At 60.0% G+C, this 56,268-nt stretch carries 58 protein-coding genes, 1 tRNA gene and 1 pseudogene (1 of these 60 only partly in view); 22 read left to right on the forward strand and 38 right to left on the reverse strand.

What is annotated here, in order from left to right; all coding sequences use genetic code 11:
* Positions 1-44 precede the first annotated feature (44 nt).
* Genes NL154_RS14940 through NL154_RS14950 form a run of 3 tightly spaced genes read left to right on the forward strand, consistent with a single transcriptional unit; the run spans position 45 to position 3,232 of the window.
* Positions 45-1,454, forward strand: coding sequence for a circularly permuted type 2 ATP-grasp protein (locus NL154_RS14940; RefSeq protein WP_434732871.1), 1,410 nt, complete (start codon positions 45-47; stop codon positions 1,452-1,454).
* Positions 1,454-2,395: an alpha-E domain-containing protein gene (locus NL154_RS14945; RefSeq protein WP_210630331.1), complete on the forward strand. Its 942-nt coding sequence runs from the start codon at positions 1,454-1,456 to the stop codon at positions 2,393-2,395. Before NL154_RS14940 ends, NL154_RS14945 begins: the two co-directional genes overlap by 1 nt.
* 12 nt (positions 2,396-2,407) lie before the next feature.
* On the forward strand, positions 2,408-3,232 hold the full coding sequence (locus NL154_RS14950) for a transglutaminase family protein (protein WP_434732872.1): 825 nt from the start codon (positions 2,408-2,410) through the stop codon (positions 3,230-3,232).
* Positions 3,233-3,253: 21 nt separating this feature from the next.
* On the opposite strand, the gene NL154_RS14955 is transcribed toward NL154_RS14950, so the two are convergent.
* The 8 genes from NL154_RS14955 to chvE form a co-directional block, all read right to left on the reverse strand.
* Positions 3,254-3,664 (reverse strand): type II toxin-antitoxin system VapC family toxin, encoded by a 411-nt coding sequence (locus NL154_RS14955; protein ID WP_221123062.1) that lies wholly within the window; start codon positions 3,662-3,664, stop codon positions 3,254-3,256.
* The gene (locus NL154_RS14960) at positions 3,661-3,903 is read right to left on the reverse strand and encodes a type II toxin-antitoxin system Phd/YefM family antitoxin (protein WP_210630325.1); all 243 of its coding nucleotides are present in this window, start codon (positions 3,901-3,903) and stop codon (positions 3,661-3,663) included. The genes NL154_RS14955 and NL154_RS14960 overlap by 4 nt, the downstream gene beginning before the upstream one ends.
* 146 nt (positions 3,904-4,049) lie before the next feature.
* On the reverse strand, positions 4,050-5,789 hold the full coding sequence (gene araD, locus NL154_RS14965) for an L-arabinonate dehydratase (RefSeq protein ID WP_221155586.1): 1,740 nt from the start codon (positions 5,787-5,789) through the stop codon (positions 4,050-4,052).
* Positions 5,790-5,850: 61 nt separating this feature from the next.
* The gene (locus NL154_RS14970; protein WP_434732873.1) at positions 5,851-7,284 is read right to left on the reverse strand and encodes an aldehyde dehydrogenase family protein; all 1,434 of its coding nucleotides are present in this window, start codon (positions 7,282-7,284) and stop codon (positions 5,851-5,853) included.
* A 67-nt stretch (positions 7,285-7,351) separates the two neighbouring features.
* On the reverse strand, positions 7,352-8,347 hold the full coding sequence (araD1, locus tag NL154_RS14975; RefSeq protein ID WP_210630320.1) for an AraD1 family protein: 996 nt from the start codon (positions 8,345-8,347) through the stop codon (positions 7,352-7,354).
* 116 nt (positions 8,348-8,463) lie between these two features.
* Positions 8,464-9,675 carry a multiple monosaccharide ABC transporter permease gene (gene mmsB / locus NL154_RS14980; protein ID WP_434732874.1) on the reverse strand — a complete coding sequence of 404 codons (1,212 nt, stop codon included), beginning with the start codon at positions 9,673-9,675 and terminating at the stop codon, positions 8,464-8,466.
* Positions 9,672-11,210 carry a multiple monosaccharide ABC transporter ATP-binding protein gene (mmsA, locus tag NL154_RS14985; RefSeq protein WP_221124315.1) on the reverse strand — a complete coding sequence of 513 codons (1,539 nt, stop codon included), beginning with the start codon at positions 11,208-11,210 and terminating at the stop codon, positions 9,672-9,674. The genes mmsB and mmsA overlap by 4 nt, the downstream gene beginning before the upstream one ends.
* A 96-nt stretch (positions 11,211-11,306) precedes the next feature.
* Entirely contained in the window at positions 11,307-12,371 is a 1,065-nt protein-coding gene (gene chvE / locus NL154_RS14990) for a multiple monosaccharide ABC transporter substrate-binding protein (RefSeq protein ID WP_004668889.1), read from the reverse strand.
* Positions 12,372-12,642: 271 nt separating this feature from the next.
* Between chvE and NL154_RS14995 the strand changes: the two genes are divergently transcribed.
* From NL154_RS14995 to NL154_RS15005, 3 genes are all read left to right on the forward strand, one after another.
* Positions 12,643-13,650, forward strand: coding sequence for a LysR family transcriptional regulator (locus NL154_RS14995; RefSeq protein WP_221155579.1), 1,008 nt, complete (start codon positions 12,643-12,645; stop codon positions 13,648-13,650).
* 93 nt (positions 13,651-13,743) lie between these two features.
* Positions 13,744-14,205 carry a hypothetical protein gene (locus NL154_RS15000; protein WP_210630314.1) on the forward strand — a complete coding sequence of 154 codons (462 nt, stop codon included), beginning with the start codon at positions 13,744-13,746 and terminating at the stop codon, positions 14,203-14,205.
* Between the two features lie 304 nt (positions 14,206-14,509).
* A complete protein-coding gene (locus tag NL154_RS15005) occupies positions 14,510-15,361 on the forward strand; it encodes a Hint domain-containing protein (RefSeq protein ID WP_434732875.1) in 852 nt (283 codons plus the stop codon).
* Positions 15,362-15,532: 171 nt separating this feature from the next.
* On the opposite strand, the gene NL154_RS15010 is transcribed toward NL154_RS15005, so the two are convergent.
* On the reverse strand, positions 15,533-15,817 hold the full coding sequence (locus NL154_RS15010) for a hypothetical protein (protein WP_434732876.1): 285 nt from the start codon (positions 15,815-15,817) through the stop codon (positions 15,533-15,535).
* 157 nt (positions 15,818-15,974) lie between these two features.
* On the opposite strand from NL154_RS15010, the gene iolG reads away from it, so the two are divergent.
* A complete protein-coding gene (gene iolG, locus NL154_RS15015; protein ID WP_434732877.1) occupies positions 15,975-16,967 on the forward strand; it encodes an inositol 2-dehydrogenase in 993 nt (330 codons plus the stop codon).
* Positions 16,968-17,240: 273 nt separating this feature from the next.
* Here the strand turns inward: iolG and NL154_RS15020 are convergent, their stop codons facing one another.
* Positions 17,241-18,464: an ROK family protein gene (locus NL154_RS15020; RefSeq protein ID WP_434732878.1), complete on the reverse strand. Its 1,224-nt coding sequence runs from the start codon at positions 18,462-18,464 to the stop codon at positions 17,241-17,243.
* A 273-nt stretch (positions 18,465-18,737) separates the two neighbouring features.
* Between NL154_RS15020 and xylF the strand changes: the two genes are divergently transcribed.
* The 4 genes from xylF to NL154_RS15040 all read left to right on the forward strand — a co-directional run bounded on the left by xylF (position 18,738) and on the right by NL154_RS15040 (position 22,430).
* Positions 18,738-19,778, forward strand: coding sequence for a D-xylose ABC transporter substrate-binding protein (gene xylF / locus NL154_RS15025; RefSeq protein WP_085860222.1), 1,041 nt, complete (start codon positions 18,738-18,740; stop codon positions 19,776-19,778).
* A 262-nt stretch (positions 19,779-20,040) separates the two neighbouring features.
* A complete protein-coding gene (locus tag NL154_RS15030; protein WP_210630304.1) occupies positions 20,041-21,354 on the forward strand; it encodes a sugar ABC transporter permease in 1,314 nt (437 codons plus the stop codon).
* A 14-nt stretch (positions 21,355-21,368) separates the two neighbouring features.
* On the forward strand, positions 21,369-22,151 hold the full coding sequence (locus NL154_RS15035; protein WP_085738045.1) for an ATP-binding cassette domain-containing protein: 783 nt from the start codon (positions 21,369-21,371) through the stop codon (positions 22,149-22,151).
* A 202-nt stretch (positions 22,152-22,353) separates the two neighbouring features.
* Positions 22,354-22,430 (forward strand) — tRNA-Arg (locus NL154_RS15040).
* A gap of 127 nt (positions 22,431-22,557) precedes the next feature.
* Here the strand turns inward: NL154_RS15040 and NL154_RS15045 are convergent.
* The gene (locus NL154_RS15045; RefSeq protein WP_434732879.1) at positions 22,558-22,893 is read right to left on the reverse strand and encodes a hypothetical protein; all 336 of its coding nucleotides are present in this window, start codon (positions 22,891-22,893) and stop codon (positions 22,558-22,560) included.
* A gap of 2 nt (positions 22,894-22,895) precedes the next feature.
* Complete coding sequence (locus tag NL154_RS15050; RefSeq protein WP_434732880.1) at positions 22,896-23,207, reverse strand: hypothetical protein; 312 nt, start codon at positions 23,205-23,207, stop codon at positions 22,896-22,898.
* 603 nt (positions 23,208-23,810) lie between these two features.
* On the opposite strand from NL154_RS15050, the gene NL154_RS15055 reads away from it, so the two are divergent.
* From NL154_RS15055 to NL154_RS15070, 4 genes are all read left to right on the forward strand, one after another.
* On the forward strand, positions 23,811-24,119 hold the full coding sequence (locus tag NL154_RS15055) for a hypothetical protein (protein ID WP_434732881.1): 309 nt from the start codon (positions 23,811-23,813) through the stop codon (positions 24,117-24,119).
* Positions 24,116-25,393: a hypothetical protein gene (locus NL154_RS15060; protein ID WP_434732882.1), complete on the forward strand. Its 1,278-nt coding sequence runs from the start codon at positions 24,116-24,118 to the stop codon at positions 25,391-25,393. Before NL154_RS15055 ends, NL154_RS15060 begins: the two co-directional genes overlap by 4 nt.
* 9 nt (positions 25,394-25,402) lie before the next feature.
* Positions 25,403-26,080: a hypothetical protein gene (locus NL154_RS15065; protein WP_434732883.1), complete on the forward strand. Its 678-nt coding sequence runs from the start codon at positions 25,403-25,405 to the stop codon at positions 26,078-26,080.
* Between the two features lie 69 nt (positions 26,081-26,149).
* Positions 26,150-26,440 (forward strand): CopG family transcriptional regulator, encoded by a 291-nt coding sequence (locus NL154_RS15070; protein ID WP_434732884.1) that lies wholly within the window; start codon positions 26,150-26,152, stop codon positions 26,438-26,440.
* Between the two features lie 238 nt (positions 26,441-26,678).
* On the opposite strand, the gene ligD is transcribed toward NL154_RS15070, so the two are convergent.
* Positions 26,679-27,731: a non-homologous end-joining DNA ligase gene (ligD, locus tag NL154_RS15075; protein ID WP_434732885.1), complete on the reverse strand. Its 1,053-nt coding sequence runs from the start codon at positions 27,729-27,731 to the stop codon at positions 26,679-26,681.
* Between the two features lie 124 nt (positions 27,732-27,855).
* Between ligD and NL154_RS15080 the strand changes: the two genes are divergently transcribed.
* The 6 genes from NL154_RS15080 to NL154_RS15105 all read left to right on the forward strand — a co-directional run bounded on the left by NL154_RS15080 (position 27,856) and on the right by NL154_RS15105 (position 31,025).
* Positions 27,856-28,566, forward strand: a complete 711-nt coding sequence (locus NL154_RS15080) for an SOS response-associated peptidase (RefSeq protein ID WP_434732886.1) — start codon at positions 27,856-27,858, stop codon at positions 28,564-28,566.
* 191 nt (positions 28,567-28,757) lie between these two features.
* Positions 28,758-29,036: a hypothetical protein gene (locus tag NL154_RS15085; RefSeq protein ID WP_434732887.1), complete on the forward strand. Its 279-nt coding sequence runs from the start codon at positions 28,758-28,760 to the stop codon at positions 29,034-29,036.
* Between the two features lie 245 nt (positions 29,037-29,281).
* On the forward strand, positions 29,282-29,503 hold the full coding sequence (locus NL154_RS15090) for a hypothetical protein (protein ID WP_434732888.1): 222 nt from the start codon (positions 29,282-29,284) through the stop codon (positions 29,501-29,503).
* Entirely contained in the window at positions 29,500-29,874 is a 375-nt protein-coding gene (locus NL154_RS15095) for a thermonuclease family protein (protein WP_434732889.1), read from the forward strand. The genes NL154_RS15090 and NL154_RS15095 overlap by 4 nt, the downstream gene beginning before the upstream one ends.
* Positions 29,875-30,213: 339 nt before the next feature.
* Complete coding sequence (locus NL154_RS15100) at positions 30,214-30,585, forward strand: COG4315 family predicted lipoprotein (RefSeq protein WP_210628775.1); 372 nt, start codon at positions 30,214-30,216, stop codon at positions 30,583-30,585.
* A 122-nt stretch (positions 30,586-30,707) separates the two neighbouring features.
* The gene (locus NL154_RS15105; protein ID WP_434732890.1) at positions 30,708-31,025 is read left to right on the forward strand and encodes a sunset domain-containing protein; all 318 of its coding nucleotides are present in this window, start codon (positions 30,708-30,710) and stop codon (positions 31,023-31,025) included.
* A 495-nt stretch (positions 31,026-31,520) separates the two neighbouring features.
* On the opposite strand, the gene NL154_RS15110 is transcribed toward NL154_RS15105, so the two are convergent.
* The 22 genes from NL154_RS15110 to NL154_RS15215 form a co-directional block, all read right to left on the reverse strand.
* Positions 31,521-31,949 (reverse strand): DUF1515 domain-containing protein, encoded by a 429-nt coding sequence (locus tag NL154_RS15110; RefSeq protein ID WP_434732891.1) that lies wholly within the window; start codon positions 31,947-31,949, stop codon positions 31,521-31,523.
* 12 nt (positions 31,950-31,961) lie between these two features.
* Positions 31,962-33,554 carry a hypothetical protein gene (locus NL154_RS15115; RefSeq protein ID WP_434734100.1) on the reverse strand — a complete coding sequence of 531 codons (1,593 nt, stop codon included), beginning with the start codon at positions 33,552-33,554 and terminating at the stop codon, positions 31,962-31,964.
* A gap of 385 nt (positions 33,555-33,939) precedes the next feature.
* Positions 33,940-34,200 (reverse strand): hypothetical protein, encoded by a 261-nt coding sequence (locus NL154_RS15120; RefSeq protein ID WP_434732892.1) that lies wholly within the window; start codon positions 34,198-34,200, stop codon positions 33,940-33,942.
* Positions 34,200-34,664, reverse strand: coding sequence for a lysozyme (locus NL154_RS15125; protein ID WP_434732893.1), 465 nt, complete (start codon positions 34,662-34,664; stop codon positions 34,200-34,202). Before NL154_RS15125 ends, NL154_RS15120 begins: the two co-directional genes overlap by 1 nt.
* A complete protein-coding gene (locus tag NL154_RS15130; RefSeq protein ID WP_434732894.1) occupies positions 34,639-34,893 on the reverse strand; it encodes a hypothetical protein in 255 nt (84 codons plus the stop codon). Before NL154_RS15130 ends, NL154_RS15125 begins: the two co-directional genes overlap by 26 nt.
* A 669-nt stretch (positions 34,894-35,562) precedes the next feature.
* Positions 35,563-35,916, reverse strand: coding sequence for a hypothetical protein (locus NL154_RS15135; RefSeq protein WP_434732895.1), 354 nt, complete (start codon positions 35,914-35,916; stop codon positions 35,563-35,565).
* Positions 35,916-37,271, reverse strand: a complete 1,356-nt coding sequence (locus NL154_RS15140; protein WP_434732896.1) for a hypothetical protein — start codon at positions 37,269-37,271, stop codon at positions 35,916-35,918. Before NL154_RS15140 ends, NL154_RS15135 begins: the two co-directional genes overlap by 1 nt.
* Before the next feature lie 240 nt (positions 37,272-37,511).
* Positions 37,512-39,377, reverse strand: a complete 1,866-nt coding sequence (locus tag NL154_RS15145) for a hypothetical protein (protein ID WP_434732897.1) — start codon at positions 39,375-39,377, stop codon at positions 37,512-37,514.
* 194 nt (positions 39,378-39,571) lie between these two features.
* Complete coding sequence (locus tag NL154_RS15150; protein ID WP_434732898.1) at positions 39,572-41,494, reverse strand: hypothetical protein; 1,923 nt, start codon at positions 41,492-41,494, stop codon at positions 39,572-39,574.
* A gap of 137 nt (positions 41,495-41,631) precedes the next feature.
* Positions 41,632-42,633, reverse strand: a complete 1,002-nt coding sequence (locus NL154_RS15155; protein ID WP_434732899.1) for a tail fiber domain-containing protein — start codon at positions 42,631-42,633, stop codon at positions 41,632-41,634.
* The gene (locus NL154_RS15160) at positions 42,617-43,015 is read right to left on the reverse strand and encodes a GNAT family N-acetyltransferase (protein ID WP_434732900.1); all 399 of its coding nucleotides are present in this window, start codon (positions 43,013-43,015) and stop codon (positions 42,617-42,619) included. The genes NL154_RS15155 and NL154_RS15160 overlap by 17 nt, the downstream gene beginning before the upstream one ends.
* Positions 43,012-44,829 carry a hypothetical protein gene (locus NL154_RS15165; protein WP_434732901.1) on the reverse strand — a complete coding sequence of 606 codons (1,818 nt, stop codon included), beginning with the start codon at positions 44,827-44,829 and terminating at the stop codon, positions 43,012-43,014. The genes NL154_RS15160 and NL154_RS15165 overlap by 4 nt, the downstream gene beginning before the upstream one ends.
* A complete protein-coding gene (locus NL154_RS15170; RefSeq protein ID WP_434732902.1) occupies positions 44,826-45,533 on the reverse strand; it encodes a hypothetical protein in 708 nt (235 codons plus the stop codon). Before NL154_RS15170 ends, NL154_RS15165 begins: the two co-directional genes overlap by 4 nt.
* Before the next feature lie 15 nt (positions 45,534-45,548).
* Complete coding sequence (locus tag NL154_RS15175; protein WP_221165508.1) at positions 45,549-46,139, reverse strand: hypothetical protein; 591 nt, start codon at positions 46,137-46,139, stop codon at positions 45,549-45,551.
* Between the two features lie 53 nt (positions 46,140-46,192).
* Positions 46,193-46,978 (reverse strand): hypothetical protein, encoded by a 786-nt coding sequence (locus NL154_RS15180; protein ID WP_221165507.1) that lies wholly within the window; start codon positions 46,976-46,978, stop codon positions 46,193-46,195.
* An 18-nt stretch (positions 46,979-46,996) separates the two neighbouring features.
* Entirely contained in the window at positions 46,997-47,971 is a 975-nt protein-coding gene (locus tag NL154_RS15185; RefSeq protein ID WP_434732903.1) for a phage major capsid protein, read from the reverse strand.
* A gap of 16 nt (positions 47,972-47,987) precedes the next feature.
* Positions 47,988-49,019: a hypothetical protein gene (locus tag NL154_RS15190; protein WP_434732904.1), complete on the reverse strand. Its 1,032-nt coding sequence runs from the start codon at positions 49,017-49,019 to the stop codon at positions 47,988-47,990.
* Between the two features lie 33 nt (positions 49,020-49,052).
* On the reverse strand, positions 49,053-49,364 hold the full coding sequence (locus tag NL154_RS15195) for a hypothetical protein (RefSeq protein WP_434732905.1): 312 nt from the start codon (positions 49,362-49,364) through the stop codon (positions 49,053-49,055).
* Entirely contained in the window at positions 49,361-49,588 is a 228-nt protein-coding gene (locus tag NL154_RS15200; protein WP_434732906.1) for a hypothetical protein, read from the reverse strand. Before NL154_RS15200 ends, NL154_RS15195 begins: the two co-directional genes overlap by 4 nt.
* Positions 49,589-49,599: 11 nt before the next feature.
* Positions 49,600-51,696 carry a hypothetical protein gene (locus NL154_RS15205; protein ID WP_434732907.1) on the reverse strand — a complete coding sequence of 699 codons (2,097 nt, stop codon included), beginning with the start codon at positions 51,694-51,696 and terminating at the stop codon, positions 49,600-49,602.
* A complete protein-coding gene (locus tag NL154_RS15210) occupies positions 51,696-53,267 on the reverse strand; it encodes a terminase (RefSeq protein WP_434732908.1) in 1,572 nt (523 codons plus the stop codon). Before NL154_RS15210 ends, NL154_RS15205 begins: the two co-directional genes overlap by 1 nt.
* Positions 53,233-53,706 carry a terminase small subunit protein gene (locus NL154_RS15215; protein WP_434732909.1) on the reverse strand — a complete coding sequence of 158 codons (474 nt, stop codon included), beginning with the start codon at positions 53,704-53,706 and terminating at the stop codon, positions 53,233-53,235. Before NL154_RS15215 ends, NL154_RS15210 begins: the two co-directional genes overlap by 35 nt.
* A gap of 601 nt (positions 53,707-54,307) precedes the next feature.
* Here NL154_RS15215 and NL154_RS15220 point away from each other — a divergent pair.
* Positions 54,308-54,442 (forward strand): annotated as a pseudogene (locus tag NL154_RS15220) (BrnA antitoxin family protein); the annotation flags it as partial.
* Positions 54,443-54,547: 105 nt separating this feature from the next.
* On the opposite strand, the gene NL154_RS15225 reads toward NL154_RS15220, so the two are convergent.
* From NL154_RS15225 to NL154_RS15235, 3 genes are all read right to left on the reverse strand, one after another.
* Entirely contained in the window at positions 54,548-55,348 is an 801-nt protein-coding gene (locus NL154_RS15225; RefSeq protein WP_434732910.1) for a hypothetical protein, read from the reverse strand.
* Positions 55,349-55,510: 162 nt separating this feature from the next.
* A complete protein-coding gene (locus NL154_RS15230) occupies positions 55,511-56,197 on the reverse strand; it encodes a transcription termination/antitermination NusG family protein (RefSeq protein WP_434732911.1) in 687 nt (228 codons plus the stop codon).
* Positions 56,194-56,268, reverse strand: the 3' end of a protein-coding gene (locus tag NL154_RS15235; RefSeq protein ID WP_434732912.1) for a hypothetical protein. The gene runs 213 nt beyond the window's last position; 75 of the gene's 288 nt are visible here — the last part of the coding sequence; its start codon lies off the right edge, out of view; the stop codon is at positions 56,194-56,196. The genes NL154_RS15230 and NL154_RS15235 overlap by 4 nt, the downstream gene beginning before the upstream one ends.

Below are 56,268 nucleotides of genomic sequence, written 5' to 3' on the forward strand. Positions count from 1 at the left end.
AATTTGCGTTGTATTCAAATGAACAAAAAAGGGGAGCCGCACCTTTGGCATTTGATGAAATGATTACCGGGGACGAGAGCCCCCGCCCGCCTTATGAAAAATATTTCGAGTGGTACAACAGCCAAGACCGGTCGCATCTGATTGCCAAGTCCCGCGACGCGGAAAATATCTTCCGGAAGACCGGCATCACCTTCGCCGTTTACGGCCATGCCGACAGTTCCGAAAAGCTCATCCCCTTCGATATCATCCCCCGCATCATCTCCGCCCGCGAATGGCGCAAGCTCGCCCAGGGTATCGAGCAACGGGTAATCGCGCTCAACGCCTTTCTGGATGATATCTATCACAAGCAGGAGATCATCCGCGCCGGCCGCATCCCGCGCGAACTGATCGAAAACAATGTCGCCTTCCTGTCCGAGATGATCGGCTTCCGCCCGCCTGGCGGCGTCTACACCCATATCGTCGGCACCGATATCGTACGAACAGGCGAAGACCAGTTTTACGTGCTGGAGGATAATGCCCGCACCCCTTCCGGGGTCAGCTACATGCTGGAAAACCGGGAAACCATGATGCAGATGTTCCCGGAGCTCTTCCATGAGAACAAGGTGCAGCGCGTCGAGGATTATCCCTACCTCTTACGCCAAAGCCTCGCCTCGCTGGCTCCTCCCGGCTGCACCGGCAAGCCACGCGTCGCGGTACTGACTCCGGGCATCTACAATTCTGCGTACTACGAACATTCCTTCCTGGCCGACATGATGGGCGTCGAACTGGTCGAGGGCTCGGATCTGCGCGTCATCGACGGCAAGGTGAAGATGCGCACGACCCGCGGCTACGAGGCGATCGACGTGCTCTACCGCCGCGTCGACGACGACTTCCTCGATCCGCTGACATTCCGGGCCGATTCCGCCCTCGGCATTCCCGGCATCATGGATGTCTACCGCTCCGGCAACATCACCATTGCTAATGCGCCGGGCACCGGCATATCGGATGATAAGGCGATTTATTCCTACATGCCGGAGATCGTCGAATTCTATACCGGCCGCAAGGCGCTGCTCGAAAACGTCCCGACTTGGCGCTGCTCGGAAGCATCGAGCCTGAAATACGTGCTGGAGCACCTGGAAGAGCTGGTCGTCAAGGAAGTGCACGGCTCCGGCGGCTACGGCATGCTTGTGGGACCGACGGCATCGAAAAAGGAGCGCGTCGATTTCGCTGAGAAGCTGAAGGCCAAGCCGAACAATTACATCGCCCAGCCGACGCTGTCGCTCTCCACCGTGCCGATCCTCGTCAACAAGGGCATCGCGCCCCGCCATGTCGACCTTCGCCCCTATGTGCTCGTTTCCGACAAGGTCCAGATTATTCCGGGCGGGCTTACCCGCGTGGCGCTGAAGCAAGGCTCGCTGGTCGTCAATTCCAGCCAGGGCGGCGGCACCAAAGACACCTGGGTACTGGAGGACTGATGCTCGGAAGAACCGCAAACGGCCTCTACTGGATGTTTCGTTACATCGAGCGCGCCGAAAATATTGCCCGTCTTGTCGATGCCGGGCTGCGCATGTCGCTCACCCGCAGCAGCGCCGGCGACGACAACTGGGACGGCGTGCTGCAAAGTGCCGGCGTACGCGAGGCCTATGACGAGGGCCACGCCAAGCTGACCAATGCCGACGCGATCGATTATCTCCTGCGCGATCGCTCCAACCCGTCGAGCGTCATGTCCTGCATCGACTTCGGCCGCAACAATGCCCGCATGGTGCGCACCGCGCTGACGCGGGAGACCTGGGAAGCGACCAACGAATGCTGGATCGATCTGAAATCCCTGCTCGAAAAGCGCGTGAAAGCCGCCGACCTGCCTGAGGTGATCGACGTCATCAAGCGCCGCGCCGGCCTCATCCGCGGCGCCTTTCATGGCTCGACGCTCAGAAACGAGCTCTATAATTTCGCCCGCATCGGCACCTTCATCGAGCGCGCCGACAATACCAGCCGTATCCTCGACGTGAAATATTACGTCCTGCTGCCCTCGGTCTCGTCAGTCGGTTCGTCTCTCGATAACGTGCAGTGGGAGTCGATCCTGCGCTCGGTGTCCGCACACCGCGCCTATAGCTGGGCCTACGACGGCGAGTACCGGGCGATGAACATTGCCGACTTCCTTACCCTCAATGTCCAGATGCCGCGCTCGCTTGCCTATTGCTACGAGAAGATCGTCAGCAATCTCGGCTATCTCGCCCAGGATTACGAGGAGCGGCTTCCCGCCCACGATACTGCCGACGCGATCCGCACCACGCTGCAGACGCGGGCGATCCGCGACATCATGGATCAGGGCCTGCACGAGTTCCTCGAGGACTTCGTCTCACGCAACAACCAGCTCGGTGCCGAGATTTCCGACGGCTACCGGTTCTACGTTTAAGCGGATCAGCACATGAGACTGAAAATCAGCCATCTCACCGAATACCGCTACGACGAACCGGCGCAGTTCTCGCTGCAACGGCTGAGACTGACACCGCCGACAACGGCAGCCCAGAACGTGCTCGGCTGGTCCCTGAAAGTCGAGGGCGCCACCCCGGAGGTGGAATACGACGACCAGTACGGCAACCACGTCAACCTGGTCTCGCTGGAAGGCACGCAGCACGTGACGCGAATCCTCGCCGAGGGCGAGGTCGAGACCGCGGACAATAACGGCGTCACCGGCCCACATACCGGTTTCTGCCCGCTCTGGCTCTTCCTGCGCGAGACGCCGCTCACCAAAAGCGGCAAGCTGGTCAAGGAACTGGTTAAAAGCGTCAGCGGCGATAACGAGCTCGCCCGTCTGCATGCGTTGATGGCCGCCATCCACGAAACGGTCGACTACCGCCCCGGCACCAGCGACACGGCGACGACGGCGGAACAGGCGCTGGAGAAGAAAAGCGGCGTCTGCCAGGACCATGCGCACATCTTCGTCGCCGCCGCCCGCGCCCTGCAGGTGCCGGCGCGTTATGTCTCCGGCTATTTGATGATGGAAGAAAAGATCGAACAGTCGGCGACCCATGCCTGGGCCGAGGCCCATATCTCCGGGCTCGGCTGGGTCGGCTTCGATCCGGCCAACGAAATCTGCCCGGATGAACGCTATATCCGCATCGCCTCCGGCCTCTGCTACCGCGACGCGGCCCCGATCTCGGGCATGCGTATCGGCACTCCGGGGGAAACGCTGTCCGTCACCGTGAAGGTGGAAGACAACGGGCAGATGCAAAGCCAGAGCCAGAGCTGAGCGAGGGCGGTAACGGCGTATCTATCCAGCCGCGACGACCTGGAGGTGGCCGCGCGCTCCGTAGCTGAGGATTGCCTGATCCGCCGTCAGCAACGGCACGCGATGAAATCGGGCTGTAGCCGCGATGATGCGGTCCGCGGGGTCAGCATGAAACTCGCCGGGCAGCCGGACGCTGTCTATCGCGATGGAAGGCTCGATCGGCGCGAGCTGAATCCCGGGGAGCGACAGAGCGCTGTCGATCCATCGCCCGACATCGTCGCCGAGCGCCAAGCGCCCCTTCTGCACGAGCATGGCGATTTCCCAGGGTGTGATCGCCGAAATCAGAATCCGGCTTTTGCCGGTCATCTCGTCAATGATGCCCCGGGCCTGTGAACCCAGACGCGCATCGTCCTGCATTGCCCAGACGAGGATGTGCGTATCGATGACGATCAACGGAGGGCGTCCCAATCCTCCGGCTCGAGGGCCGGAGACAGAGGATCGTCATAGCGCAATACGCTGCCCTTCATCGCGCCGATGATGCTCTTGCGTTCGCCTGTGTCGCGCGCCGGGGAAAGCACGGCAACCGGCTTGCCGCGCTTGGTGATAACGATGGATTCATCGTCGCTGCGCATCTGATCGATCAGATTCAGGCATTTCGCCTTGAATTCCGCAGCACCGATTACCTTTGACATGACCATATCTCCTGTACACTTGTACAGCATATAGCACTATATCCGCATTCAACAAGTTCGAGCGCGAACGGTTCGAAAGAAATCTTCAGCAAAAAGGCGGGGCAAAAAGCCCCGCCTCTTCGCGATTCCAGATCGGCAAGCCCTGCTCAGTGGCTGTCCTTGCCGACCGCATTTCCGCGACATCCCTTGAGGAAGTCGAGATCGGCGCCAGTATCGGCTCCTTCGACATGCTGCTGATGCAGGAAGGCATAGCCCGATGTCGGCAAGTCATGGTTCGGCTGCCATTCGGCGAGACGGCGCGCCAGTTCCTCGTCTGATATGTCGAGATGCAGGCGACGGTTCGGCACGTCGAGTTCGATCATGTCGCCGTTCTTGACGACCGCCAGCGGTCCACCGACCGCCGCTTCCGGCGAGGTGTGCAGCACGACGGTACCATAGGCCGTTCCCGACATGCGGGCGTCTGATATCCGCACCATGTCGAGGATGCCCTTCTTCAGCACCTTCGGCGGCAGGCCCATGTTGCCGACCTCGGCCATGCCGGGATAACCCTTCGGGCCGCAGTTCTTCATGACCATGACGCAATTCTCGTCGATGTCGAGATTGTCGTCGTTGATCTTCGCCTTGTAGTCGTCGATATCCTCGAACACGACGGCCCTGCCCCGGTGTACCAGGAGATGCGGCGAGGCTGCCGAAGGCTTCAGCACCGCGCCCTTCGGCGCCAGGTTGCCGCGCAGCACGACGATGCCGCCCGAAGAGGTCAGCGCCTTTTCAGCAGGCAGGATGACGTCCTCGTTCCAGTTGATGACGTCCTTGACCTCGTCCCAGACGGTTTCGCCGGAGACCGTCAACGCATCCTTGTGCAGGAGGCCCGCCTCGCCGAGGCGCTTCAGCACGACGGGCAGTCCGCCGGCATAGAAGAACTCTTCCATCAGGTATTTGCCCGACGGCATCAGGTTGACGATCGTCGGAACGTCGCGGCCGCAACGGTCCCAATCGTCGAGCGTCAGATCGATGCCGACGCGGCCGGCGATCGCCAGCAGATGGATGACGGCATTGGTCGATCCGCCGATCGCCGCATTGGTGCGGATGGCGTTTTCGAAGGCCTGCTTTGTCATGATCTCCGAGGGCTTCAGATCGTCCTTGACCATCTGCACGATACGGCGGCCGGTCAGTTGCGCCATGACCTTGCGGCGGGAATCGACGCCCGGGATTGCGGCATTGCCCGAGAGCGCCATGCCCAGCGCTTCGGCCATGGACGCCATCGTTGACGCCGTGCCCATCGTATTGCAGGTGCCCGACGAGCGGCTCATCGAAGCTTCCGCTTCGAGGAATTCGGCCTGCGTCATCTCGCCGGCCTTCACCATTTCGGAGAACTTCCACAGATGCGTGCCGGAGCCGACGCGCTCGCCGCGGAAATAGCCGTTCAGCATCGGACCGCCGGTGACGACGATCGACGGCAGGTCGCAGGAGGCCGCCCCCATCAAGAGCGACGGCGTGGTCTTGTCGCAGCCGACGAGCAGCACACAGCCATCCATCGGCTGGCCACGGATCGCTTCTTCAACGGCCAGTGCCGCAAGGTTGCGGTACATCATCGCGGTCGGGCGGAAGGTGTTTTCCGATGCCGAGAACACCGGCACTTCGAGCGGGAAGCCGCCCGCCTCCCAGACGCCCGCCTTCACCTTCTCGGCGAGCTCTCTGAGATGACCGTTGCAGGGGGTCATATCCGACCAGGTGTTAAGGATGCCGATGACAGGCCGTCCGTCGAACAGGTCGTGCGGATAACCTTGGTTCTTAAGCCAGCCGCGATGATAAATCACGTCGCGGCTCGTGCCGCCGTACCATTCCTGCGACCTCAGCCTGCGCGGCCATTCCGCTTTCTTCTTCATAATCTCTGTCCTTCAGGTGATTGCCGGGCCGCCTCGTACGGCCCGGGTCATCGGATATGTCTCAAGCCAACGTGTAGGCGGTCTTGACCACGGTAAAGAATTCGCTCGCATACTTGCCCTGCTCACGCGGGCCGTAGGACGACCCCTTGCGGCCGCCGAACGGAACGTGGAAATCGACGCCCGCCGTCGGCAGGTTGACCATGACCATGCCGGCTTCCGAATTGCGCTTGAAATGCGTCGCATGTTTCAGGCTGGTCGTGGCAATGCCGGCCGAGAGCCCGAACGGCGTGTCGTTGGCGAGGGCAAGCGCCTCGTCGTAATCCTTCGCCCGGATCACCGAGACGACGGGTCCGAAGATTTCCTCGCGCGAAATGCGCATCTGGTTGGTCGCTTCGGTAAACAGCGTCGGCTGCAGATAGAAACCGGGCGTTTCGCGCGAGATGACCTCGCCGCCGAAGGCGAGCTTGGCCCCTTCCTTTTTGCCGATCTCGATATAGTCGGTATCGGTCTTCAGCTGCCGTTCGTCGACGACCGGACCGATATGGGTGCCGGCCTTGAGCGCATTGTCAACGACGAGCGTCTTCAGCTTGTCGGTGAGCGCCGCGACGAACTTGTCGTGGATGCCTTCGGTGACGATCAGACGCGAGGAAGCAGTGCAGCGCTGGCCCGTGGAGAAGAAGCCGGAATTGGCGGCAGCCTCGACGGCGACGTTGAGGTCGGCGTCGTCGAGCACCACCATCGGGTTCTTGCCGCCCATTTCCAGCTGGAACTTGCGGTTATGCTCGATGGACGCGGCGGCGACACGTCGGCCGGTGCCGGTGGAGCCGGTGAAGGTGATGCCGTGAACATCGGGGCTTTCGAGTATGGCCTGGCCTACGACCGAGCCCTTGCCCATGACGAGGTTCAGGACGCCCTTCGGCAGCCCTGCCCTATTGAGGATGTCGACGATCGCCCAGGAGCAGGCCGGCACCAGTTCGGCCGGCTTGAAGACGATCGTGTTGCCGTAGCAGAGCGCCGGCGCGATCTTCCAGGCGGGGATGGCGATCGGGAAGTTCCACGGCGTGATGATGCCGATGACACCGAGCGCTTCGCGGGTGATCTCGACACCGATATTCGGGCGAACTGACGGGATGACCTCGCCTGCGAGCCGCAGGGCCTCGCCAGCGAAGAATTCGAAGATCTGCGAGGCGCGGATGACTTCGCCGGTCGCCTCAGGCAGCGTCTTGCCCTCTTCGCGGGCGAGCAGCGCGCCGAGTTCGTCCTTGCGGGTCATGATCTCGTCGCCGGTCTTCTTCAGGATGACGTGGCGTTCCCAAATGCCCGAGCGCGACCAGGCCGGAAAGGCGGCCTTGGCGGCGGCGATAGCGTTTCTCGTGTCTTCCGCGCTGCCGTTGGCGTAGAGGCCGACGACCTCGTTCGTATCGGACGGGTTGATGTTCTTCGTCGCGTCCGTGCCGACCCATTCGCCGGCGATCAGGTTTTGATAAATGGTCATGGGCCCAACAAGCCTCCTTTACCGTTTACAAACACGGCCGGCCGCCGACGCGGCCAGGCCTCGAAAATCAGAGTTGCTTGACAACAATCTCTTCTTCGGCCGCCACCTTCAGCGGATTGCGCAGCGGCAGGCCGAATTCGGCGACTTCGATCTCGAAGAGGTCCCCCTCTTCCGTCTTGATGCCGTCGGCAAAGGACAGCGTCGCCGTGCCGAACATATGGACATGGACATCGCCCGGAACACGGAAGAGGCCATATTTGAAATGGTGATATTCGAGGTTCGCAAAGGTGTGCGACATGTTCGCCTCACCCGACAGGAAGGGCTTTTCGAAGATCACCTTGTCGCCGCGCTTGATGCGCGAAGTGCCGCGGATATCGTCGGGCGCGGCGCCGATGCGGATTTCCGGACCGTAGGCCGCCGGGCGCAGTTTCGAGTGGGCCAGATAGAGATAGTTGATCCGTTCGGTGACGTGGTCCGAAAACTCGTTCGACAGGGCAAAACCGATGCGGAACGGCGAGCCGTCCTTGGCGATGACATAGATGCCCGCCATCTCAGGCTCTTCGCCGCCGTCAAGCGCGAAGGAGGGCGAGACGAGCGGAGCACCGGGGGCAGCCGTGCCATAGCCGTTGCCCTTGTAGAACCATTCGGGCTGCACGCCCTTTTTGCCAGCCTTCGGCTTGCCGTTCTCCAGCCCCATCTTGAACATCTTCATCGAGTCGGTCAGCGTTTCCTCGGCCGCCTCGGTGGTCTTCTTGTGCATGGAATCACGAGTGGCGGCAGAGCCGAGATGGGTGAGGCCGGTGCCGGTCAGATGCAGGTGGGCGGCGTCGGGATGGGTGATCGGCGGCAGGAAGCGGCCTTCAGCATAAGCCTTCTCAAGGTCGACGGTCTCGCCGTAACCATGGGCCTCGATAACAGCGGCAAGCGACTTGCCGCCGTCGGCGGCTTCCATCGCCAGCGCATAGACGCTGCCGGCGTTGTTGACCGACCTGGCCGCGCCGCCCTGCTCGCGCACGGCGACGACGATCTCTCCGTTGGCACCCTTGATCTGGGAAATAAGCACGACTTCAATCCTTCTCGTTTCGGCGAGTTTTAGAAAAAGCTCCGCCCGTCCGGCTCCCACGGGAGCTGGAATCCATCATTCATATGACTGCGAATGCCTGGGCTGCGCTTAGGCGCTCAGCCCTTGTTCTTGTTGTAGACGTCGAAGAACACGGCGGCGAGAAGCACCGCACCCTTGACCATCTGCTGCGAGTCGGTGCCGAGACCGTGGATCGACATGCCATTGTTCATGATGCCCATGATAAGCGCGCCGATCACCGCACCCGTCACCTTGCCGACGCCGCCCTGGGCCGACGCGCCGCCGATGAAGCAGGCGGCGATGACGTCGAGCTCGAGACCGAAACCGCCCTTGGCCGTCGCCGAGTTGAGGCGCAGCGCCACGATCAGGCCGGCCAGACCGGCAAGCAGGCCCATATTGGCGAAGGTCAGGAAGGTCAGCCGCTCGGTATTGATACCGGAAAGCTTGGTCGCCTTCTCGTTGCCGCCCATGGCGTAGATGCGCCGGCCGATCGTGGTACGGCGAGTAATGAAGGCATAGGCAGCGACGAGGACGAGCATGACGACAAGCACGTTCGGGAAGCCGCGATAGATTGACAGCTGGTAGCCGAGCCCCAGGATGGCAAGCGAGACTATGATGTTCTGGGCCAGGAAGAAGCCCATCGGTTCGACGTCATTGCCATGCTTCTCGTTCGACAGGCGCTTGCGCCAGGCCAGGTAGAAGAGAGTGACGGCGCCGACGACGGTCAGGATGATCGAGGTCGAGTTGATGCCGCCCATGTCGACGAGGTTGGGCAGGAAGCCGATGCTGATCAGCTGGAACTCCGGCGGGAACGGACCGATGCTGGTGCCGGTGCCCGATGCCGTCATCACGAACAGCGTCAGGCCACGGAAAACCAGCATGCCAGCGAGCGTGACGATGAAGGACGGGATCTTGTGATAGGCGACGAAATAGCCCTGCAGGCCGCCGACCAGCGCGCCGAGCGCCAGGCAGACGACACCCGCCAGGACATAATTGACGTGCCACTGCACCGTCATCACCCCGGCGATGGCGCCGATGAAGCCGACGACCGACCCGACGGAAAGGTCGATATGGCCGGCGACGATGACCAGCAGCATGCCGAGCGCCATGATGACGATGAAGGAGTTCTGCAGAATGATGTTGGTCAGATTGAGCGGCCTGAAGAGAACGCCACCGGTCGAGAACTGGAAGAACACCATGATCGCGATGAGTGCGATGAACATGCCGTATTCGCGGATGTTGCCGCGGATATAGTCTCCGATCGAGACGACACGCCCCTGCTCAGCGATGGGTTGATTGATCGGCGTCATTGTTTCTTCTCCCCTGAGCGCATGATAGCGCGCATGATGGTTTCCTGGCTTGCTTCTCCCTTCGGCAGTTCAGCGACGATGCGTCCTTCGTTCATCACGTAGATGCGGTCACAAGTGCCAAGCAGTTCCGGCATTTCCGATGAGATCATCAGAACGCCTTTCCCATCGGCGGCAAGCTGGTTGATGATAGTGTAGATTTCGTATTTCGCGCCGACATCGATGCCGCGCGTCGGCTCGTCCAGGATCAGGACATCGGGACCGGAAAACAGCCACTTCGACAGAACCACCTTCTGCTGGTTGCCGCCGGAGAGATTGACCGTCTCCTGGAAGATGCTCGAGGAACGGATACGCAGCTTCGACCGATAGTCGGTGGCAACCCGCGATTCCTTGACGCTGTCGATCACCGAGGCATTCGACACCGCCTTCAGATTGACGAGCGTCGTGTTGTGCAGGATCGTGTCGTTGAGCACCAGGCCGAGCTGCTTGCGGTCTTCGGTGACGTAGGCGAGGCCGGCGTCGATCGCCTTGCGCACGGTGCTGACGTCGACCGGCTTGCCGTGCATCAGCGCCTCGCCCGAGACCTTGTGGCCATAGGACTTGCCGAACAGGCTCATGGCGAATTCGGTGCGCCCTGCCCCCATCAGCCCGGCGATACCGACAACTTCGCCCTTGCGAACGGTAACGTTGATATTGTGCAGGACCTGGCGGTCGCGGTGCTGCTGGTGATAGGCGTTCCAATTCCTCACTTCGAGAATGGTTTCGCCGATCGGCACCGAACGCGGGGGATAGCGGTCTTCGAGATCGCGGCCGACCATGTTGCGGATGATAATGTCTTCGCTGATCTCGTCGGCGTGACAGTCGAGCGTCTTGACGGTCATGCCGTCGCGCAGGACGGTGATCTGGTCGGCGACCTTGCGGATCTCGTTCAGTTTGTGGGAAATGATGATGGAGGTGATGCCCTGCTTGCGGAACTCCATCAGCAGGGTGAGCAGCGCATCGGAGTCGCTTTCGTTGAGCGACGCCGTCGGCTCGTCGAGGATGAGCAGCTTGACGCTCTTCGACAGCGCCTTGGCGATCTCGACGAGCTGCTGCTTGCCGACACCGATGTCGGTCACCAGCGTGTTCGGAGATTCGGACAGGCCGACTTTCTTGAGCAGCTGCTTCGTGCGGTTGAAGGTCTCGTCCCAGCTGATGACGCCGCTCTTGGCATTCTCGTTGCCGAGGAAAATGTTTTCGCCGATCGACAGCAACGGCACCAGCGCCAGTTCCTGGTGGATGATGACGATGCCGATTTCTTCGGAGTCCCTCAGCGCCTTGAAGTTGCGCGTCTCGCCTTCATAGACGATGTCGCCGTCATAACTTCCGGTGGGATAGACGCCCGATAGCACTTTCATCAGGGTCGATTTGCCGGCCCCGTTTTCGCCTACCAATGCGTGAATTTCACCCTTGCGAACCTTGAGGTTCACGTTCTCCAGCGCCTTGACGCCCGGGAACGTCTTGGTGATGCTCCGCATTTCGAGGATGGTATTGTCCATAGTCAAAGTTCCAGCGCCCCCAGCCCGTCAATGGATGGGTAATCATAAAATCGAAGGCCGGAACCCGCAAGCGCGAGCTCCGGCCTCCAGCTTAACTTACTTCAGCTTGTCTTCGGTGTAGTAACCGCTGTCGACGAGGATCTGCTTGTAGTTGGTCTTGTCGACGGCAACCGGCTTCAGCAGATAGGACGGAACGACCTTGACGCCGTTGTCGTAGGTCTTCGTGTCGTTGACCTCAGGCTCCTTGCCGGACATGACGGCATCGACCATGGCAACCGTGACCTTGGCGAGTTCGCGGGTGTCCTTGAAGATCGTTGAGTGCTGTTCGCCAGCAATGATCGACTTGACCGACGGGATTTCAGCGTCCTGGCCGGTGACGATCGGCAGCGGCTGAGCAGCCGTACCGTAACCAACGCCCTTCAGCGAGGAGATGATGCCGATCGAGAGGCCGTCATAGGGAGACAGGACGGCATCGACCTTGGCGTCGGTGTAGTTTGCCGAGAGCAGGTTGTCCATGCGGGCCTGGGCCGTTGCCGGATCCCAACGCAGCGTGCCGACCTTGTCCATGCCGGTCTGGCCGGACTTCACGACGAGCTTGCCCGAGTCGATGTAGGGCTGCAGGACGGACATTGCGCCATCATAGAAGAAGAAGGCGTTGTTGTCGTCCGGCGAGCCGCCGAAGAGTTCGATGTTGAACGGGCCCTTGCCGTCCTTGAGGCCGAGGCCGTCAACGATGGAGTTGGCCTGAAGAACGCCGACCTGGAAGTTGTCGAAGGTGGCGTAGTAGTCGACGTTGCCCGAATCGCGGATCAGACGGTCATAAGCGATGACCTTGATGCCGGCGTCGTGTGCCTTCTGGAGAACGTCGGACAGCGTGGTGCCGTCGATCGAAGCGATGACGAGGACCTTGACGCCCTTGGTCACCATGTTTTCGATCTGCGACAGCTGGTTCGGAATGTCGTCGTCGCCATACTGCAGGTCGGTGCCGTAACCGGCAGCCTGCAGCTGCTTGACGATGTTGTTGCCGTCATCGATCCAGCGGGCCGAAGCCTTGGTCGGCATGGCAATGCCGACGGTGCCCTTGTCGGCGGCCATCGCCGGTGCAACGAACGAAGCGACGCCGAAGGCAGCCGCGGCCATCAATGAGATAATGGATTTCATTTCTCTCTCCCTTGTTAATAGAGCAGCGGACGAAAAATCGCCCGCCCCGAAACTGTGGCAGGTTCCGTATTGGATAGTTACTTCAGATGGTGAGAAACGAAGTAGGTCTCCTCCACGATCTCACACGTGTTGAGTGCCAACCAGCACACGGCGGCAAACTGGTATGGATTCCTATAACTGTCAAATAGAATAAGTGGTAATGTGCATAACAATTTTGGTATATCGTTAAAAAGTATTACTTTTGATGGAGCGCAGTGGGGAGGCTGCAACCATGACGATCGTTTCAGAGCCCGTTTCGATGGATCACGTCGATATCCACAGCGACAATTTTGGCGACGACAGCTTTCTCCGTTCGGGACTTAAGCTAAATCACCTGCGCATCATCGTCGCAATCGAAGATAGCGGACAAATTTCCGCAGCCGCTGATGTGCTCAACATCTCGCAGCCCGCTGCATCGCGCATGCTGTCGGAAATGGAGGCGATCACCAAGACATCGCTCTATGAACGCGTCGCCCGAGGCGTGGTGCTGACAACCTTCGGCGCGGCCCTTGCCAGACGCGCCCGCAAGATCCTGCTGGAGCTGCGCGAGGCGAGCCGCGAGATCGGCGAATTGAAGAGCGGCAAGGGCGGCCCGGTGTTCATCGGCGCGGTGACGGCGCCGGCCATGAGCCTCGTCGTGCCGGCGATCAACAGGGTGCGCAAGGCCTATCCCGGCATCGAGATCAACATCCAGGTGGAGACGAGCAATGTGCTGGCGCGCGAGCTGCTTGCGGCCCGCCACGACTTCATCATCGGCCGCATTCCCGACGACCTCAACCCACGCCTGTTCGAAGTGAAAGAGATTGGCATCGAACGCGCCTGCCTGATTGTGCGCAACCGCCATCCGCTCCTCAAAAAAAAGAAGACAAGCAGTCTTTCCGACGTCAGGGATTACGACTGGGTGTTCCAGCCGCCGGGCACGCTGCTGCGCCGCACGATCGAAGACATTTTCCTGTCGCGCGGCGTGGCGCTGCCGGAGAACATCGTCAACACCTCTTCGCTATTGCTCACCTGCGCCATCGTCTGCGAAACCGATGCGATCGCCCCCGTCGCCGTCGATGTCGCCCATTTCCTCGCCAGCCAAGGCGCCAAGGCGTCCGACGTGCGCATGCTGCCGATCGATTTCGACATCAACGTCAAGCCATACAGCCTGATCACGGCGAGAGAACGGGCGCTGCCGCCGAGCGCCAAGCTGCTCTACGACATCATCCTCGAGGAGAGCCGCAAGCAGGGCGGCTAGATGTGAGCTTTCCGGGCGACATCATGCTCCACCGATTTGACCGCAAGCCCTGCACCATCTTGCCAGGATCTAACGTCTTCGAGAGGAAGGCGCATGCTGTTCGGACAATCAGTATTTGAATCGGTGCTCGAGCGGCTGAAGGCGGAGGAAGAACCGGTCGAAGAGACGCAGGGGCCGGCTGCCCACCGCGTATCCGGGCTTGCCACCGGCCTCGCATTCGATGTCATGGAAGGCATTTCGGTCGCATCGCAGCGGATCGGCGAAGCATATTTCGATAATCTGGGCAGCGAGCCTGCGGCCGAGGAGGCTCCCCCGCCGGCGCCGGAACCGGTCATGCCGGACCACCTCGCCCGCATCGCCCCGGAAGAGATCGCCGCCGAACTGGCGATCGCTGCCGCCGATACCCAACAGACGCTGAACGAGAAGCGGCGCGCCTTTGCCAGGGCCAATCATCCTGACGGCGTCGCAGAGCCTTTCCGCGACAATGCCAACAGGCGCATGATGATCGCCAATCTGCTGATCGACGAGGCGATGCGCCGCCTGCCGCAAAGCTGACGCTATCTCGAACGCCGGCAAACTCCCGACGCTATGGAAGAGAGCCGCCATCCGGCTCGATTCGAGCACGCTATATGTGCTGTTTTCCTGCGATTCAACCGGTCATGATCGTACTCAGTTCGATTCTTTCGCGCTGAGGTAGCGGATAAACCTCCTGCTTTTTGGTATCTGACATAGCGTATTTCAGGATCCTAAAGGCCATGTCTACGCCCTTTTCAGTAGGCACAGCGCTAACTGGCGAAATTGAATGCGATACAACACGTTGTAGCATCGAGCGGTTTAAATGTTTCAGGAGACCGCCCACATGTCATCTACGGAAGATCCGAAGCAACCGCGCAACACAGCGCGCAGACATTTTCTAGGTATAGCGGCAGCCGCCGGTGCTCGCCTTGCCGGCCTGGCAGCCATGGCCACGGCAATTTCCATCTCTCCGGCCAAAGCGATGGGTCGGCGTTGGGGACGGGGCGGCTCCGGTGGACACGGAGGTTCCGGCGGGAGCGGTGGCCATGGCGGCAGCGGCGCAAATTGCTTCCTGCGGGGAACGGCGATCCTCACCGATGGCGGTGAGAAGCCCGTCGAGGATCTCAGCATCGGTGATCGCGTTGCCCTTCCTGATGGCAGCACCCGTGCGGTAAAGTGGGTCGGCCGCCAAAGCTTCAAGACGAGCGGCGGACGCTGGCAAAAAGACGTCGTGCCGATCCGAGTTTGCCGCCGCGCACTGGACGGGCACACACCCCATTCGGATCTTTATCTGTCGCCTGGCCACGCGCTGTACCTGAACGGCGTTTTGATCCAGGTGAAGGAGCTCGTGAACGGCACGACGATTGCACCGGTCGCTCCCGCCCCCGACCGATCGATCGACTACTATGCCGTCATGCTCGATACGCACGAAGCTATCCTTGCCGAAGGTGCTGCGGCTGAGTCCTTCCATCTGAAAAACAGCAATCACGAGAACTTCTGCAATTTTGCAGAATACCAGCGTCTCTATGGCGAGGAACACATCGTGATGACATCTTTTGCGCCTTTGTTGGGAGGCGGCTGGTCGCATTTGAAAGCGCTTCTTCTGCTCGGCGTCTCGCCACTTGTACCGATACGCGATCCCTTCGGGGATGCTTGCGAAAAGATCGACGCGCAAGCCAGGGAATTGTCACTCTGACAGAGGGAATGCGCATAGACCGCGCTCGCTTCACCCGAAGCCGTGCGCCGGCTTTGCGATAATATAGAACAAAGATGTCAAGCGCGGCGCGCATCGGAAAGAGCGCGGCGCGTTTCGGCTGCGACGAAGCCGATGAGCTCGCCGATCTCTTGATCGGCGAATCGCCCGCTACTATTCCGCCTGCCCATCTTTCGAGGGCTTTTTGGCGGATGTCTCATCGGCCTCGTCCTCTCCGGCGGCGCCAGGCTGCGCAGCCGGCTCTGCCGACTGCTGTTGCGGCTTGAAGGTCCAGAACAGCATATAGAAGGCATAGGCGCCGGCCGCCGCGGAGATCACCGCCCAGAAGGGATCACCGCCAATAATCTCGACCGCGGCCCAGCCGAAGCAGACGGCAACGATGCCGACACGCACCCAGAGGCGCTGGTATGCCGGATGATTCGGATCGATCAGTTGCATGTCTGTCCCCGCGGTCGCATTTTGTCGCACTGTCCTTTAGTTGGAATCTTGCAAATGTGAAAGAGTCGCGGGCTTGACGCGACGCGCAGATGATGGAATGAAAATTCCAGATTTATGGTAATTCGGTTTATTTGTTCCGAATTCAAGGGAGATTGAAATGACTGTAAGATTTGGTCTTCTCGGCGCCGGCCGCATCGGCAAGGTCCACGCCAAGGCCGTCAGCGGCGATGCCAATGCGACGCTGGTTGCGGTCGCGGACGCCGTTCCGCAGGCGGCGGAAGCAATCGCTTCTGCCTATGGCTGCGAAGTCCGCACCATCGAGGCAATCGAGGCGGCAAAGGATATCGACGCCGTCGTCATCTGCACGCCGACCGACACCCATGCCGACCTGATCGAGCGCTTCGCCCGCGCCGGCAAGGCGATCTTCTGCGAAAAGCCCATTGATCTCGACGTCGCCCGCGTCAAGGCCTGCATCAAGGTGGTGGAAGCGACCGGCGCCAAGCTGATGGTCGGCTTCAACCGCCGCTTCGACCCGCATTTCATGGCGGTGCGCAAGGTCATCGACGACGGCAAGATCGGTGATGTCGAGATGGTGACGATCACCTCGCGTGATCCCGGCGCCCCGCCGGTCGACTATATCAAGCGCTCGGGCGGCATCTTCCGTGACATGACGATCCACGATTTCGATATGGCCCGCTTCCTGCTCGGCGAAGAGCCGGTCTCGGTGCTGGCGACCGCCGCCGTGCTCGTCGACAAGGCGATCGGCGAAGCCGGCGATTATGACAGCGTCTCGGTGATCCTGCAGACCGCTTCGGGCAAGCAGGCCGTCATCTCCAACTCCCGCCGCGCCACCTATGGCTACGACCAGCGCATCGAAGTGCACGGTTCCAAGGGCATGGCGGCAGCCGAAAACCAGCGCCCGGTCTCGATCGAGGTGGCAAACGGCGACGGTTACACCCGCCCGCCGCTGCATGATTTCTTCATGACCCGCTACACCGAAGCCTATGCCAACGAGATCGCCGCCTTCATCGCGGCGATCGAGAAGGGCACGAAGTTTGCCCCCTCCGGCGCCGATGGCCTAGCAGCGCTGGCGCTCGCAGACGCCGCCGTCCAGTCGGTCAAGGAAGGCAAGCTGATCAAGATCGGCTGACGGTCCTCTCCCGACCGGAAGTCGTGCATGAGATGGCCGGGCTCTGCCCGGCCGTTTTGCGTTTGGCTGTGCTCGGCCTTGTGTCAGGGCTGGCCGACTTGTGACGGGGCTGCCCCTCATCCGGCTGCTGCCATAACGGGGCGAAGGGAATATGCCGCGGCCTCTCCGTCCCTCGCTACCTCTCGCAGGGCAAGTCCCCTCGCCCCGTTATTACGGGGAGAAGGTTAGGGTGAGGGGCAGCCATCAACGCCGAAGCGCCGCCAGGATCTCTCCCTAATCCGCCCCCTGCCCCCCCGACAGCACAATATCCTGGTCGATCACCGAGAGCGCCCGGTTGAGGTGGCCCTCGAAGACGAGGATGGGTTCGTCGGCGACGACGCGGATCTCCGGCATGCCTTCCATGCGCACGATATGCGACTGCCCGAGGCCCTCTTCGATGCCCTGGCGCAGCAGGTCATAGTAGCGGGTGCCGGGGCCGGTGATGGCGATCGGCATGCGTTCGGTGAGGCTCAGCATGCGCGACAGACCGTTGCCGAGCGCCAGCCCGGCCTGGCGGAAAGCGAACGCCGAGGTTCGGTGGCCCTGGCGGGCGCGGGCGGCGATCTTGTCGAGTTCGGCGACGGGCACGAATTTGGCCGGGATCGTATCGAGCGGCACTTCGAAGGCGCTGCGCAGGATGGCGTAGAAACCGGCATAGGCTTCGATGCAGCCGCGGGTGCCGCAGCGGCAGAGACCGCCACCCGCCATGTGCAACATGTGGCCAAAATTGGGAGCGGAGATCTCCTGGCCGGTCTGGCCGCCGCGCCGGACGATTCCGAGTCCGATGCTGTGGCCGAGCGACAGTGCCGCGAGCGAACGGAAATCGGTGCCCTTGGCGATCTCCTCGCGGGCGCCGAGCGCGGCGGCGACGAGCAGCGTCTCGTTGTCGAGGATGACCTTGGCCTGCCAGTCCGGTCGCAGCGCCGATTCGAAATCGATCTGGTCACTGCCGAAGATCGGCGACCACAGAAGAACCGGCTCGGCGGAATGGACGAGGCCCTTGGAACTGATCGAGATCAGCAGCACCTTGTCCTGGGAGATCCGGGAGCGATCGAGAATGCGCGAAAGCCCGGCCTGCACCCGGGCGACGAAGCGGACGGCACCCGCCGGATCATGCGAACGCTCCTCGCTGAAGCGGTCGATCAGCTTGCCTGCATAATCCACCAGCGAATATTGCACGGCATCCGAGGAGATGATGACGACGATCAGATAGCCGCAATCGCGCCGCTGGCGCAACAGCACGCGCGGCCGGCCGCGGCCGCTTGCCGCCTGCTGCTCGGACTTTTCGATGATCTGGGCGCGTTCCAGATCGGCTGTTATCGCCGAGATGGTGGCCGAGGAAAGGCCGGTGAAATCGGATATTTCGGTATGGGCGAGCGCGCCGTGGCGCCGCAGCACGGACAGCACGAGCACGCTGTTTCTCTGCCGGACCAGCTCCGTGCTCGACTTGGTCAGCATGGATGCCGCCCTCTCCTCCTGCTTTCGTGAGACCATGACGCCGCCTGAAAACCGCTTACGGTTTTCGGCATCATGCTCTTCATCCGCCCTCACCTTCCCCTGCATCTCCGGTCGCTTTTGCGCAAGCGAATTAAGCCGGCGATGCAGAGTTGACAGTTGAAAAAATCTCTGACAGTTAATTTCTCGACTGTCGAGAAAAAAATCTCGACAGCTTTCGCGGTGGCCGGAGGAAGCATGGGCTGGGCCGGTCGCAACTCACTCGGGAGGACACTTATGAAGTCTATTATGAAACTGATGGCAGGCGCTGCCATTCTCGTTTCCGTGCATACTGCCGCCATGGCTGCCGATCTCGTCGTCGGCGTTTCCTGGTCGAATTTCCAGGAAGAGCGCTGGAAGACCGACGAAGCCGCCATCAAGAAGGCTCTCGAAGCCAAGGGCGCCAAATATATTTCCGCTGACGCGCAGTCCTCGGCCGCCAAGCAGCTCACCGACGTCGAATCGCTGATCTCGCAGGGCGCCAATGCGCTGATCATCCTTGCCCAGGATTCCGACGCCATCGGCCCGGCGATCGAAAAGGCCGCGGCCGAAGGCATCCCGGTCGTCGGCTACGACCGGCTGATCGAAAACCCGGCTGCCTTCTACATCACCTTCGACAACAAGGAAGTCGGCCGCCTGCAGGCCGAGGGCGTCTTCAAAGCCAAGCCGGAAGGCAACTACGTCTTCATCAAGGGCTCTTCTTCCGACCCGAACGCCGACTTCCTGTTCTCGGGCCAGCAGGAAGTGCTGAAGGCTGCGATCGACGCCGGCAAGATCAAGAATGTCGGCGAAGCCTATACCGACGGTTGGCTGCCGGAGAATGCTCAGCGCAACATGGAGCAGTTCCTGACCGCCAACAACAACAAGGTTGACGCTGTCGTCGCCTCCAACGACGGCACGGCCGGCGGCGCGATCGCAGCGCTCGACGCCCAGGGCCTCGCCGGCTCCGTTCCGGTGTCCGGCCAGGACGGCGACAAGGCGGCGCTGAACCGCATCGCGCTCGGCACGCAGACGGTTTCCGTCTGGAAGGACAGCCGCGAACTCGGCAAGCGCGCCGCTGAAATCGCTCTCGACCTCGCGGGCGGCAAGGATATGAGCAAGATCGACGGCGCCCAGGCCTTCAAGGGCGGGCCGAAGGGCGTGGAAATGCAGTCTGTCTTCCTGAAGCCGCTTGCCATCACCAAGGACAATCTGAACGTCGTCATCGACGCCGGCTGGATTTCCAAGGCTGAAGCCTGCCAGGGCGTCAAAGCCGGCACGGTTGCTGCCTGCAAATAGGCCAGCTTTGAATTAGAATAACCGGCGCCGCAGCGGATACCGTTGCGGCGCCGGATGCGGACGGGAATTCCAACGACGAAGTTTTCTCCGCCTCGCCGCACCATCGCAGACTTGAATTCCCTGGCGGAAGAGCGTCGCGACGCCACGCGACCGGCTTCCGGAAGCATCGCGATGGTCAGTTGAAGACAGACGAATGACGCCTTTGGCAGCCTCTCGCATGCTGGCGCAGCCGTCCAAACAAGAATGGGGGAACGGCAAACCCATGGCCGAAATGGTAAAATCAACGACCTCAAGCGGGCCGCGAACGGCGGAAGCCAATCCGGTAAGCCGCTTCTTCCGCGCCACCGAGATCGACACGCGCCTGCTCGGCATGATCGGCGCGCTCGTGATCATCTGGATCGGTTTCCACATCATCACCGGCGGCCTGTTCCTGACCCCGCGCAATCTCTGGAACCTCTCGGTCCAGACGACCGACATCGCGATCATGACGACGGGCATGGTGCTGATCATCGTCACCCGCAACATCGACCTTTCGGTCGGCTCCGTGCTCGGCCTCTGCGGCATGATCATGGGTGTGACGCAGGCGAAGATCCTGCCCGAATATATCGGCTTCGACAGCCCCTTCACCTGGGTGGTCACGCTGCTCATCGGCATCATTGCCGGCGGCCTGATCGGCACCTTCCAGGGCATGATCATCGCCTTCCTCAACGTTCCCTCCTTCATCGTCACCCTCGGCGGCCTGCTCGTCTGGCGCGGCGCGACCTGGCTCGTCACCAGCGGCCAGACGGTTGCCCCCATGGACCAGACCTTCCGCATCATGGGCGGCGGCGCCGAGGGCTCGATCGGCGCGACCTGGAGCTGGGTCGTCGGCATCGCCGCCTGCCTCTTCGTCATCGCCAGCATCATCGGCTCGCGCCATCAGCGCCGCCGCTTCGGCTTTCCGCGCCGGCCGATCTGGGCGGAATATTTTCTCGCGACCTTGAGCTGCGTGCTGATCCTCGGCGCCGTCTCGATCGCCAACAGCTATTACTGGCCGATCAATATCGCCAAGAAATATGCCGAGACCAACAATATCCCCTGGCCGGAAACCGGCCTCGATATTCCCTACGGCATCGCCGTGCCGGTGCTGATCGCCATCGTCGTCGGCATCATCATGACCTTCATCGCCACCCGCCTGCGCTTCGGGCGCTATGTCTTCGCGATTGGCGGCAACCCCGAGGCGGCCGAACTTGCCGGCATCAAGACCCGCTGGGTAACGGTGCGCATCTTCGCGCTGATGGGCGTACTCGCAGCCATTGCGGCGGCGATTTCCACCGCCCGCCTCAACGCCGCGACCAACTCGCAGGGCACGCTCGACGAGCTCTACACCATCGCCGCCGCCGTTATCGGCGGGACGTCGCTGGCAGGCGGCACCGGAACCATCGCCGGCGCCATGCTCGGCGCGCTCGTCATGCAGTCTCTGCAATCCGGCATGGTGCTGGCGCATGTCGACACACCGCTGCAGAGCGTCGTCGTCGGCACCGTCCTTGTCGTGGCGGTCTGGCTCGACACCGTCTACCGCGCCCGTGCCAAGTGAGAGGAGCTCCAGATATGGCTGATCAACGCACTCCCCTCGTGGAACTGAAAAACATCTCGATCTCCTTCGGCGGCATCCACGCTGTGGACAACGCCTCGGTCGATCTCTACCCCGGCGAAGTGGTGGCCCTGCTCGGCCATAACGGCGCCGGCAAATCGACGCTGATCAAGATCCTCTCCGGCGCCTACAAGCGCGATGGCGGCGAGATCCTGATCAATGGCGAGCCGGCCGAGATCCGCAACCCGCGCGATGCCAAGAAATACGGCATCGAGACGATCTACCAGACGCTTGCTGTGGCAGACAATGTCGACGCCGCCGCCAACCTCTATCTCGGCCGTGAACTGAAGACCCGCTGGGGCACGCTCGACGACGTGGCGATGGAAGCCTCGGCGCGCGAGGTGATGGGGCGCCTGAACCCCAACTTCAAGCGCTTCAAGGAGCCGGTGAAGGCGCTTTCGGGCGGCCAGCGGCAATCGGTGGCGATCGCCCGCGCCATCCTCTTCAACGCCCGCATCCTGATCATGGACGAGCCGACGGCGGCCCTCGGCCCGCAGGAGACGGCGCAGGTGGGCGAGCTGATCAAGCAGCTGAAGAAGGAAGGCATCGGCATCTTCCTCATCAGCCACGACATCCACGATGTCTTCGACCTCGCCGACCGCGTTTCGGTGATGAAGAACGGCCAGGTGGTGGGCCACGCCCGCACCGAGGACGTGACCAAGGACGAGGTGCTCGGCATGATCATCCTCGGCAAGGTGCCGCCGAAAGCCATCCCCGGCCCCGGCGCCATGCAGATCTGACCGCCGGCGCCCTGCCCTAGACAACCAAGCTCCGCCGCCCACAAGGCCGGCGGAGTTTTTATGTGGCATTCCGCAGGCTGACGGATAAAAACGCCCGCCAAATTGCAAGCATCGGTATTTCCGAGAATTTCGCGATTGAAGCCGGCCGCAAGCTAGGCTAAGAACCACCCATCGGACAGGCGATTCAAACCGCCTTCGGCATGCACCCGTAGCTCAGCTGGATAGAGTGTTGGATTCCGATTCCAAAGGTCACAGGTTCGAATCCTGTCGGGTGCGCCATTCTCTCTGACTCAAGTCACTGTTTTGGCTTAGAAAATTTCCCCGTGAGAGATTTCGGTTCCCACGTATCTTCCCCCAATTACGACAGGAAGTCGCTGGACGCTAGCGGACGACGCTGGCAACATGTTCATTCATCCTCGGAAAAGTTGCTGTCCACTTCGTCACCATTCGGTTCCGTGTCGCCGCCGTCTTCGTCGTTCTCGTCTTCGACCTCCAGATCGGCCAGGTCAGGGCTGACGGGCGTATACCAGTGAGTTTGTGGGATATGCTCAGGCGCGCCTAGGCTGGGTTCGTTGTCGTTGTCAGGCTCCATGTTCTCGTCGCCGTCCATTGCGTCCAGGAGTGTAAGCAACCCCTCGACGCACGCCTCAAGCTGAGCACGGTGGTTGATCCGTGCGATGACGCAAAGCTTCTCCTCCGCGCTCATCGAGTCAAGGATCTGTATGAGGCGAGAGACCTTCATAATTAGACCTCCTGCCGAACAACGTACGCCGGCCGTTCGTCGCCAACGACAAGAACGAACCGGACTTTATGGTCAATAACATGGCGCCACGACAACTCGGGGTGCATCTTGGCCATTGCCTCGGTAAGGGCGTTCGCGTGAAAGCGGGCCAGTTCGGCTGGTGAAGCTTCCGCAAAGAATGCGTTCCAGTCAAAGGTCTTAACCGCGGTTGGGGCCGCGGCGGCTGGGATAGCGGCGGCCACGGCTCCAAGTAGCTTTCGTCTGCTTAGTTTCGGCAAGCCTTCGGCGGCTGCCGGAATCGTTTCGTTCGGCATCATCATTTCCTCTGCCCAGGTAGTTTCTATGTGCATATTAACCACCATAATTAACCATGTCAATAAAAACGCATATAATTATTGTGATATTTATGCATGCGATATATAGAAGGGCCCTAGTGACCATGGAGAGTTGAAATGGGGCGACCGCCGGTGCCGACGCATCTCAAGAGAGACAAACGTCTTGTTGTGATGCTGACAGATACAGAGAATGAACGCTTGGCGGATGCCGCGAAAGCAGCGGGCGCAGCAAGCCTAAGTGATTGGGTTAGGGAGCTGCTCCTGGAAGCCGCAGCCCCAAGGGCGAAAGACTTGCCCAAGGCGTGAGCCAGCTCAGATCCGGCAATAGCCCTTACATCAAGCGCCGAGACGCTTGACTACGGCTGCGCAGTTTGCAGCATTTGGGTCACTATGACCTCGCCCCGCCAAAAGCACCGCTCTACCTCGCTGCCGGACGTTCGATCGGGGGGCAAAGCTCCGCCTGGTGACCGCCCGCGGATCGAAGTTAGAACCCTAAAAATCAAGCCCAATGGCCGCGTAGAAGAGTTGTCCTGCTCTCCTCTGGAGTACTACGGCACTTGCCCCAATGTGGGTGACACGATCGTGGATAACATGCTGGCAAATCCGATCTTCTACTCAGTCCAGCGGCGCTACTTCGTGAAAGAGTCGCCCGGCTTCTCTGGCTGGGCTCTTATTGTGCGGGAGATCGACCCGACCGGACCACCCGAAGAGCTATGGAGTGAATGGCAAGCCGCTACAAAATTCTGGGATGAAGTTGCGGAGAAGGAAGAGGAGGAAGACCGACAATCTTCCAAAGAACGATTGAACGCGCTGCTGGGTCGAGATGTCACAAAGAAACCACCGCAACCAAAAGGCAAGAGGGCACCAGGCGGAGCCAAGAAGGGCGAATGAACATGGAAGAGCCGAAGCGCACGCTGTCGCGAGAGGAACTGCACGAACTTGTCTGGTCGACGCCAATGCAGAAGCTCGCCGAGAAATATGGAATCTCTGACAGGGGGCTTGCTAAGACATGTGGCAGGCATCTGGTTCCCGTGCCCCCGAGGGGTTATTGGGCCAAATTGGAGGCTGGACAACCCGTTAAGAAAACGCGTTTGCGGAGCGTCCAAAACAAGGAACTGCACACTGTCTACATCGGCCTAGCCCAACGCCGGCTTACTGACGGCGCCTTGCTGGCAATCGCCGCTGCGAAGGCCGAGAAGAACGATGCTAAGGGTCACCAAAAGCCTCAGCCCACGAAACGAGATGCACTGCATTTGGAAGAACCGGGGGAGACGCCTCACAAATCGGTCGCGGGGCTGACAAAACAATTGCGAAAGGCAAAATCAGACGTCGATGGCCTAGTTCGTGCCACTGGCATCGCCGTACATGATCGAAGTTGCGAGAGAGCAGTCATCATCCTGCATAACTTGGCAAGGATTTGCGAGCGGAAGGATGCACACATCTCACTCCAAGACGGCAAGCTTTGCCTATGCTTCGAAATTGGTTCGGCAACGATCAGTTTAAGCGAAGAGAGACGGCGCATCAAACACGAGCCGACGGCAGATGAGCAGATGGAGTACCGTAGATTGAAGGCTAAGCGCGATCGCGATCGATCACGAACATGGGAAAGTTGGTCATTCGATCGTCTGGAGCCGTGGCCCGAGTTCGATATAGTCTACACCGGAAAGCTCACCCTGGCTTGCGAAGCGTGGAGCGAAGGTCTCCGAAAATCTTGGTCTGACGGCAAGAGCCAGATCGTGGAAAATATCTTGGCAGACTTTGTTGATGGTGTACGCTTGATCATCGCCGCAAGAGCCGAAGATGCGAGGCTTCATGCCGAAAAGACACAACGGCGGGATGCACTTCGTCACCGCCGGGACCTTGCTGAGAAGCGGGCGAAGCGGGAAGAGGCTCGACTGGCTTACCTTCGGACTGTCGCAAACATCCGTCGCGAAGTCGGCGATCTCCAGTCAACAATAAACGCTGTACCTAAGAAAGACATCCTCCCAGCGGAATACAGAAAAATGATCGGATGGGCGAAAGAGCGTCTCCTCCTGCTTGAAGCTAAGACAACGGTCGAAGCGATAAACTCCGAACTCATTTTACGCGGGCTTTTCCCGGAGCCCGACGAGCTTCACGACCCAGAAGGAGACCCGCCGCCGAAAGTGAATTACTGGGATGATTGAGGCGACGCCGTGAGGGAAACCGAAGATCGACACATGCCATACTGGCCAGCCGCGCTTAACAAGAAGATGGCCGCCGCCTACTGCGGTATCTCATATGAGCTATTCACCCACTTGTGCCCCGTAAAACCAATCTCGTTTACAGATTCGGCGCGGGGCCAGCGATATCTGCGACAGCGCCTGGACGAATGGCTGTTGTCGCTTGATTCAAACGAAGCGATCAGCGCCCACGGCACGAAGGCCAGCGACATATTGGAGAGCTGGGCCTCATGGGAGACTGATTCCGGCAGGGGCAAACAGCCGCGTACCGGAGCCGGCGGATATCCAGTTATTGACGGCCCGAAGAATCCCCTGAAGGAATGGTATGACCGCCTCGGCTTTGATCCAGAGACAATGAACGAGGAAGACATGTCGCAGCTTCTGGATAAAGCTCAGGAAGAATGGGCTGCGACCATTCCCAATTCGAAACTCGGCAAGCGAGAGATCAAGGCTTTGAAGTTTCTCGCTGCGATAGGTCCAAACGTGAAGGTTCATTGGCGCGACATAAAAGACTGCGGGCTAGACACGGAAGAAAGGCTCAAAGTCAGAGGCTTTATCGAGACATTCCCGCAGGAGAAATTTCCTGATCGCACCGGCTACTATATGCTCACCGAAGCTGGGCTAGAGGCCAGCAGTAAGCTGTCTCGATAAAACGACCGACAGAGATCACGTAGCCTTGCGCGAATTGGAGCCCATCATGACCCTGCCGGGAGCGAAGCCTTGACGACGCCTGACGCAGCTACCCTCCTCGAAGACGCAGCCGATCGGATCGCGGATATCTCCCGTGCTGACCTGCAGATCATGCTTCGCCGCGCGGCGCTGCTGTTGCGCAACTCAGGATCGATCGCCTTCGACAACGACATCGAAGAAGCACTCCGGGACCTGGCCGGCGAGTTCGGCAAGACCCGCAACGATACCGTCAGGTTTATCGTCCGGGAGTGGATGGAGAAGAACACCTATCTGCCGGTGCACGAGCTCGACGAAGATGGCGAGGTCGATGGGAGTGCCTGAGATGATCTTCAGAATAATTGATTCCGGAGGGCCGGGGGGCAAGGGCGCTCACGATATCCTCGTCGCTGCGCAATTGATGGGCCTCACCGTATCGTATCTTGGCGGAAGTGAGCGGTTCATCAAAGTTGCAGCCGAAGAGCAAGGGGTGCTGGACACCCTGATTTCCTTCGCGGAAACTCCATACGATTGGCCTCCAGCCCCAGATGAGGACGGTGACGTTCTAGGCAATTCGCATCGCCTATCCGATCTCATAGATGCTGGCATTGTCCTGACTGACCCGCAGCCCCTTGTATGAAGGGTGACGCAGCTTCCCGTCATGCGTCCAGTTTCGATATTCGATCTCGGCGACGAGTTTCGGCTTGATCCAGATCACATTCTTGCGCTGGCCGGTATACCTCACCGCTGGCGCGGCCGCCTTAAGCTTATCCATCGAAGCGCGAAGCTCCATTGCCTGGCTTGCCTTGAAGCCCGTCCCGACCGATCCGACATAGACCAGCTGGCCTTCCTTTCGCGCCGCAAGCAGCAGGGCGTGGATATTCCCGAATGCCGAGCTGGACCTCTGGTAGCCGACGATGGCGAAGCCGCCGCTCTGGATGCATTTGATCTTCTGCCATTCGCCGCCGCGGCCGCTGCGATAGGTGCTGTTCCGGTCTTTCGCGATGATGCCCTCGAGACCATGCTCGCAGGCGATGCGCAGAAGCGTTTCGCCATCGGCCTCGATCTCCTCGGATAAACGGATCGCCTCCTCCCCGCCGGCCGGCACCAGTCCCTCGAGGAGATGGCGCCGTGCGGTGAGCTCGGTTTCCGTAAGGTCACGACCATCGAGATACAGGAGGTCGAAGGCCATCAGGACCGATTCCCACGATGTCCGCTTTCCACCGCGTCCGCCGAGCGATTGCTGAAGCTTTCCGAAGTCAGACCGGCCGTGCTCGTCGAACACGACAGCCTCGCCATCCAATATCGCCGTTGAGACAGGGAGGCGTTTCGCTTGAGCCACTATGGCGGGGAAGCGGTCGGTCCAGTCATGGCCGCCGCGGGTCAGGATTTTGACGCCCTTCGGTTCGATATGAACGGCCAGGCGATACCCATCCCATTTCACTTCGAAAGCCCATTGCCGCCCCTTCGGCGGACGTGGCTTCAGCAGCGCAAGGCACGGATCGATGCGCGCCGGCATCGGGTCGAGGGTGAGCTGATGCTGTGCCGGGTCACGCTCCTTACGCGGCCGGCTGCGGAGCGGTGCGTCAGCGTCACCAAGCAGCGACTGGGAAGGCTTGCGAGGCGGCTTTGTCATGAACTCAGTTCATCAGCCATTCCTTAAAAGGCAATTCGCCCACATTGGGTATTCACCGTTCTCAATCCTTGACCTGCCTGAGCAGGATTATATCTAATTGGGTATCTTCCCCATGGAATGCGGAATGGCTAGTCGCGTTTATATCAAGGATTCGCTTCACGAACTTGCGCGTATTTTCGATTTCGCCGGCGAAGGCGAGCTTGCAGCATTGGCTGACTGCCTTCCTCGATATAATGGTGCACCGAAGCAGGTCTACCCGATCATCATCCAAGATGACGTGCGTGGGATGGGCACGGTACCGCCAGTTTTTGCGGCAGCCGTATGGGGCCTTGTGCCTGCAGTGACGAAGCCGAGCGACCGACGTCTCCCATTGATCAACGTTCGCTGCGAAAATATTGCCACGCACGGACTGACCGGACCTGCCTACCGGTCGCGGCGCTGCCTGATCCCAGTCAATGGATTCTTTGAGTGGAACCACATCTTCCCAGGTCGGAGTAAGCAACCCTACGCTGTCGCGATGAAGAGCGACGTTCCGTTCGCACTTGCGGGGATTTGGGAGGTTTGGCGCCACCCGGCGGGCATCGATATCCGCAGCTTCGCTGTCATCACCTGCCCGTCGAATAAGATAATGGAGACGATCAGCGAACGAATGCCGGTGATCCTCCGGCGAAAGGATTATGAGCGCTGGCTGTCCCCTGATCCAAATCCGGTAGACCTGATGAAGCCCTATTCGACCGAGCTAATGACCGTATGGCCAATCGGGATGAGCGTTAACAGCCCAAGGAACACCGGCCCCGAAATCATCGAACCGGTTGTTTGGCATCCAAAAACCTAGGTCAATAAGGTAAGGTGCAGGGGTTCCAACTCGCCGACCCAACTGCGGAGACCCGCGTCCAGCCCGCTGAACTCGGCCCTCCATAAGAATGATTATTGACTCGCCCACCGTTAAGAACATATTAGGAACATCGATCGGGCGGAGCTTCTCAATAATGCGGCAGAAAGGCCCTGAAAGGGGAAGGATGACGCATGGCCGAAACGATCGGCGAGGCAATGGACGCCGGGTGGGATGTAAGCGCCAGGTGCGCATGGGGAAAGCGTGAGGGGCTGAAGAGCGTGCGCGAATGCCAGTGGAAGCATCGGCTGGATCTGGTCACCCTGGTAGCGACGAGAGGGCGCGATTTTCCGCTTGCAATGCTCTCGCAGCGGATGCGCTGCCCGGTCTGCGGCAGCCGGCGCGTGGCTATCACCTACCTGCCGAAGAGCACGCCGAGGGCGCAAACCATGGCAAGGGGTCCGAAATGGTAAGATTTTTGGAGGTGCCGAATTGGGACCCGGGCTACGTCAACACGACGCCGCAACACATCGCAATCATGGCCGAATGTACGGCCTGCGGTGATCGGTGCGAATTCTCTATGGATCGGCTGCCGGCGAGCCTTCATTATGCGCAGATCAAGGAGGTCGAGAGACGCCTAAAATGCTCGGTCTGCGGAGCTAAGGCCGGGAAGCTGCGGTTCGGCAGCTTTGTGGCGGATTAGTAGGGAGGGGACGATATGAGTATCGCAGGCCATTCATCGGCACCTGGCGCGAATGTGATCATAGAGCACTATTGCGAAGAGCCCGGCTGCAAAGAATGGGGAGGCTTCGGCAATAGCCCCTCGAAGGCTATTCCTGTTCGATGGTGGTGCTGGGAGCACTTTCCCCATAAGACTTATGAACAGGAACAGGCGCTGAGACGAAAGCTTGAGGCCGCGGAGAGAGGGACGCCGAATTGATTGCAGGTTTCATCCTCTGCGCCTCGCTGACAGCAGTCGACGGCGACACCGTGAAATGCGACGGGCAGAATATGCGACTGCTGGGGGAAGGTGTTCCGTTCGTCTCGGGCATCGATACGCCGGAGATCGGGAGTCATGCCAAGTGCATTAAGGAACGCAAGCTGGCGCTGATCGCTAAAGGAAGGCTGAAAGAGCTATTGGCTGAAAATGGATTGCGGGTGATGTTCAGCGGCTCGGTGGACAAGACGCCGTCGCACCGGCCGCTCATCAACATCTATCGAACGAACGGGGAAGAGATCGGGAGGAAGCTGCTCGAGGAAGGGTTCGCGCGGACTTGGAGCCCGAAGCAGCGAAATAATTGGTGCGACTGACGTCGGCTGCTGATTTGACGCCCGCCAAAAGGATGAGCCTCGGGAACCTTCATCGCGGCCCTACGTTAGACCTAAGCGTGCGCTAGGCGCCCTCAACCGCCTTGCCATGCACGCTCACTGGCCCCGCGAGCCGCGCGGGGCTTTTTTTAAACGCGGGGTTCATCAGTTAATCTTGAGCCAATGCCGCAGCCAGGCTACAGCCCGGTCGCTCATCCACACAAGACAATCCGAATCTGCATCGCCGTCAGTTAGATCACGGAACCGCCACCTCGCCGGAGCGTTTCTTGCTCACATCGGACCCTGCCAGATCCCGCTGGCACTCCCGAACTGGAGGTATTCATGAAAACGCTGATCGTCTCCATGGGCCTGTTGGCTGCGACTGTCTTTTCGGCTTTTGCAGCGGAACCGGCCAAAATGGTCGACACGAAGATGGGTAAGATCCTGGCAAACGCCAAAGGTATGACACTCTATACGTTCGACAAAGACGCCATGGGCAAATCAAACTGCGACGAGGCCTGCTTGAAGAAATGGCCGGCCTTCCACGCCGCCGCCAAGGCCAAGGCCGAAGGCGAATGGTCACTCGTCAAGGCGGCCGACGGCAAGGAGATGTGGGCTTACCAAGGAAAGCCGCTTTACACCTTCGCCGGAGACAAGAAGCCTGGCGATATGACCGGCGATGGCGTCGGCGGAGTTTGGCATGTCGCCAAGTAGTCCGGCGCACTGGAGCCTTTCAGGGCTGTTCAGCCCAAGCAGGCCCAGATAAGCCTTTCGGATAGATATTCGCTGTGCTCTAGCGCTGCTACAATCCTCGCGCGAAATGACGGGGATGGGGCATGCGTCAGGGGTATCGCGTTCCGCAGAAGAAATCGGTGCTGTTCAGGGCGCCGGGTTTGGTCATCGGCGCGGTCGCGTTTGGTGCAGCTGGCGGCTGGACGGCGAGCGACATGCTGGCCTCCTGGAGCGCTTCTGGTGGCTCCGGACTGTCATGCAGGATCAAGGGCAACATCTCCATCGACACGGGCGAGCGCATCTTCCACGTGCCGGGGCAGAAATACTACGCACAGACTAGGATCAGCCCCCAATATGGCGAACGGTGGTTCTGCTCGGAATTCGAAGCCTGGGCCGCCGGCTGGCGGAAGTCGAAATCGTGATAGCCTAATGGCCAGCGGCAGCCTTGAACTAAGGTAATTAGCTATTTTAAAGCTTCGCAGTCGAAGTTGCCGTCGATCTTGATTAGAACTTTGCATTGAGGGGCAGGTCCGCTCACGTAGCTCACGAACTGGTTCCCTTGCAATCTCGCATAGTCGCCGCATCCTTTCGTGTAAACCTGCTGCTTGTATTCATTATTGTCAGAGTCGATGTATGGGCAATTTTCCAAAGGGCAAACTTGGACAACTGCGCATGTCGTCTGTGACAGCGCCACACTCGGTAACATCGAAATAACGAATGCCGCTGTGATTGCCATTGCACGCATTGCTGTTTCTCCTCCAAAGTGAGGCTCACAACCTCATGCCTCCACCACTTCCAGGGACGTTATCAGAGGTTGTTTATTGAGACTAGAAACCCATTAGTAGTGGCTCAAAACCGAGCCGCCGCTATTTTGGATTAGCTACTTAGCGGAGCACCGTCGTCGCCGGTTCTAATCTTCAGTTGATTTTCAACCAGTGCCGCAGCCACGCAACCGCTCCGTCGCTCGCCCAGGTGATGGTCGCGCCGGCCGTAAGCCCAGCGAGTGCGATTATCCCAGAGATGCCGACGCCGAGAGTTTTGATCCTTTTCCAGTCTTCCAGAGCAGGCTGAGTGGAAGCGTGGTTCCGATCAACCGTCTCCTTCAGCGCCTTGATCTCCTCGCGTAATGTCGCGTCGACGCCGCTGCTAATCTCGACGACCTTATCGAGCAGGTTGATCTGCCGCATCTGCTCATCGAGCCTCCGATGAATCACCGACCGGCTTTCGTGGGCATTTTCTTTCTCATCACTCACCTCTCCGCGTAAGAGGCTGACATTCTCCTCTATCCCGGTAAGTCTTCCCTCCACACGCCCGAGAGCACGCAGGATCTCGTCGTTGGATGTCATCTATTCTGGCGCCTATGGGTAGAATTTCAGCTTTTCGGATTGCGGGATCCGGCTCACGGTCCGGAGGACATGATAGAGCGCGGGGTGGATGAAGTCCGCCGCCGTGTAGGCGTGCCCCATCAACAACGCATTATCCTGCACGTTGGTAGCGAGGACTTCGGCGACCCTGAAATCAGCTGTGCCGTCGCCATAGTCGGTCTTTTTCTCGACCAGCGTCCGGCTTGTAAATAATCCGGGCTGATATTCAAACATGACGCGCGCGCCCTGCGGTATGCTTGAGGGAACACGCATGGTGTCCCAGGTGGTGACGCCGTCCTGGTTGCCTGGGTGCCCCGTTATGTTGCCCAAAGGGAACGTCTCAGCGGCGGGCGGTTTGGTCGGATCAACGTCCGACATAAAGGCCGGGAACACGTCTATGGTCTTGTTGTAAGCCGCGCTCGCCAGCACAAGCGCATTTGCCGCTGCCAACACCGTGCTCCACTGTGCTGTCACGGTATATGCCGCGACGGTTCTCCCGGAGTCACTCGAGCCAACGGTAGGCCACATGGTCACGCCGACGATATGCGTTCCGGCGCCATATCGTCCGCGCACGCGCGTTCCGGGAAGAGCTGTCTTGGCGGCCGCCCAGGTCGACGCTACCGTGGCGTTCGTGTCGTTTCGGCCTGACCAGTCAAGGACAAATGTCCATATCGCTTTGCCACCGTTGAACGTTGTGGCGATAGCGTCGATCATGTCCCAACGCTTAAGTGCATTGGTTGCCAGCTCTTGCGCCGACTTTGAGCCTGGCACACCCATTACCAGCGGGATAATGCTACCCTGCGCAGGATCGCGTTGATCGAGCCAGCGCCGGCCGACACCCAAATTGCGCCGCTCGTCCGCAGAAGCGGCAATCTCCTGCCGTTCAAGCAAGCTGTCGGCCAGGACCAGAGGAACCGGCCGGCCGTCCCATCCCTTTGCGAGGACCATGCAAGGGCCGTAGGCCATCTGCTGAGAGTTGGTGGCGTTACCGACCGTGTTGTAAAGCGCATCACTGTCGAGCGCCGCCGTAGAAGGCCCATTGGCCGCCGCCAGGGCGCGAATAGACGTCAGGTCGGCCGCACCCCAATATTTCTCTCCCCGATGGCGCTGGCAGCGATAGGCGGCGGCAAAGGTATTCCCGACCGTGCCGTGATAGACGGTGCGAACGCCGAAGATCGACCAGGCCGGCAGAGCCGAGGGCAGCGTGACTTGACCGTAAACAATGCCGGTCGCCGCAGTGACGGTCGCGGCAGCAACACCGCTGAACAAGATCGGGTATTCCGTGCCATCTGGGTGGATGAAGAACACTTCATCAATCAGCATATCGGCGTTGGGCGACTGAGTTTCTTGCGGCGCGTTCCCACCTTCGGTGAGCGCAAAGCCGACAAATGGGATAAGAAAATCATTCGTCGGATAGTCCGGTGAACCAAAGAACAGCTTCGAGCACTGATAGTTAAGCCCTGTCTGATAGGTCCAAGGTGTTGTAGTGCTGCCTGTGGGCCAGCGTGTGCCGGTCGCCGCCGGCATGTATCGATTGGGATCAGGAACCCATGTCGGGTGACCGCCGCCGCTTGGGAGCGTGTTCATGCTCGACCAGTTGGCGGCACCAGCTGATGCGGCATAAGCGGCCATAGCGCCGTTCAATTCGGTGTAGCTCGTCCCCAGCGCATAGTTGATCCATGCGAGTTGGCGCCCATTGAACCCGCCAACATTCGGGATTCCCACCATATCAAAGAGCGCCGACCAGTCGCCTTCGTAGCTGAGTGATGTGCCGGTGAAACTGCGAACTGCAGCCTGCCGCTCGCCCTGTGCGCTCGTCATCGTGTCTGGCCTCTTATTTCTTGCTTACTTGCGGCAGGCCGCATCCTGGCGGCACTGCTGATTGTTGGACGCAATGGCGGGCCCGGCGATCGGATCTTGCGAGGCCAAGTAGGCCGCCTTTGGATCGGAGAAGCGGGTAAACTGGTATCCGCTACCGTTTACCGCATTCGTCTGCTGGCAGCCCGCTATCGCGCATGAACACGCGACAACGCTCGAAAGCAGGAAGATTCCTGAAAGTGGCATTGTTCTTCTCCAGAGTGTTGATGCGGTCGAGCGCTTCCTTGGCCGCCTTGACCTGCTGAGCTTGCCGCTCCTCACCGGCACCGATCCATTTGACCGGGTAGAAGGCGAGAACGGCGCCGAGGGCGACGGCTGCGGGCAGCTTTATGACGTCGGGGATCAGGGAGAGCATCAAATTCCCTCCAGGCAGAACTGGCGTTCTTTCTGTCGGCGACGGGTCAGGCCCGGGAAGACAATGCCGGCGGCGCGGTTCCATCTCAACAAGGCTTCGCACCCCTCGGCCGTCTTGCCCTGGTTGATGAGCTTGATCGCACTGGAGCCGCAGGCCGCAGGGATGCCGACATTGTAGGCGAAGGAGGTCAACGCCACGAAGCGCGCATCCGGCAGCGGCACGCGCACGCAACTCTCGACTCCGGCGGCATAGGTCTGCAGCTCCAGTGCCAGCAGTGCCTTGCATTGGGCGACCGTCTTGTAATCGCCAGGCTTCACGCCGTTCGTGCTGCCGTAACACAGGGTCCAAGGCTGCCCGCCCGTCGCCGGATCGGGATAGGCGTTCTGACGAAGCCCCTCGAAACTGCCGACCAATGCCACGGCCATTGCAGCCGCGGCGCTACCCTTCTGAAGGCGGTTTGCCATTCAACTCTCCGGAGATTTTTTGTTGAAGAACGAGGCGCGCAACGATGGCCGCCGCGGCGATGACGCCGGTAAATGCCGACATGCCGAGCCGCACGTAAAAGCTCTTTGCCACCCACTCGGCAGCGAAGAACAGATAGACCGGCTCGGCTATGATGATCAGCAGCAAGAACACCATGATGCGCACCGACCAGGCGCGCGCGATGATCTGCCGCCAGTTATGGACGAGCATGGGGAGTTCTCCGATTTTGGATGTGAAAATGCCGCCCGGAGGCGGCTTGGCTTTTTAGCGCGGCCGCGCATCAAATGATGTCAGGGAGGTGGGGTAGCGAAGACTCGACATCTTCGGCCTTCGCCATATCTCCTCAACACCATTAAGGAGGGAAATATGTTTCGAGCACTAGCCGTTTCTCTATCTGTCGGTGCTACAGCTATCCTGTGCCAGCCCGTTTTTGCCGCTGACATGATCGAGGGTTATCGCCCACCACCGGTTACGCGCCATGTCGTTTACCACCCCAAAAAGGCATATGTCAGGAAGACCTTTTACGAGTGCGGTGAGCTATTGGTGGAGTACCGCCCGCCGTACCGTCCTCACACGGAGATTGTTAACGTCTGCCATCCACGCAAGTATGTCCTTACCCGATACTGACGGGTGATATGTTTCAGGAAGGTAGAAGCCAAAGAGCAGCGGAATGTTGCGCTTCATGGTGATGGCAGAAGCAATATCCTCAACGCCGTCCAGATCGGCGTTCAGCGTCGAGAATCATCTCCAGCGGTGTGGGAGGTAAAATTGCTGAAGGACGAAACACGTATGGCAGTTCTCCTCGCCGTCGGCATCGGGGGCGCTTTTTTGATAGCCATTCGATACGGTATACACGCCGGCTATTTCACCCCCTGACGGTTAGAGACAAGCCGCGGCCGCAAAAAACTGATCGATCTGCTGCGAGGTGAACCCCATTGCCGCGAAGCCCGCCAACATCATCGGGCTGTCTTTGACGAAGGTGCCGCTGTACTCAAAGGCGTCTTGCGTCTCGCCATCCTGCTGAGCCACCCACGCCTTGACCGCATCGAGCAGCCCTGAACGCCGAAGCATCAGCCGGAATTGTCGCGCTGACACCGCGAAAATCGCTGGGCCGGCGCCCTGGAACGCGATAACGGCAGCGTCATCATCCGACAGGAACTCTTCTGCCACCCCATCCTGCCGCTGTTCGTAAAGCCCGGTAATAGTGCCGTTGGATCGTGAAACGAAGGGCATTATGCAGTCCTCCCGCATGGGAATGTGAAACCATCATTGAAAACCCACAGAGCGCCAGCGGCACCTGCAACGTGACGAACCTGCCTTGATGTGTTTGTCCAGATATCTCCGTTGCCAACCGAGAAGCCGCTGGCGACCTGCGGCGTACCGGCAACACCACCTTGATCTCCGCCACCCGCGACAAGCGCGCCTTTGGCAGGATCATGGACGAGGACAGAGTTTGTGGTTGACGGAGAATTGAACATGAAGCGTAGTTTAGCTTTCGACTTTACGCCGTTGGGGACTGTCAATGCCAGAAGAGCGCCGGCAAGCCCTGTTGCAATATTCGCAGCTTCTATGATCGGCGTGACAAATTGGTATTCGTCATTGGGGAACATGATGAAGGGGCGAATATTCGAACTGGCGTTGGTGAGCACCACCCCGATGCATTTTACGATAGTATAGCCAGTCAGCAGCGTCGTAGTGACGCCAGCAATCGTCGCCGAAGTCGAGAGAACCACATCGAAAGACAGGTCGGAATCCTTTCGCAGCGCATAGGCGAAATAGGTAGCGTTCGCCGCCACGGCGCCGGCATCGAGGCCACCCGATCCCGTCCCTGCCGCGAATGTTCCGGTTATTCGTTTTGTGAATGAAGATGCGCTCGAAACGAAGCTCGATCCTGATCTTGCCGAGCCCGCAGCAAAATCAACGTGGGTATTCGGGTTGGCGCCGTTGTTCGACAGAGTGAGGCCCACGACGAAATCACCCACAGCGGTACCGTCGGCTTTGCTCTGGATCCTGGCCATAAGCTTGTCAGTGAAGAATGCTGAGCCGGAGCAGACGATTAATGCGCTGTAGCCGCTCTTGACCACCAGCGTCGCCGCCCCGTCGATCGTCTCCGCTCCATTCGGATCGACCGTAACGTCTCCGCCGTCGGCGATTACCAAATAGTGCCAGTTGGCGCCGAGCGTCGCCGCTGCTGTCAGGGTGAGCGTTGCTGCGGCTGTGAAGCGATGCACTGCGTTGTCGTCGGACGCGAGAGCTGTGTAATCTCCTGATTTGGCCGCGTAGACCAGATCATTGTCGAACGCGACGTCGACGCCGTTCTGCGTGAAGCCGAGAAGCCCGCCCCCCTTCAGATAGATGCCGGTTTGCGGGTTGGAGGCGAAGCCTAGCCCGGGTCCCGTCGAGGTGCCGGCGGCGGCCTTCAACGGCGCGACCATCGGAGCCGAGCCGTCGCGCGGCAGCGAGTTGGTGATTTCGTTGCCGAGGTCGGAGGTCAACTGGTTCCACGGCGCCGGGTCGATGATCTGACCGACTGATGGCGTGGTACCCGCGGGCTTGGAATAGACGCCGGTTGATGGATTTCTGGGCATTCACCATCTCCAAAAGAAACAGCCCGCGAATTGCGAGGCCGAAGAGGCTGTAGTATTGGTTGTGGCATGATCCGAGTTCTGCAAATCACCTGCATCGCCCTTACCACCGCGATCCTCTATGGGATCAACTGGGCAGTGGACGGCATTGGAAACTTCCTCGGAGGGTCGTTCGATGCGGGATTTGTAATGGGCATCTGTTTTGCTGCCCTACTATATCTCGCTATTTGCTGGATTGACCCCTCATCGCGTCCTCGCGGTTCCGGCGTTCAGAAGCAGGGCTTTAACGACCGGATCGACTAACGCGGGTGTCGTTCCCATCCCCTGCGCTCTTACCAACCCCTCGACCAGCTTTTCCCTCTGTTCGCCGATAAGAGCCCGTGCCAGGCTGTCGCGGGTGACATTCCCGGTGTTGCTAGATATCAGGGCCTTCACGATGTCGTCAGCCTTGTCGATTGCCGCCGATCGAGCTGCCCCGAGGAATCCGCCAGCCTTGAACGCTTCCTTCACACCGAAATTGCCGGCGCCACCCCCTAGCTCGTTCTGAACTGCGATGCGCGCTGCGGTTTCGCTATTGCGCGTGACGGTGTTCGCCGTGTCGGCATAGATGCGCTCGTTCTCGAGCACCTTAAACAACCGATCGGCCTTCTCCGGTCCAAAGAGGGTGGAGAGACGCGCCCGGTTCCAATCGCCCTCCCCTTTGATCAGCCTGTTCATGGCGGCGATATCGTTCGAATTCGTGCCGACTATGCGGTCTATCTCGGCCCGGGCGCCCTGCGATAGTCGCAGCGGAACCGCGGACGGACCGATCTGCATCCCCTGCGGCTGAACGCCCTGCTCTACCTCTGCTGCCAACTCGGAGGGGCGTGGCGCTGTGCGTCCACTGTCGAGAACCTGCTGACCGCGTGTCAGAGCTTCGTCCTGGCGGGCGAGTTCCGAAAAGCCTGCGTCGAGCTCCTTGATGCGAGGAACGGCGCGGGTAAGGCCATCGTCGAGCATCTGGCGGGCTTCCATCAGCGTGGCGATGGCCTTCGGATCAATTTCCGTCTTCAGAAGTCCATCGATTGCCTGACGCGTCTGAAACATGACGCCGGGATCTGTGGAAAGGACATTCGAGTTCGCAACGTTCAGCATATCGCGAACCTGCCGTAACCGGGCCTGAGCTGGGCCGCGAAGGCGGCCGATATCAACGTCCATGGCTTCCGCTATCGGACTCATGTCGTAAGGGCGGGCTCCCCGAAAGACTTCCCGATAAAGAGGGCTGAACGAGTTCTGATTGCCTTCAATTCCGACTCTCACTTCTGAGGGAACGATGTTCGGCCCCATCGTCTCATCGATCGTTTGACCGATGCGCGCGTTTGCGCCGGCCTGGCGATCGGTAAGCGCGTTCCGAATGGTCGCCTGTGCCTCGCCGGGCGTCGCGGCAAGAGCCCCGGCCTGCTTCTGAAGGTTCGGGCCCAAGTCCGCCGGAATGGCCTCGGGACCCATTTCCGTCAGTCTGCGCGGCAGCGTCGACGCATCCAGACCATCATCGGTGACCGCACGCCTAAAATAACCGAACGCCTGCGGATTCATACCGGCCACTCTCGCCGCTGTGCGCGTGCGGAGAGCATCAACAAGTGACCTGGCCCCCGCTCCGATGACCTTGCCGGCAACGGGGCCGCCTAATCCGAACAGGCCACCCAATTTGGCTCCCCGCCACATTTCGTCGGCGTCACCACCGCTTCGAACACCTGCATCAGCTCCCCCGATCGCAGCGCCGGTGACCCCAGAGATACCCGACCGCAGGAGCAAGCTCCCGCTCCCTGCTCCGAATGCAGCCGGGGCAGCCATTATTGCCGGGATTGTCCCGGCAACTGCCCCAGTGATCTGAGTCCCCTTGTCGATGTATGGGTTCGCTTCTTTTTCGGCTCTGTTCGCCTCACGGATGCGATCCATGACCTGGTCATAGGTCTCGTCCGAGAAAGCCGCGAGCGTCGCCGCTGCTGCCCGCTCGGTGCCGCCGCGGAGGATCGGTCCGACGATCGGAATACCCTCGATGAGTCCGCCGACGCCTGTTCTTGCTTCTGAAAGGGCGTCATCAGCCCGCAGCCCATTCCGGTCAAGCACCGGCTTCTCGGCATCGCGTTTAGCGGCAAGATCAGCATAGACGCGGGCTCGCAGCTCTTCGCCGGTCTGGGGAGGCGCAGCAGCCGAAGTCGGTGATGTCGTCGCAACGCCATCTGCGCCAGGCGACGCCTGCGACTGCTTCTGAAGTCTCAGACGCGCGGCCGCGATTGCCAGTGCCCGCTGCTGTTCCGGTGTCATTTCTGCCATAGCTTGCGCTCCGCTGGCGTCATTGCGCCCCATACATCTTCGGGAACACCTTCAGGGGCCGGGCCGATGTCTGCCGTTGGCGCGGATCCGGGGGGCTGGACCAGGTCCGGCACCGCCGCAATATCGCCCAGAGTTGGCAGGATATCCGCCTCGTTCATACCGCGCCGGCCGATGATGCCCCGATATTGCGAGATGTCGTTATCGAGCGCTCCACGATAAGCCATCATGCGGCTGCGCGCTTCGCCGAGGATCGCCTTCCTTGTGTCGGGCTCAAGTCGAGAACCGCCGGTGACGCTGTCATATGCACCTTTAAGCCAGTCCGGCCACGATGAGGTGTTCTGGACCATCGTCATTTCGCCTTCGCGAACGACCGAGTTCGGGTCCATGATCTTGCCGAGTCCATAGATCAGGTTCAGGTCGGATGCCTTCGAGTCCGTCTTGGCGGTGTCGATCATCGACGAGTAGGAAGGAAGCGCCTGCTGATAGCTCTTATAGGTCGGGAGGTTCTGGATCTCCTTGCGGAGGTTCGACACGTCTTCCGGCTTATAGCCTGTGCCCTGATAGACGACGCGATCCTGGCCGGGACTGAAGAGCGTTTCGCCGGGTTGGACGACGACAGGCTTGTTTCTTTCGAAATCGGACTTTTGCCGCTCGAGATCGATGTTCGCTTGTTCTGCTGCTGTGAGCGTGCCGCGATTTTGTTGCTCCTGGCGGAATTTCTCGCGCTCGAAATCAAGCTTCGCCTGATCGGCCTGCGACATTTCCGAGCGATAAACGGGCGTGAGCGTGCCGCTGCGTGGATCGGAGCGCAGCACCGTACCGTCGGGCAACACCTGGAACCCGTATTCCGTCGGTTTTGTCAGAGCTTGCAGAGACTGCGCCGCCAGCGCCTTCACCTGCGGCGATGCGTTCGGGTTCATGATCGCCTGCACCAGAGCTTGTGCGCGCGGGTTCGCCATCGGGTTCGGCTGCTGCTGCGGGGCGTTGTCCAGCGCCTGGGCAAGGCGGACCGGCGCGGGCTGCTGCGATTGCGGAACGCCAGCGACGGGAGGAGTTGGTCCGACATCTCGGCTTGGCATAGGTGGCAACGCTGCTTGAGGACCGGCCTGCGGCGGGATGACCTGGGCGGGATCGGAGGCGCGCATCTGGCCGGCTGCTCCAGGCATGGGAATGCCAATTGAGGGATCCAGACTTGCCACTTCGCCTGCAGCCGCGGGCGGCGGATTTACCGGCGCCGGCTGCATCGATGATCTGGTTTGCCCAGCCGCAGGAGGTGCGACGCTCGCGGCCTGCTGCGGCGGCATAGCGCCGATACCCATCATACCGGTAATGCCCTCCGCCTTAGCACCCATCCACGGGCCCCAGCCGTGTTTGCGCGCCCAATCGAGTGCGAAGTCCACCTGATGCTTCCACGTCGAAGGGTCGCGCGCATGAAGACCGGTTGCCTTCGTGAACTCGTCGCCAAGGCCTGCGTTCGGCATCGATTTCGACATACCGGCATAGTGAAGCTGGAAGGGACCAAATGAAGAGCCCTCGTCCCCGCCCCGATCAGGCTGCGAAGGATCGAAGACATTCAAGCCCTCATGACCGGCAACGCGAAGAGAATAGTTTGGATCAATGCCTCTGGCGATCGATGCCTGTCGAATGTATTCCGCCACCTCAGGATTACCGCCAGGTTTGAAGGGCGTTGCAGGGATGTTGCCTGCAGCGTCCACCTTCGGCATGGTCGAGCCGGTAGCGCCCGGGTTGGTCGGCTTATCACCACCAAACAGCGACGACAGGAATCCCTTGGGCTGCTCAGGAGGCGTGTAAGGCTGGCCGGTGATGGCTGCGATCACCTGGGCGTCTGCCGCCTGCTGCTGGTTCGCTTGATTGCGGACGGCGAGGCCGCCCATTAGCGCCTGCGCCATGCGCGCTGCGCCTTCCCATGGCGACTGGATCGGGCTCGTGTCCGTGCCCTGCTGCAGCATAGCCGCGGCGAGGCGCTTGCGAGCGTCCGTGACGTCTGCCTGCGTCTGGCCCGTATCGCCGCCAAAGATGAAGCCCATCACAGAACCCCCGCGTAATTGACCATCTTGAAGCCGCCAGGGCCAACGGCGACGGCGCCGGGAGCAACAGCTTCGACTTCATCGGCCATGAGACCGACTTGCCGGCCGCCGCCCCAGAGATATTCGTATTCGTAGATCGGGAGTCCGGTCGCGGTGGTGCCGATTCTGTGAACGTCGCGCTTCAGGCGTCGATCGGACATCGCCCAGCCGCCAAGCAGCGCCGAGCCGAGACCGAACAAACCGCCCATGGCAGCATTCGAGCGGGCGGCTTGCTGATTGTAGGCACCCATCTGCTGGTTATAGTTTTCGTTGATAAGGCCGGCTTGGTCGACGGTCGGAAGCTGTGTCGTCGGCGTATTGACGTAATTCGGCTGATTGACCTGCGAGCCGGACATCAATGCCGAAATCTCGTTCAGCGGCTGGTTGCGCTCGGTCAGGATGGAATTCTGCGCATTCGAATACATGTCTCCGAGATACTGATCGGACGCCGCCTGCTTGCGCGTGGAGAAATCGCGCATAGCATTATCATAGGCGGCCGATCCCATCGTCACGCCCTTGTCGGCAAGGCTCTGTTCCAAGCTCGCCTGATCTCGATCCCACTGATTGTTGAAGCCGGATTCCCAATGGTCGTTGACGTATTTGTCGACGTTCCCAGAGCTGAGATCGACGTTCGTGTCGAGGATGCCGGAGATTTTGCCAGTCTGCGAGTTCGCGAGCTTCGCCAGGCCGAGCTGCGTCTGCTGCGTCTGGTCGTAGATGGCTTGGTTTTCCGGCGAATAGGTCTGGTAGGCCGAATAGGTCGGCAGTTGATACGTCTTCCCGTTCTGGTCGGTCATCGTCGTATGGCCGGTGACCTTGTACTCGAGCGAGCCATCAGGAGTGTACTGGTTGGTGTGGCTGAGCCCAGCGTTCGCAATCGCCGTATCCACGTTCGTCGCAGTCTGCGCCGCCGCGGTCTGTGTCGGATCGGGAGCCTTGGGCGCCTTAGGCGTGGAAACCATAGGGGAAGTCCTCTTTCAAGATTCCATAGAGCAGCGCGTCGCAGTCGCCGAAATAGCCACGCTGGCGGCCTTCCAGACGCGCGCCGAGCCTGTCGAGCGCCTTCTGAGCAGCAAGGTTGTCTGCGCGCGTCCTGAACGTCGCACGGCGGCATCCAAGCTGCTCGACGACATAACGGAAGGCCGTCCGCATCAGCGTGACGGACAGCCGATCGGCGGCGAGCGAAACCTCGACGTCATGCTCGGTCCAGACATTGAAGACATAGCCGGCGATGATCAGGCCGCGGTCGACATGCGCCAATGCCGCGTAGGGCGGGTCGAACGAAACCCCGATCTTGGCCCCGACCCAGGCCGCGATATCTGCCCGCGGCTCAGAGACGATCAAAGCGGCGCGCCCTTCTCATAAAGCACTTCACCGCCGACAACGGCCGCCTCGGAGATCGAAGCCGACGAGCCGGAGATCAGAGCGCGCACGGTCGGCGCAAGTGCCGCACCAAACGCGCCGGCAGACGCGAATTTCCGCGCAAGGATCGTGCCGGGGAACTTGGACACACCCCAGACCGCGGTTCCCCATCTTGCCGCAGCACTGTTCTCGACGGACGAGAGAAGCGCGGTCGGGATCTTCGTCTGATAGTCGACCGAAATCCCGGCATACATCAGCGTCGAAACCCCGATCTGGGCCGTTACGCCGATCAGCTTGGAAAACTTGGTTGCCAATCCATCCCCGAAGCGGTTCCAGGCTCCGACCATGAGGGCGTCGATCGCCGTGCCGTTGTCGCTGGCGCCGGCTTCGGCTTCATAGACGGTGCCATCGCTTGACCCGAAGAACAGTCGGTCCTGCCACGTCGCCCAACATGACGACGAGATACCGACGAAGCGGCACCAAGCGCCCGTCTCGGTGTTCATGACGTACTGATAAGGCCCGAAGGACGAAGGCAAGTTGACGATTGCCATCTGACGCTTTGGGAAGCTCGACAGTTGCCATTCATCCGACGTCGTGCCGATCGCGCCCACGGTCTCGCGCCACGTAGGCCCGATCTTCGCGGTGATGGCCCCGAGGCTCGTTGCACCTCGGTCAAGTTGGACGGCCTTCGTGATCGGAACGATCCCATCTGTGGTCATGATAGCAAGATCGGCGCCAACGGGCAGCATGCACCTGTCCGTGCCAAGCGGCCGGCCAAGTTTGAATGTCCCAAGCAGCCCCCAGTTCGTCGTGCTGGACGGGTCAGAACCCTGGTAGACGATCACCTCGCCTTCGGATGACATCAGGACAAGGCACTGCTGTAGGCCGGTGGAAACGGGAATGGTCCAGACGCTGATCGCGACGAGTGTGCCGCCGTACTTCATGTTGCCGCCGACCGGCAAGACCGTCGCCGTGCCGCTCACCGCATCCGTCGCGAGATACCAGACGTTGGACGAGTTCTTCTCGATGAACCAGAGGCGCGAGCGATAGGCAGTCACCGCGATCAGCAACGATGAGTCCGAAATGCCGGTGATCATCGTCGATGGGACATAAGGCGTCGCGAGAGTCCCGGTTTCGAGCTGCGCGTTCGTCACAGTGCCGGATACGGTCAGCGTCAACGTGCCGGCGGCCGGCGTGAAGGTAAGCGAGACACGATTGCCGACACCGGTACCGTTCAGCACGCCTGCGAAGGCGCCCGAGAGCGTGATCGATCCCGTGCCGAAGAAGCTCAGCGTATAGGGCACGTTCTTGACGGCGACGTTTTGCGTGGCCGGCGCGGCGCTCCCCACGATGTAGTTGTTCGTCCACGATGAGCCGTTGAAGAGCAGCGGCGTATCCAGGCCGTTCACCAGACGCAGATACTCCTGCCCGGCCGGGTTCGTGTACTGCTGCGCCGACCAATGCGCGCTGGACTGTCCAGACACGACCACAGATGCGGAGCCGGCCGTCACGTCGAAGATTTTATCTCCCGCCGCGGCGAAGAGACGGTTGCTCACCCCGGAATAGGGAATGATCGTCTTGACGTCGGCGCCGAGGCCTGTGGCAAAGGCGAGATATCCATAGCGAGCGCGGACTCGGTTGGCCTCCGGGAAAAAGTTGTCGAGCAAGAAAGCGGCATCCTTGGGCATGTCTGCCATCTCGACGTCGGTACGCCAGCCGCCGATCGGTGCAATCCAATCTTTGCTTGGAGAGACGCGAGTTTTGCCGGCGCTGGCTGGAACGGGCTGCCTTGTCATGGATTCGGTACCGTGATGATGCCGGGCCAATAGTTGTCCGGAACCTGGCCTCTATTCGGCAGCGAGATATCCATCGGCGCAGCAGCACGGTCAGAGCCGATCGCCGACTCCTTCGCCCTTTCGAAATTTGCCATTTCTTCCCCGTAGTCTAGGCCCTTCGCGCGCTTCCATCGCCAAATGGTCGAAAGCTCGATCAGTTCTTCAGGAAACCGCGCCGTGTCGGTATCATTGGCCCAGGTGTCAGCGTAGGTCGTCCCGCCGTTGACGGCGACCCATGAACTCGACACGTATTCGTACCGGATGTTCTCGCCGACATCGTTGGGATAGATCGCCAGTTTGCCGCCCAGCATGCGCCAGATCTGCGGCACCGGGTTCGAATTGATGATTGTGTTTCGTTCCCAGGTCTGCGGCTCAACCGGGCCATTGAGCTGCCAAAGGCGCGATGTGTTCCAGATCTTCGAATTTTCGCCGAACCGATCCCAATCCGCAGGCGGTTCTGCTGGCTCCGGAATGACACCGGTAGCGGTAAAGTTCCTGACGACGACGAGCGCCGACCAGTCATGATCCCTCATCAGCTCACGGCCCGCGCGAAACGACAGGATGCGAAGCTGTGCAATCTGAGGATCCGCCGACGACATGACAGCGGCCGGCGGATCGATGCTGATTTCCGCGCATACGTTCTGGATAATCGAGAGCAAACTCATGCGCGGAGATCCTGATTAAAGCTCAAGCGTCGTTTCGCGGGCTGCCTTCGGCGGGCGGCCCGGACTACGGCGTTCATTGCCGCGCTCGCTGTCTTCCAGACGGTCGGCAAGCGCCTGCACCTGCTGCTGAAGGCGTTCGACATCATTGCGGAGTCGTTCGTTCTCAGCTGCAAGCGAAGAGGCAACGGAGTTGTTGCGTGCACTCTCAAGAAATGCTCGAGCAGCAGCCACAAGCTCGTGAGCGCCCATGCCGAGGTTCTGCTTCATCGTGTCCGACAGAGCGGCAAGCTGTTCGACGGAATAGATCTTGATGGCTTCGAGTTCTCGGACCTGACTCGGCTTCAGCAGCGTCCACTGGGAAAGCGGCGTGCCGACGATCTGTTCGCGCTCGTCGAGGCCTCTCTTGAAGCGGGCGTATGGCTCGTGAAAGCGCTCCTTGTCGGCTTCGGTCGCTTCACGATAAACTTCAGTGTTCTTGTCCCCGGCAATGATGATGCGCACGAATTCACGGTCTTCGAAAATGGGGCGCCCCGCTTCCTTCGACTTGAAGGACTGCTCGACGGGTTCAAGGCTGAATGCTGCGTAAATTCCAGGATTTTCTGACATGATTGCCTCGCGGTTGATGGCGGGAAAGAAACGGGCGCCGAAGCGCCCGCTCATTAGTTGGTCTTGGCGATGTACGGCCACATAAGCCGGACTTCGAGAACGCCGGTTGCGGTGACGGTGATACCGGTGCCGTTGGCGGTCGCGTTGGCTGACATGGTGATGCTCTGCAGCACACCAGACGGGCTGTAGGTCAGGCCCGTGATGGTCGTGGAGCCGGGAATGCCAGTGCCGGAGATCGAGGCGCCGATAAACGGGCCGGAGCCTGTCGTAGCACCGCCGAGAACGGTCAGGATTGGCGAGCCGTTCGTTGTCGTAGCCGTGAACGTCTTGTTCGCAGCCTGGAACGAAACAGGGGTGATCTGCTTCGTGCCGACAGTAGCGGATGCCGGGGCGTTCGCCTGCCCTGCCGTTGTGGTGGACTCGGCAATGACGAGCGCCGCCGTGACGGTATTCATCAGTGCCGGAGCCTGGCCGGCGCGTTGGACCCAGATACCATAGGTGCCTGCGGCAAGTGTGATGGTGCCGACCGGACCACCCGAGATGGTCGGGGGCTGAGCGGCGCCGGAGAAGACGCCGCAACCATAGCCGACGACGCCAGTAGCGGTCGTCAGCAGGTTGGCGCTGTAGTCCTTGTCCCACTGCAGCCACATGCCGGGCTGAAGCGTGGTCTGGGAAGCAAGGGTGAGCTGGCAATAGACCCACTCAGCTTCAGCATCGCCCCAGCAAACCGAGCCGAGCGTGAAGTTGAATGCGGGAACGCCAGAACCACCGACGATCGGGCCATCCACCAGAAATGGATTGGCACCGAAGCGCTCGGTCTGCGTACGTGCGACAGTCATGTGTCGATCCTTTCGAGATTAGGCGAACAGGACGCCCTGGAGGAAGGCGTTGTTCATGGTGAGGTTGCCGGCCCAACCCATCAGACGCACAACGGCATCCTGGTTCGGGTTCATCCGATCATCGCCGATCGGCGCCATGTCGCGGTCGCGGTGCGGGCGATAGAACAGGTACTTCGTGTTGAGGAAGTACATCTGGTTTGTCGGTGCACCACCGCCGAAACCGCCGTCGAACACCACGTCGGCGCCCATGTACTGGAGGGTGTTGAAGCCCGCCATGCCCTTGTCTGCCGAGGTGATGCGCTGGATCGCCTGCAGCGACTCCCAGTAGAGGCGGAAGAAGTTGTTGTCGGCGACAACGAGGTCGGGGGCGTCGGGGCCGCGCGAGCAGGCCAGATAGAGCCGGTTCATGTAGGACTGAATGTTCGTGGTCGATGCCGCCGCGCCGCCGTCCGAGCTGGCGGAGAATTTCTGATTTCGCCAGAAAGCCCACGTCGCACGGTTGATGCCGCCGATCGTGCCGGAGGTCGGAGACGTGGAAATCAGCAGCTGAAGACCGCCGATCTGCCGGCCCCCGTCAGCGGTGCCGTCAGAGTAGCAGTCCAACGCGATGTTGTTCTTCAGCGTGATCTCGGCATTTTCGATACGGCCTTCGAGCAGATCGAGAACCGCATCCTCGCCGGAGTTCTGGAGCTGCTCCAGGCCGGAGATGGAGACGGCAACTGCTGCCTGCTTGTAGTCGTATTCTGCCGCCGTGATAACGTCGGAGGGCTGCACGTTCAGGAGGTCGTAGCCGGAATAGCGCTTGAACGTGCTGTTTTCCTGATACTGGAGTTCCTGAACGATGGTGCGACCGCCGGAAACGGGTTTCTTGCGACCGCGGGAATTGAGACGCGACAGAAGACCGTTGTTCTTCGTCACGTCGTCGGCGATGACGCCGCTGCGGTTGCGCAGCGTAGTCGTCACGATTTCAGAGAGGTTTGGCGAAATTGCCATGGAGTGTCACCTTTTGTCAGACGCGCCCGGCTGATGCGGCTAGTGCGCTTTTGAGCGAGTCACGGATGGAGGTTGGCTGCGGCGGTGCGGCGTCCTTGCTGGGGCCGGGAGACGACGAGCCTGTGATAGATCGCGAGGCTTTGCGGGCCTGATCTGCCGCTGCTGCTCTCTGTGCGATCTGATTGTCTTGGGGCGCCGGGGCAGACTGGCTGATCATCTGCTGGCGAATGTCTGGTCTCATCCAGCACGCAGCGTCGTATGCGTCTTTCAGACTCTTTGCTCGCCCCGCGTTGATGAGGGCGATCATGTCATCCATGACGACTTCGGCATGCGTATTTGCCGGATCGGCGAGGAATGCCTGAACTTGAGTTTCAGTGTCCCTCTTCCGAAGAGCGTGCTCAATGGTCGCTTCGATATCGACGGGCTGCTGTTGCTGCTGCGGCTGTGGGTGGCGCTCCAGGATTTGATCTGGCTGCCCGTTCACAAGCGCGTGCAAATTCACGCCCGCCATCTTGGCTACATTGAGAACCGTGTTGACGGGATCGCGCTGAAGCGCCTGCTCCCATCCGATTGCCTTTCGCATGACGTCTGCATGCGTCGTGCCTGCCTGTCTTACCAGCGGCGTGAATTCCTCGAGGCCCTTGTAGTCCTGGAGAACCCTGAAACCGTTGTCGATTTCCTCTTCGCGCTTGGTAACGGCGGCCTGCACCTCTGGCGGCAGCTCGCCGAATTTCGCCTTGGCCTCTGCCGACCAACCAGGGGGAACGCGCGTTGTTGCGGCCTGTGCCGGTGCGGGTTCAACCGGCTTTGCCTCTTGCGGCGCGGCGACCGGTGCTCCCAGCGTTTCCGGCTTTGCCGCGGCTGTCGGCTTCTCGGGCTCCTTGGCAAAGCGACCAACCTCATCGCGATTTCGGTCTGCCTTGGGCTCTTCCGGCTTCATGGCAGCGCGCAGGCTGTCGCGGATACTGGCTGGCTGTTCGATTTCCTGCTCGACAGGCACGGCAGTGCTTTCGAGGCCATCAATGGCTTCGTTATTCAGGTCTGACATGTGTATTTCCTTTTTCGGGGATTGATGCCCGCGTCAGGCGCGATGCTGCTGGTAGGCTTCCTTCAGGGCCTTTCGTATTCCCTGCTTGTCTGCCCTGGGTTTTTCGATCGGGCGCGGCTTTTCGTTGCCGATCTCCTCGACGCCGGCCGATCTGTAGGCGCGGCGCAGTTTTGCTTTCGAGGTATAGTGCTGACCGTCATGCATCGAGCGAATCTCGATGCTGTCGCTGACGAAATGCGGCGCCGGCAAATCCGACTGCGCCAAGTTCTTCACCGGCATGCAGTTATGCGGCCACGCGTCGAGTTGGTGCCAGCCACCACACACTCGGCAATAGCGCTCTCTCATGCTGCCTTCCTCGATGGATGAGACAACTCGCAACGAAGCCAGCTCAGAAGCATCAACTGCTCTATCGTCTCGGACGCTTCCAAGCGCGCTTTCGCATGCTGAACCAACCGGCTGAATTGATCATCGGTCAGGCTTCGCACCAGGTTGACGACTTCGCCGAGATGCCCGATGGCCTTCGCATAAGCCCTCTCGACAAGCTGGTCGGTGGTGACTTCGTTGCTCATGATGACCTCGCTCACTGATAGGGGCGCTGTTGCTGCTGGACCGGCGGCTGTTGCGCCGCGTGCAACTGCTGCATTGCCTGCATTGCCATATCGCCCCGTGCCTGCTCGACGGTGGTGCGGTGTTCCATCTCGGCCTGGGCGACCCCGAGCTGGGCTTTCCGCTCCTCGGCGCCGGCCTTCACCTGTGCAGTTTTCAGATCGATCATCTGCTCCGGGGTTGGTTCCGGCGGCTGCTTTGGTGCTGTTGCTGCCTGCGCAAGCTGTGCCCCTACCTGCTCTAGCGTGTTTTCCAACTGACGCCCGGCACGGAAGCCACGTGCTGCGAACAACAGCGTCTCGACCATCACAGGAACAAGCATCGGCTGCTGCTGGGCGATGGCGCCGGCCTGCTGGATGAAGCCGCCCACCATCTGCACGAACTCCATGCGGCGCTGCTTCTCCGCGTCCTCGTCGGGCTCGATTGTCGAGTCCGTCTCGATATCGATCCGAAAGCCGCGCACGCTGTCATTGCGAAGAAGCTCAATAACCTCATCGATCGAAGGCTGCTGCATCATCTGCGCCAACTCAGGCGGAATAGGAGCTTGCTGTGGCTGCTGAGGCGCCGGCTGGCCCATCTGCTGCGCGCGCATCGCCGCCTGCTGGGCGGCCATCTGAGCCTGCTGCATCTGCAGTTGGATCTGCTGCTTCTGCGCCGTCGTCAGCAACTGGATACCCGAGACGAGCATCAGAGTTTCCGGTTGGAACTGATCGCAGATGATCTCACCGGCAATTGCCACAATGTCACGGGCGAAGCGGGCAAGCTCTGCCTGGCGGTCACGGATGCGGATTGATCCCCATTGGCTTTTGATGCGCTGCGCCGTCGCCGTCTCCGAGGCTTGAGTATCGCCGCGCACGATGTCCGATATGCCGGTGATCTGGTAGACATCCTCAATGAGCTGCTTCCGCGCCTCGATGCAGGCAACGATGACCTTCTGCACATCGTCGATCGGCAACGTCACGACAGCCTTTGAGCCGCCCTTGTCCGTGAACGCCGCCCACTCTGGAATGGGCACCATCACCGTGTCGTTTTCCGGCCGCATCGCCTTTTCGATCGCCGGCGATACTGAGCCATCCCCCGATGGATAGAAGATTTTCAGCCGCAGCTGATCCGTCAGCTTGTTGATGCGCTTGGTGAGGATGTCGATTTCGTCGCATTGGCCCTGGTAGTAAACGTAATCCGGGACCGGGATGAGCGATCCGGTCGAAAGCGTGCCGAACGCCGGCCGGGGGCAAGGCCAGAAGCCTTTCAGATTCAGCGGGGGTTCAGAGACCTCGAGCGCCGCGGGGCAGCCGTCGGCGATCCAGACCGTGTAGTTTTCGCTCTTGCACCAGATTTCCCAGACGTAGATCTTCCCCTCGTTTTGAGCCCGCTCCGTCTGGTTGGTGCCGTGATTGGAGCCGACGCCGTCCTTGGCCAAGGAGCCGCGCCCATCGGGAAAACGTCTGTCGAACTCCTCATCGGTCATCGAGACACGACGAGCCACCCATGTCACATCCTTCCAGCGCCGAGCGGGCGAATGCAGGAAGTCCGACCAATGCACATAGTCGATGCACACCCGCTCATCGGTGATCTGCTCCATAGGCGAGACGTCGTCCGGCGCCCCAGGTGCATCGGAAGGCTCTACACCCATATCCAGCGGTTCGAAGTCCGCCTCGTAGCGCAGCCACACTGTGCCACGGGCACAGAGGAGGAAATCGTCGCGCACGGCCCGCATGACGGAATCCAGATCGGCGTCGTCTGCGGTGAACGCAAGATTGCGCTCAACTAATTCCGAGCCCATGCGCGCCACAGGCTGAGAGTCCTTGAAACGGCGCTCGACGACGGGCTGCGGAACTCTGGCGTAGACGGCCGGCTGAAGGACAGAGACATTGGCCCACAGCATCGGGAACCTGCGTTTTGCGCTCTGCTGGTCCGCCTGCTGCAGGTAAATCTTTTCGATCTTGGCGCAGCGGTCCACCCAGGATTTGAAATAGCGTTGCGCCCGCTCAATCTCCTGCTGCCAATGCGCCCCGACCTTCACCAGGTCATACTGGTCACCGTCCGGCAATGTCGTGGCTTCTACATCCATCAAACGCGCTCGCTATAGGTCGGTGTGGAGTTGACGTAGTCGTTGAACGTCATTGTCTGGAACGTCGGCAGCGGCTTCGGCTCAGGTTTGAGCGGTTCGGCAGCGAGACCGGTGAAGATGATTGCCAAGCCGCCGAATGCGTCGGCGCCGTGCGATGCCCAGTTGTGCAGCGGCTCGTCACGGAAGACACCAAGATCCTCGTCCCATTCTTTCCGGTAGTTCCGCAGGCACTTCACACCCTGAGCGCAGCCGGCCTGGTCGAACTCGACCTTTGCCAGGATGCGCCGCGTACCGTTGATGCGGTCATGGACATAGGCTCGCTCGACCTTTCGAACGGTGCCGAGGTTTCGCGCCTTGACCTCCTGCAGCATGATCTCGATGCGGGTCATGCCGCCGCGTGTCCATTCCCTCACGCGGATATCGTGCGGCATGTTGTGGGTGCCGTAGACGTAACCGTTCTCTTCGGCACGGCGCTCCAGTTCGTCGAGCATGCCATCCATGCCGGTGCCCGTGTGCTCAAAATAGCCGATCATCCGGACCCGGCTCGGGAGCACCTGAAACAGCCAGACGCTGTTTGTATCGTCCATTCCGATGTCTGAGATGGTATGCACCGGATAGCCTGGCACATGCGGAAAGACGCCAATGCGCTCCTCTGCATCCACCATCGCCATCTGGTCGGCGTAATAGGCGCCCTCTACACTGGCTTCGAACGCTTCAGCCGGGGTCGAGGGATACTCCCGCTTCATGTCGCCGAGCTGCGTTTCAGCTTTCTTGACGTACCAAGCTATCTGCCCTTCCGTCAGATCGATGCCCTGCTCCGCCAGACCGCGGAAATACTTGGCGAAAGCATCGGTGATGATCACGCCTTGCGGATTGATCGAATATTGCGGCTCTTTCCACCACGGGAAGAAATGGAACTTGAAATCCAGCGGCGTCAGCGCCGCAGCTTGCCGATGCTTCACCTGGGCATCTTCGCAGAGATTGTAGAAATGTCCCTCCTGACCCTCGGCGGTGCTTTCGATGAAGACCAGTTGCCCAGCCTGAACCGTATTGAGCGCGCCGGTGCGGACTTCCCTCGCCTTCTCCGGATATTTCGCGCAAAGCTTGCCGTATTCGGAAATATGCAGGTACTGCAGCGTCCCCGATCGAAGCGACGTGCCTACGCGGATACTCGAGTTGTTCGCCAGCAGCAGCTCCGTCTGGTTGTCCCGCTGGATCGGCACCGCGTCCCGAATGCCATCAGGCAAATTGTCGTACGGATATTTCACCTTGTCCCGGAAGATGGTCTGCGCATCCCCGAGCGTGTGAGCGATTGTGCCGGCGCGGATATCCTTGTTGAACACACAGGCGTCCAGCATGAATATCTGGATGAAGGTGGTGAGCCCGAGCTGGCGCGCCTTGAGCAACACGTTCAGGTAATGCATCTGCTCGAAGAACGTCATCTGTGCCCAGTTCATTTCGAACTTGACGCGTTTGCCGCCCTTATCGGTGATCCAGTACAGATTGTTCAGGCGCCAGCGCCAATCCGAGAACTGGTCAACTGCCGTTTGGAAGTCCGCGGGTCTTGCCATTGATCGCTTCCAGCAACTCAGCCACGCCACTCGTAACGCCGTGCTCGAGTTCGACCTTGGCGCCGTACTTCTTCGGCTTCAGCTTCTCGGCAATCCATTGACGCGTGCCGATGCGAAGCTGTGATCGGCGGATGGCCTCGCCATTCTCTTGCCAGCCGATCGTTTCACCGTCGGCGCTCTTCTTTTCCATCCAGTCGTTCGTACCGTCGTCGGCAATCTCGACCAACTCGTCGACGAAGCCGTCGGCCTGGATCTCACGCGCCTGCGCATACTTGGTCCTGAAATCGGCTTTGTCGTCATCAGCGAGCCAGGCGAGGACTGTGGATTTGCCCGGCATCGTCTCATCGCGGCAGATCGATCGAAGGCTTTCGCCGTCAGCGATACGTGCACAGATGATGTTTGCCAGGGACTGTGTGAACTTGGTGGGTCTGCCTGTCATGGTCCTGCCTTCTGATCGGCTGGGGGCGTTTAGAAAATGAGCCGCCGCGCATGGGGCTATTTCAGCGACGCAGTCTTTTGAACTGACTCGCAATTTTTAATTGCCGTGTTATCGTTTTAGAGCACCCTGTTGCCATGTGGACCCCGGCCTGATCGACCAGGTGGATACTCCGCATGGACACCACCTCAGGGCCCGTCTAATTCGGTGGTAGCAGCTCTCTGAGGCAGCGCCTTACAGCCAAGTGAAGCTGAATTAGGTCGAACGGGATCCAACCAAAGCGATCTGCAGTCGCCAAGGCTGGGCCGATGCACCTGCAAACGACGGCTAATTCGTTATGTGGGCATGTCTCACGAAACCTTTTGGTTCCGTGGCCACGGGATCGAGGGCTTTTCCTATGTGGAAGAAAACCAAGATCCGCATCACCGTGTCGGTCAATGTAGCCTCATGCCTGTTTGGCATCGCGGCGATATTGAAAGTACTATTGTGATGCAGGGCGCCGGTTTAATCGCCGGCGCCTTTCTCACACCATCAAGAAGGCTGGCAGCAACAGAGACAAGGCAAGCGAGCGCATAGCAGAAAAAGAAATAGTCGGGAGAACCTGATGAATTCAAAGTACTCTTCGACACGCCTCTTAACTGACGAGGAAGAGGCTGAAATCCAGAGGCTGATAGCTTCGGACCCGGGAAATCCAGAGGCGACCGAAGAACAGATCGCCAGCGCGCGGCCCTTCCGGGAGGTCCCTGAAAGCATTGACCGGGCGATTGGACGAAGGAACGGTTCGAAACCTACATCCAAATAAGCTGTGATGAATCAGTACTGCGAAGCTTCAGACGGAGCTGGCTCAGTCTGTCTCCGGCCGGATTACATCTGTCACTTCCAGTATGTGGTAAAGAGCTGGCTTTCCGGCCGCCGATCGAACTTCAACATTGACGAGAAACACGCATTCAAACGGATTCTCGTGGAGATCGAGGACTCGCTTTTTTGCCTCCTCGCTTGCGAACCTCAGCCTGACCGGTTTCGAATACACCGATTCAATGATACCTCGATCACCGGTCTTCGCGGCGGCAGCATTCTTCACTTGTTCGAGCGTCATCATCTGGTCAGAGAGAAACTGAGATGACGGCAACTGCGGTCCCAGGAAGCGCGAGACGCTATTCTGAATCGCGTTGGCTTCCATTCCATTGATGTTAAAATAATGATGCTGATGGACGTGAACTATGCCGCCCTCCATCACATTCATATTCAACTGTGATCCGAAATCCTTTGCGACGGGCTCCACAAACTGAGCAATTTGCCTCGCTTGACGCACAGTTGGTTCAGAGTCTTTCGCCTTCGCCGGCGCACGCCCTAGGAAATAATTCACCAACTCGTTCGTGTTGGCCACAAAGCCGGCGAATACCTCTTTATGGTCCATCAGCCACTGAGCTTGCTCCGCGACTGCAATCAGGTCAGCAATCACGCTTCCTGATTTGATCTCCTTCACATAAAGCCGTAGGTTGTCTGGGCGTGGGTCGCCAGTTCTAACATTGGCGTAGTCCTTAAAGAACTCAGCCAACGCCGTGAAGCTCATCGTTAAATCGACGAGTTCGATTGGTTTAGTGTTATTGAATTCAATTCTAAGCACGGAATCGTCTTGTTCCATCGGCGCCCCCATTTCATTAGAGGAAAGCGCACAATCTAAGATTTGCCAATAGGGGCGGCACACTTCTGCCAACGTGCGGATTGCTGCTTATCCGCGTGGACCGGCGCTCTGCGCACTGAACATCCACAAATCAGTGCGCAGAAGATAACCGAGGGGTTATGCCTATTCAACCCCGCCGCCGAGATTTCCCAACTTTTTCGTCGTTTCAGTTATGAATATTCGTGACGAAGAGCTTTGCAGGTTTGAAGCGAGACCTCCAGGCAACTCTGTGAACTCAGCCCGTCTTATCCTACGGGTGGAAGACTTCCTGCGGCGACCAGGCTGCTCCCGATCGAGTTCTTCTTCGCGCAACCGACGAGCGCGGGCCAACAAGAAGTTCTGCTCCTGCTCCCACTCAATGTAACGGAGGCGGTCGATCGTCTCCTGAGGAAATGCGTAGGGCATAGGCCGCTGTTCGAATGACTTGGTGAAGCGAAGGATCTTGCTCACGCCGTTTACCTCCTCGACCTTGCGGAAATCGTCTGGCCCGATGTTGACGAATACATACCCAACGAAAGTCGGGAAGCGGCGCTCGATCCAATGGCCTTGTCGATGGTGGCGGACCTCGATCCGGTAGCTTGGCATGAACGCTTCGAGTCCCTCGTTGCGAAGGTTCCGCTCGATAATGCTTTCGCCCTTTCGGTCGTGCCCTTCCCGCATTGACGGGCAACGTTGCGCGCCTGGCGCGGCCTTCACTGCAAACCACGTCTCAACCGGCGCGAATCGCCTAGCCTCCCCTTTCCTTGCCTGAAGGAACTCAGTTTCTGAAACCGCTTCAGCTTTCGGGCGTCCCGAAACTCTCACGTTCATGCCAGCCTCTTCTTGATCAGGTTACGACGCTCGGGCGTCATCCGCACATAAGACGGACGCCAGTTGATCGG

Origin of the sequence: Rhizobium sp. YTUHZ044, from assembly GCF_051123975.1 — a bacterium.
In the GTDB taxonomy this organism is placed as follows: Bacteria; Pseudomonadota; Alphaproteobacteria; order Rhizobiales; family Rhizobiaceae; genus Rhizobium.

Bases quoted from the DNA above. Each gene is read 5' to 3' on its own strand.
- NL154_RS14970 (WP_434732873.1), bottom strand. From the start codon at position 7,284: ATGACCATTTATCAAAACCTGATCGCCGGCGAATGGGTCGGCACGGAC.
- NL154_RS15000 (WP_210630314.1), top strand. From the start codon at position 13,744: ATGCTGTTCGGACAATCAGTATTTGAATCGGTGCTCGAGCGGCTGAAG.
- NL154_RS15215 (WP_434732909.1), bottom strand. From the start codon at position 53,706: ATGACAGGCAGACCCACCAAGTTCACACAGTCCCTGGCAAACATCATC.
- NL154_RS15135 (WP_434732895.1), bottom strand. From the start codon at position 35,916: ATGCCCTTCGTTTCACGATCCAACGGCACTATTACCGGGCTTTACGAA.
- NL154_RS15120 (WP_434732892.1), bottom strand. From the start codon at position 34,200: ATGCTCTCCCTGATCCCCGACGTCATAAAGCTGCCCGCAGCCGTCGCC.
- NL154_RS14960 (WP_210630325.1), bottom strand. From the start codon at position 3,903: ATGTCAAAGGTAATCGGTGCTGCGGAATTCAAGGCGAAATGCCTGAAT.
- ligD (WP_434732885.1), bottom strand. From the start codon at position 27,731: ATGACAAAGCCGCCTCGCAAGCCTTCCCAGTCGCTGCTTGGTGACGCT.
- NL154_RS15060 (WP_434732882.1), top strand. From the start codon at position 24,116: ATGAACATGGAAGAGCCGAAGCGCACGCTGTCGCGAGAGGAACTGCAC.
- NL154_RS15030 (WP_210630304.1), top strand. From the start codon at position 20,041: ATGGCCGAAATGGTAAAATCAACGACCTCAAGCGGGCCGCGAACGGCG.
- NL154_RS15125 (WP_434732893.1), bottom strand. From the start codon at position 34,664: ATGGCAAACCGCCTTCAGAAGGGTAGCGCCGCGGCTGCAATGGCCGTG.
- NL154_RS15110 (WP_434732891.1), bottom strand. From the start codon at position 31,949: ATGACATCCAACGACGAGATCCTGCGTGCTCTCGGGCGTGTGGAGGGA.
- NL154_RS14995 (WP_221155579.1), top strand. From the start codon at position 12,643: ATGACGATCGTTTCAGAGCCCGTTTCGATGGATCACGTCGATATCCAC.
- NL154_RS15085 (WP_434732887.1), top strand. From the start codon at position 28,758: ATGGCCGAAACGATCGGCGAGGCAATGGACGCCGGGTGGGATGTAAGC.
- NL154_RS15180 (WP_221165507.1), bottom strand. From the start codon at position 46,978: ATGACTGTCGCACGTACGCAGACCGAGCGCTTCGGTGCCAATCCATTT.
- chvE (WP_004668889.1), bottom strand. From the start codon at position 12,371: ATGAAATCCATTATCTCATTGATGGCCGCGGCTGCCTTCGGCGTCGCT.
- NL154_RS15155 (WP_434732899.1), bottom strand. From the start codon at position 42,633: ATGGTTTCCACGCCTAAGGCGCCCAAGGCTCCCGATCCGACACAGACC.
- NL154_RS15090 (WP_434732888.1), top strand. From the start codon at position 29,282: ATGAGTATCGCAGGCCATTCATCGGCACCTGGCGCGAATGTGATCATA.
- NL154_RS15115 (WP_434734100.1), bottom strand. From the start codon at position 33,554: ATGAACACGCTCCCAAGCGGCGGCGGTCACCCGACATGGGTTCCTGAT.
- NL154_RS15150 (WP_434732898.1), bottom strand. From the start codon at position 41,494: ATGGCGCAGGCGCTAATGGGCGGCCTCGCCGTCCGCAATCAAGCGAAC.
- NL154_RS15035 (WP_085738045.1), top strand. From the start codon at position 21,369: ATGGCTGATCAACGCACTCCCCTCGTGGAACTGAAAAACATCTCGATC.
- NL154_RS15210 (WP_434732908.1), bottom strand. From the start codon at position 53,267: ATGGCAAGACCCGCGGACTTCCAAACGGCAGTTGACCAGTTCTCGGAT.
- NL154_RS15190 (WP_434732904.1), bottom strand. From the start codon at position 49,019: ATGTCAGACCTGAATAACGAAGCCATTGATGGCCTCGAAAGCACTGCC.
- NL154_RS15105 (WP_434732890.1), top strand. From the start codon at position 30,708: ATGCGTCAGGGGTATCGCGTTCCGCAGAAGAAATCGGTGCTGTTCAGG.
- xylF (WP_085860222.1), top strand. From the start codon at position 18,738: ATGAAGTCTATTATGAAACTGATGGCAGGCGCTGCCATTCTCGTTTCC.
- NL154_RS15020 (WP_434732878.1), bottom strand. From the start codon at position 18,464: ATGCTGACCAAGTCGAGCACGGAGCTGGTCCGGCAGAGAAACAGCGTG.
- NL154_RS14945 (WP_210630331.1), top strand. From the start codon at position 1,454: ATGCTCGGAAGAACCGCAAACGGCCTCTACTGGATGTTTCGTTACATC.
- NL154_RS15205 (WP_434732907.1), bottom strand. From the start codon at position 51,696: ATGGATGTAGAAGCCACGACATTGCCGGACGGTGACCAGTATGACCTG.
- NL154_RS15045 (WP_434732879.1), bottom strand. From the start codon at position 22,893: ATGAAGGTCTCTCGCCTCATACAGATCCTTGACTCGATGAGCGCGGAG.
- NL154_RS15230 (WP_434732911.1), bottom strand. From the start codon at position 56,197: ATGAACGTGAGAGTTTCGGGACGCCCGAAAGCTGAAGCGGTTTCAGAA.
- mmsB (WP_434732874.1), bottom strand. From the start codon at position 9,675: ATGACGCCGATCAATCAACCCATCGCTGAGCAGGGGCGTGTCGTCTCG.
- NL154_RS15140 (WP_434732896.1), bottom strand. From the start codon at position 37,271: ATGCCCAGAAATCCATCAACCGGCGTCTATTCCAAGCCCGCGGGTACC.
- NL154_RS15185 (WP_434732903.1), bottom strand. From the start codon at position 47,971: ATGGCAATTTCGCCAAACCTCTCTGAAATCGTGACGACTACGCTGCGC.
- mmsA (WP_221124315.1), bottom strand. From the start codon at position 11,210: ATGGACAATACCATCCTCGAAATGCGGAGCATCACCAAGACGTTCCCG.
- NL154_RS15175 (WP_221165508.1), bottom strand. From the start codon at position 46,139: ATGTCAGAAAATCCTGGAATTTACGCAGCATTCAGCCTTGAACCCGTC.
- NL154_RS14950 (WP_434732872.1), top strand. From the start codon at position 2,408: ATGAGACTGAAAATCAGCCATCTCACCGAATACCGCTACGACGAACCG.
- NL154_RS15170 (WP_434732902.1), bottom strand. From the start codon at position 45,533: ATGAGTTTGCTCTCGATTATCCAGAACGTATGCGCGGAAATCAGCATC.
- araD (WP_221155586.1), bottom strand. From the start codon at position 5,789: ATGAAGAAGAAAGCGGAATGGCCGCGCAGGCTGAGGTCGCAGGAATGG.
- iolG (WP_434732877.1), top strand. From the start codon at position 15,975: ATGACTGTAAGATTTGGTCTTCTCGGCGCCGGCCGCATCGGCAAGGTC.
- NL154_RS15005 (WP_434732875.1), top strand. From the start codon at position 14,510: ATGTCATCTACGGAAGATCCGAAGCAACCGCGCAACACAGCGCGCAGA.
- NL154_RS15100 (WP_210628775.1), top strand. From the start codon at position 30,214: ATGAAAACGCTGATCGTCTCCATGGGCCTGTTGGCTGCGACTGTCTTT.
- NL154_RS15225 (WP_434732910.1), bottom strand. From the start codon at position 55,348: ATGGAACAAGACGATTCCGTGCTTAGAATTGAATTCAATAACACTAAA.
- NL154_RS15130 (WP_434732894.1), bottom strand. From the start codon at position 34,893: ATGCTCGTCCATAACTGGCGGCAGATCATCGCGCGCGCCTGGTCGGTG.
- NL154_RS15050 (WP_434732880.1), bottom strand. From the start codon at position 23,207: ATGCCGAACGAAACGATTCCGGCAGCCGCCGAAGGCTTGCCGAAACTA.
- NL154_RS15165 (WP_434732901.1), bottom strand. From the start codon at position 44,829: ATGACAAGGCAGCCCGTTCCAGCCAGCGCCGGCAAAACTCGCGTCTCT.
- NL154_RS15010 (WP_434732876.1), bottom strand. From the start codon at position 15,817: ATGCAACTGATCGATCCGAATCATCCGGCATACCAGCGCCTCTGGGTG.
- NL154_RS15195 (WP_434732905.1), bottom strand. From the start codon at position 49,364: ATGAGAGAGCGCTATTGCCGAGTGTGTGGTGGCTGGCACCAACTCGAC.
- NL154_RS15200 (WP_434732906.1), bottom strand. From the start codon at position 49,588: ATGAGCAACGAAGTCACCACCGACCAGCTTGTCGAGAGGGCTTATGCG.
- NL154_RS15080 (WP_434732886.1), top strand. From the start codon at position 27,856: ATGGCTAGTCGCGTTTATATCAAGGATTCGCTTCACGAACTTGCGCGT.